Source organism: Pseudomonas sp. M5A4_2d, from assembly GCF_053345295.1.
In genome coordinates, this window is record NZ_JBKEZW010000002.1 from 397,788 (window position 1) to 452,982 (window position 55,195).

The following is a 55,195-nucleotide window of genomic DNA, read 5'->3' on the forward strand; positions in this document are numbered from 1 at the left end:
CTTGTTGGCCTTGCCCAGGTTCAGCGCCGAACCCACCGCATCGCGGAACGGGCCGTAATAGGCGCTGGCGTACTTGGCCGAATAGGCCATGATCCGCACATTGACGTGGCCAGCCAGTTCCAGGGCTTCGCGAATCGCCTGGATGCGGCCGTCCATCATGTCCGACGGCGCCACGACCTGGGCACCCGCTGCCGCGTGGGACAACGCCTGCTTGACCAGTGCATCGACAGTAATGTCGTTCTGAACATAGCCGTCTTCGTCAAGAATGCCATCCTGGCCGTGGGTGGTGAACGGGTCCAGCGCCACGTCGGTGATCACACCCAGCTGCGGGAAACGCTCGCGCAAGGCGCGGGTGGCGCGCTGGGCGATCCCTTGCGGGTTCCAGGCTTCGGCAGCGTCGAGCGACTTGAGTTCGGAGGGTGTCACGGGAAACAGCGCCAACGCCGGAATCCCCAGTTCAACCCAATTCGCCGCTTCTTCAAGCAGCAGATCAATGGTCAAGCGCTCCACACCCGGCATCGACGCCACCGCTTCCCGGCGATTTTCACCGTCCAGCACAAACACCGGCAAAATCAGATCGCTCGTCGTCAGCACGTTTTCACGCACCAGACGGCGAGAAAAATCATCACGGCGATTGCGACGCAGGCGGGTGGCGGGGAACAGGCGATTGGCAGGGGTAAAGCTCACGACAGACTCCTGAGCCCGCGTTTACGGGCGAGCGTTGCAGTTATAAGCGGCCATTATGACGAAGGAATGACAGTTGTGCTTATCGATGCGACCTGCAGTCGCATTCGTCGTTTATGTAGGAATTGTTCACTTCGTGACACATCTCGATACTTTCATGAATGTTCACGAAGGCGTAGGCTGCGCGTTCATTTCGCCAGCACCCCAGACCATGCTTCAACAATTTCTGCATGACTTCGGCTACTTTGCTCTCTTCCTGGGCACGTTCTTCGAAGGCGAGACCATTTTGGTTCTCGCAGGCTTCCTGGCGTTCCGTGGATACATGGATATCAACCTGGTGGTGGTCGTTGCCTTCTTTGGCAGCTACGCCGGCGACCAGCTGTGGTACTTCCTGGGGCGCAAGCACGGCCGCAAACTGTTGGCGCGCAAGCCGCGCTGGCAATTGATGGGCGACAAGGCCCTGGAACATATCCGTAAGCATCCGGACATCTGGGTGCTGAGCTTCCGGTTTGTCTACGGCTTGCGCACCGTGATGCCCGTGGCGATTGGTTTGTCAGGCTACCCGCCGGTGCGCTACCTGATTCTTAACGGGATTGGCGCTGCAGTCTGGGCGGCAGCCTTGGGCGCTGCGGCTTACCACTTCGGCGCGGTGCTGGAAGGCATGCTCGGCAGCGTCAAGAAATACGAGCTGTGGGTGCTGGGCGCCTTGGTGCTGTTGGGCTTTGGCCTGTGGTTGCGCCGCCGCTTCAAGAACGCCCGCATTGCCCGCCAGGCCTGCGAGGATGCAAAGGCCCGGCTCGCCGCCGAGCCGGCCCCCGTCGAAACGCCTAAGACACCCACCGAGTAAGCCGGCTTCTGCAACAGTAGAGGCCGATCACGCTGAGCAAGCTGTAACTCACCAAACCCAGCCAGCCCAAACTGCTGGCCGGCCATAACCCGACCAGCGGCGCCAGCCACACCAGTGGCACATTCAGCCCCAGGCGTACCAGCTCGGCTTTCAGCGCCCACGGGCGATTCTCCAGGGCTACGCCCAACGTAAATAACCCCACCGCCACCGCACTCCAGCCCAGGATCAGCGCCGCCGTGGGCAGCCCCTCGCCGAAGTTCATCAAATAGCTGCCAAAGCCCACATACGCGGCAAATTGCAGCGCGATATAGACCTGCTGGCGCGCATCCAACGGCACTTCAAATTTGCGGAACTGGCTCAAATCGGGTTTGGCTATCGGGTATTTGGCCTTCACGTCCGCCGGGCGCCAGCCAGTGCGCATGAACCAGATGCGCAGCTTGTCCCACCATTTTTCGGTACGTCGTGCATCACTCCACAGCTGCGCATAAAACTGCAGGTTGGCCCATAGCGGGTTCCAGCTGGCCAAGGGCGTGGTCACGCCAAAAATCACCGGTTCGTTGTCGTCTTCTTCCTGGAAGCTGCCGAACAGCCGATCCCAAATAATGAACACCCCGCCGTAGTTGCGATCCATGTAGAGAGCATTCTGTGCATGGTGGGCCCGATGATTGGACGGTGTCACAAAGAACCACTCGAACCAGCCGAGCTTGGGCACATGCCGGGTGTGCACCCAGAATTGATACAGAAGATTGAGCGAGGCCACGCTGATAAACACCACCAGCGGCACGCCCAGCACGGCCAACGGCAAGTAAAAGATCCAGCTCAACAGAAAGCCGGTGCTGGTCTGGCGCAGGGCGGTGGTGAGGTTGTAGTCCTCGCTCTGGTGATGCACCGAGTGCGCGGCCCACAGGATGTTGCGCTCATGCCCGCAGCGATGCAGCCAGTAGTAGCAGAAGTCATAAAACACAAAGGCGAACACCCAGGTCCAGACACTCTGGGCCGACAGTTCGATCAGTGCCAAATGCTTGAGCGCGAACGCGTAGGTCAACAACCCCACGCCTTTGGTTAACAGCCCCGTGGTCGTGGACAGCACACCGGTGCTGAGGCTGTTGATGGCATCCGCCACCCGATAGTTGCGCTCGCCGCGCCAGTGGTCGGCCAGCAGCTCAACCACGATCAAGGCAATGAAAAACGGTACCGCGTAAGGCACGAAGTCCATGGGCTAGTCCGGTCTATTTTTGTTACATCAAGATTAGGTGTAGCAACGCCAGATCCCATTGGCAACAGGTGACAAATTAGTAGACATTTAACGCCACGAAATAGGGAGAAATACTCATGAGCAAAAAGATTGCAGTGATCCTTTCCGGCTGTGGCGTGTACGACGGCGCAGAGATCCACGAAAGCGTCATCACTTTGCTGCGCCTGGACCAGCGTGGTGCTCAGGTCCAATGTTTTGCACCCGATATCGCGCAACATCACGTGATCAACCACCTCACCGGCGAAGAGATGCCCGAATCGCGCAATGTGCTGGTGGAGTCGGCGCGTATCACCCGGGGTGAGGTGAAGGACATCCGTGAGGCCAACGCCGAAGACTTCGACGCACTGATCGTGCCCGGCGGTTTCGGCGCGGCGAAGAACCTCTCGACCTTTGCCGTGGAAGGCGCCGGTTGCAGCATCAACCCGCAGGTTCTGGCGCTGGCCGAAGCCTTTGCCGAAGCGGGCAAACCGGTCGGGTTGATCTGCATCTCGCCGGCCCTGGCCGCGAAGATCTATGGCCCCGGCGTCACCTGCACCATCGGCAACGATGCCGCCACCGCCGCCGCCCTCGATAAAATGGGTGCCACCCACCGCGAGTGCGCGGTGGAGGATATTGCCGAGGACAAGGCGCGCAAGCTGGTGAGCACCCCTGCCTACATGCTCGGCAAAAGCATCAGTGAGGTGGCGTCGGGCATCAACAAACTCGTCGATCGCGTGCTGGAATTGACCCACGAGAACGATTGATCAGAGAGTCGAACACTTAACGGTGGCGAACGGGCTTGCCCCGCTCGCCACAAAAAGCCTTGCTTACAACAAGGTCAGGCCGGGCGCATCAACTTGGTCAGTATCCTGTCCAGCGCGTTGGCGAACGCCTGCTTGTCCTTTTCCCCATGGGGCGGTGGGCCACCGCCCATTTGGCCTTGTTCGCGCAGATCAGTGAACAGGTTGCGCACCGCCAGCCGTTCACTCATGTTCGCCGGGCTGAATTCCTTGCCTCGCGGGTCGAGGGCGGTGACGCCCTTCTTCACCAACCGGTCGGCCAAGGGCACATCGCTGCAGATCACCAGCTCGCCGGGCACCGCGTGCTCCACCAAGTAGTCATCCGCCGCATCCGGGCCGCTGGGTACTACGATCAGCTTCACACAGGCAAAGCTCGGCTTGATCTGGCTCTGCCCCGCCACCAGCACCACGTCGAATTGGCGCTTGAGGGCGAACTTCACCACTTGGTCCTTGGCCGCGCGCGGACAGGCGTCCGCATCAATCCAGACGCGCACGATCAGGCCACCACACGCTGTTTTTCGGCCAGACGGCTGCGGCTGTAAAGCACCACAATCGCCAGGATCGCCAAAGCCTGCGCACTCAACGAGTACGCATCGGCATGGATGCCCAACCAGTCGAAGTCAAAAAACGCCACCGGCCGCGTACCGAAAATACCCGCTTCCTGCAACGCCTTCACGCCATGCCCGGCGAACACCACCGACAGCGCACACAGCAACGCCGCGTTGATGCCGAAGAACAGCGCCAACGGCAGCTTCGCCGAACCCCGCAGGATCACCCACGCCAAACCCACCAACAGCACCACCGCCGTAGCACCACCCGCCAGCACTGCGTTGTGCCCGGCCGGGCCGGCTTGCAGCCACAGGGTTTCGTAGAACAGGATCACTTCGAACAGCTCACGGTACACCGAGAAAAACGCCAGCAGCGCAAAACCAAAGCGCCCTCCGCCGCCGACCAGGCTGCTCTTGATGTAATCCTGCCAGGCTGCCGCATGGCGCCGATCATGCATCCACACGCCAAGCCACAGCACCATCACACTGGCGAACAGCGCCGTGCAACCTTCCAGCAATTCGCGCTGGGCACCGCTGACGTCAATCACATACGCCGCCAACGCCCACGTCGCCAGACCGGCCAGTAGCGCCAGGCCCCAGCCGACGTTCACACTGCGCACCGCCGATTGCTGGCCGGTGTTACGCAGGAACGCCAGGATCGCCGCCAGCACCAGGATGGCTTCCAGGCCTTCACGCAACAGAATCAACAGCCCGGAGATATAGCTCAACGACCAGCTCAAGCCATCGCTGCCCAACAAACCGGCGGACTCGGTGAGCTTGCCTTTGGCAACGTCCAGACGCTGCTGCACTTGCTCGATCGGCAGGCCGTCCTGCAATGACTGCCGGTAGGCCATCAGGGCTTTCTCGGTGTCCTTGCGCACGTTGGCGTCAACGTTATCCAGAGAGCTTTCCACCAGCTCGAAGCCCTCAAGGTAAGCGGCTACCGACAGGTCATAAGCCTGCTCGTGCTCACCGCTACGGAATGCGGCGAGACTCTTGTCCAGGGTGGCGGCGGTGTAGTCGAGCAACTGCGCCGGGCCACGCTTGACCTGTGGCGGTTGTGCGCGCTGGGCACGGAAGGTCGCGGCGGCGCCTGGACCGTTTGCGGCCAGCACTTCATTAGGCGTTTGGCGTGCCAGGTCGGCGAGGTTGAAGGGCTGTTCACTTTTTGCCGCAGCCGGGTCCGCTGTGAAGCCGGCGATGTAAGTGGCCAGGTCCCACCGCTGACGGTCATCCAGTTGATCGGCGAAAGACGGCATGTCAGTGCCTTCAACGCCCAGGCCGAGGGTGTTGTAGATCGCATAGAGGCTCAGGCGGTCCAGACGCACGGCATCTCGCAGGTTGGCAGGTGGCGGCGCCATCCCCGTACTGGCCGGACCATCACCCGCGCCGGCAGTGCCGTGGCAAACCGAGCAATGCTGGGCGTAGAGCGGTGCGCCACGTGCGGGGTCGGGCGTGATGACCGGCGCCTGGCTGACTTCATAGGCCACCGCCAACTTGGCGCCCAACTGCCGGGCCAGGCGAGCGACAGCTGCGCCATCCTGGTGGGCGGTCACAGCCGCTAACAATTCGTCGACGCCCTTGACCAACTCCGCACGCTCCGGCCTTTCCGGCAGCTCAGTCACCAGGCCCTGCAACACGCCGAGAAACTCCAGTTGTTCGCGATATTCGGATTCATCGATAACCTTGCCCGCCTCCACCGTCGGTGGGTAGTCAGCGCCAATGTAATCCAGCAAATGCAGGGCTTGTGGGGCGCCCTCGGCAGTCGCGGCCAGCAGATTGAAGCTGCACGACATCAGGGCCGGCAGCATCAGCCAGGCGAGAAAACGGAAGGGGGCAATCATGAATGAATCTCAAAGGTAAATACGAAGTAACACATTGTTTAACTTTAAAGGCTCTGACTCAAGGCGTTCATGATCTGGCGCTTGGAATTCCGCTAACGGACTGATGGCATTCACCGCATTAAGGCGTAACAAAAAGCCATTGTTTTGCCAGTAATGGCGCCTATAATGCCGCGCCCTGTTATTTCTAAAGGGTATTTATTTCCTCGTTTTTATGAGGAATTTGCACATCTGCTTATCACTTTCAAGGAAGAAGTTTGCATGGCATTTCGCGCCTTGACCCCGCTCACGCTTGCGGCGGTTACCTTGCTTTCCGGTTGTTCGATGTTTCGCAGCTACGACACTGAGCTGCAAGCCACTAACCAGCAGTTGGCCACCGGTAACGTCGATGGCGCCCTGACCCTGCTGGAAAAGAACAACACCGGCGAAGACAAGGACCTGCTCTACTTCTTCGAAAAGGGTGAGCTGTTGCGCGCCAAAGGTGACCTCACCGGCAGCCAGACCGCCTGGCGCAGTGCCGACCTGCAGGTCTACAAGTGGGAAGAGTCGGTCAAGTTCGACAGCGAAAAGTACCTCGCCCAGTTCGGCAGTTTCCTGGTCAACGACAAGGTGCGCCGCTACGAAGGCTACGACTACGAAAAGGTCATGCTGACCACCCAAATGGCCCTGAACCTGCTGGCCGTGAATGACTTCGACGGCGCCCGCACCGAAATCAAGAAGACCCACGAGCGCGAAGCCGTTATCGCCGACCTGCGCGACAAGGAATACCTCAAGCGCGAAAACGAGGCCGAGCGCCAGGGCGTAACCACCCAGATCAAAGACCTGCGTGGCTACCCGGTTGAAGCACTGGATGCGCCGGATGTGGTCGGCCTGAAGAACAGCTATCAGAGTGCGTTCAGCCATTACCTGGCAGGCTTTGTCTACGAAGCCCTGGGAGAGAAAGACCTGGCCGCACCGGGTTATCGCAAGGCAGCCGAGTTGCGCCCCAACACGCCGCTGCTGGAGCAAGCGCTGATGGGCCTGGACAAATCCAGGGTCGGCGCCGACGAGACCGACGTGCTAATCGTGGTGCAGAGTGGCCTGGCACCGGCGCGTGACTCGATCCGCCTACCGCTGCCGATCCCGATCGACGGCCACCTGGTCATCACCCCACTGTCATTCCCGGTGATCAAGGCAGACACCTCGACTGCGACCTTCGGCCAGATCGGCGTCGACGGCAAGCAGCAGAACCTCACCGCACTCAATAGCACCACCGCCATGTCCCGCCGCGCCCTGCGTGACGACATGCCGGGGATCATCCTGCGCACCACCGTGCGTGCAGTCAGCCGTGGAGTGACGCAAAACAACCTGAACAAGACCAACCCCATGGCAGGCCTGGTGCTGGGCATCGCCTCGGCGGTGACCGAAGGCGCTGACACCCGCACCTGGCGCACCCTGCCGGACATGACCCAAGTGACGCGCCTGCGCCTCAAGCATGGCGAACACCAAGTCAGCCTGCCCAACGCCTTGGGCGGGACGCTGGTGACGGTCAAGGCCGACCAGCGCTATCAAGTGATCACTCTGCGTGTGGTCGGCAACCAGGTTTTCGCCGGTGGCCTTGCCGCGCATGTGGTGCCAGGCACTTCCGCCCAGGCCATCGCCCTCAAACAACCTTAAGGAGCACGTTATGCGTCATTTCATCCTCGGCGCCCTCGCGCTGATCCTGCTCGCCGGCTGCGCCACCCCACCGCCACCGGAACCCGGCAGCGCCGCCAGTAAAATCGTGGTGATGGGTAAATTCAAAGGCATCGCCGTCGGTGCCATTCGCGTTGCCCGCGAAAACGGCTTCCTCACGGCCAAGGTGCAACTGAGCAACATCACCAGCAGCAACCAGATGATGTATTACCGCTTCGCCTGGCTGGGCGCCGACGGTTTCCCTGTGGGCGATGAAGAAACCTGGAAAGTGCTGAACCTGTACGCCAACCAGGCGACCTTCCTGCCCGCCATTGCCAATTTGCCCCAGGCCGCGGACTTCCGTCTTGAAGTGAAGACGCCTTGAGTCGCGCCCCTGCTCTTCAACTTAAAAGCATGTTTCAGAGAGATTTCCCCATGTTCGTACGCTTCTCGTTCCTCGCCGTGGTCGCCCTGCTGGCCAGCGGTTGCTCCAACACCTCGCCGGTACTCGGCGGCAAGAACATCAGCTACGGCGACACCAAGGCCGTGGAGTTGGTGACCAACGAGTTCGGTTCCACCGACCTGCAGATGATCGCTGAAAGCATGACCCGCTCTCTGGCGCAGTCCGGCATTCTGCAAGGCCGTCCGGTGGTGCAGGTGTATGACGTGAAGAACAAGACCAGCGAGTACATCGATACCCGCGAGATCACCACGTCGATCAAGACCCAGTTGATGAAAACCGGCACCGCGCGCTTCGCCAGCGACAACACTGAAATGCAAAGCCAGGTCGACCAGCTCAAGCTGCAGAACCAGAGCGGCCTGTACAAAAAATCCACGGTGAGCAAGACCGGCAACATGGTTGCCGCCAAGTACCGCCTGGAAGGCTCCATCAGCTCCATCGTCAAGCGCAGCTCCGACTACAAGGACGTGTTCTACAAATTCAGCCTGCAGCTGATCGACGTCGAGAGCGGCCTGGCCGAATGGATGGACGAGAAAGAAATCCGCAAAACCACGGAGCGCTAAGCAATGCGTGCATGGATCGGCATAATCGGCCTGCTGTGCGCCTTTGGCGCCTCGGCCGCCCCGAAGATCGCGGTAACCGACCTGGCCTACGAGGCGCGGGTCGAGGAGTACATCCACGCGGTGTCGGCCAGCAATAACTTCCAGGCCAGCGCGTATCAGGCCAGCGGTGCGTCGAACTACAGTGAGTACGAGAGCCGTACCAGCTACATCGAACAGACCGAGCTGCGTAAATTCAGCGGTGACATCAAGGGCGAAATCCTCAAGTCGCACCAGTTCCAACTGGTGCAGGGAACGCCCTACACCGCCGACGCCAAGGGCGACGTCTATGACGTGATCAAGCGCATCAAGGCCGGTAACTTCAAGGGTGCTGACTACGTGCTGTTCGGCACACTGTCGGACATCGACTTCACCCAGGACATCAATGCCCTGGACCACACCAACAGCTATTCGGCGGTGCTGGGCCTGACGTTGGTGGCCGACTTCAGCCTGATCAACACCCGCACCTTCGAGATCACCTCGGCATTTACCGCCATGGGTGAAGGCCAGGACACCAAGCTGGTGAACAGCCGCGATGTGCGCGTCAGCCTGAACCGGCCACGTGTCGTGAAGGAAGTCTCGAAAGCCTTGGGTGAGGATGTAGCCAGGCAGTTGGCGGAACAGTTGGGCGGCGGGTATCAAGACCCGGGCAAGCCTGCGTTGCGCAATAACCTGCCAAGGGATGAAGCGCCAAAGATTCTGCGCTGAGCCCCCACTTCAAAGCCAGCACATAACCAATGTGGGAACGGGCTTGCTCGCGAATACAGTGAATCAGCCACTCTTTCTGTTGACTGACATAGCGCATTCGCGAGCAAGCCCGCTCCCACAGTTTTAATCTCGTTTGTTCAGTTACGCCGTTGCGCGATGCAAGCTGGCCAAGAACCCCGCAGCCCCCACGAATAACCCGGCAAACGTGCGGTTCATGCGCTTTTGCTGCTTGGGCGTGCGCAACACACGCAAGACTTTCGACGCCAACCCCGTATAACCCGCCATCACTACCATATCGACGCTGATCATGGTCGCGCCCAGGATCAGGTACTGGATCAGCAAAGGCGCCTGCGGGTTCACGAACTGCGGCAGCACCGCCAGCATGAACACCAGAGCCTTGGGATTGCTGGCGTTGACCAGGAACCCACGGAACATCATCGCCATCGGCTTACCGATCGGGCGTATCGCCGCGTCCTCGCTCATGTCCATGGGCAGGGCACGCCATTGCTTGATGGCCAGGTACACCAGGTACGCCACACCAAACCATTTGATCGCATAGAACGCAGTGGAAGACGCCGCAAGAATGGCACCCAGCCCGCCCGCCACCACGGCAATCTGCATCGCCAGGCCCAGTTGCAGGCCAATGGCATTCCAGTAACCGCGCAGGAAACCGTATTGCAAGCCGCTGGACATCGACGCGATTGCGCCGGCACCGGGGGAAAGGGAAATGATCCAACTGGCCAGGAAAAAGGCCAGCCATGTGTCGAGTGCCATTACACACCTCAGAAGGGAGTTTGCCGTCAGGCCTTAAGCTAACTCCGCCGACCGAAGGCTGGCTATAGATTTTTAAAAGATCTGAGCGCTAGCGGTCGCCCGGGAACACGTGAGTGCCCGGCCAACGCCGCACGGACCGCTGGAAGAACAAGCTGTTAGGCACTTGTACCATCGCGCTGTCGGTACCGGCATCTTCCACTTCGATCAACGTGGTGTAGAGCAGGTTGATCGCCACTACCCGACCCTTCACGCCCGGCTTATCGACGGTGTCCACCAACTCGACGATATCACCGAGGCGGAACGGCCCGACGGTGAAAATCAAGATAGCGCACAGCAGGTTGGACAGTACCGACCACATGGCGAAGAACGCCACAGCGGCAACCGCGACAAACCCTGACAGTGCCGTCCACAACACCGTGGCGGACACGCCCAGGCGGCCCAGCACGAAAATCAACGCACTGCCCATGATCAGCCAGCGAAGGCCGCCGCGCAGAGGCATCAGCAGTTGCGGTGGGAACGGGTAGCGCTCACCCAAACGGGTGAGACCTTTGGCAACAAAACGCTGGGTGAGATAACCAGCCAGCAGAATCAGCAGGATTTGCACGCCGATCCAGGCTGGCTCCACCCACTGCGTCGGTAACGGCAGTTGCAGCGCCTCCATCAGGACAGCGCCTCCAGCTCCGCTTGCAAGCTTTCCAGCAGCTCGAGGGCTTCCATCCAGGTTTCCTCCAACTGCCCTTCACGCACCTTGAGCTTGGCCTGTTCGGCCAGCAGGTCGCGCAGCTCGTCCTTGCGCGCCGCCTCGTAGACGGCGCTGTCGCCCAGGCTGGTTTCGATCTTGGCCAGGCGCTCATGCACCTTGCCAAGCTCGGCTTCCAGCTTGTCGGCCTCACGCTTGTGCGGCGCCAACTGCTGACGCAGTGCAGCGGCAGCCTGGCGCTGGGCTTTTTTGTCGGTTTTGTCCGGGTTGACCGGCGTGTTGCTGACCGGCGAGTTGCGCAGACGGTAATCCGTCAGCCAGCGTGCGTAATCATCCAGGTCACCGTCGAACTCTTCGACTTTGCCGTCAGCCACCAGCAGGAAGTTGTCGGTGGTGCTCTTGAGCAAGTGGCGATCGTGAGACACCACCAGTACCGCGCCACTGAACTCCTGCAGGGCCATGGTCAACGCCAGGCGCATTTCCAGGTCCAGGTGGTTGGTGGGTTCGTCGAGCAACAGCAGGTTCGGTCGGTCCCAGGCGATCAATGCCAGGGCCAGACGCGCCTTTTCGCCACCGGAGAAATTCAATACCGGCTCATCGATGCGCGCGCCACGGAAGTCGAAGCCACCGAGGAAGTCGCGCAGGGTTTGCTCACGCTCGGTCGGCGCCAGACGCTGCAGGTGCAGCAACGGGCTGGCCTTGGAATCGAGGGAGTCCAGTTGATGCTGAGCAAAATAGCCCACCACCAGGTTCTCGCCACGGGTCAGGCGGCCGGCCAGCGGTTGCAGTTCACCCGACAGGTTCTTGATCAGTGTCGACTTGCCGGCGCCATTAGGGCCGAGCAAACCGATACGTGCGCCCGGCGTGAGCTGCAGCTTGACCTTCTCCAGAATGGTTTTGTCGCCATAACCCAGGCGCGCATCCGAAAGGTCCAGCAACGGGCTGGAGATCTTCACCGACTCACGAAATACGAAGTCGAACGGCGAATCGACGTGGGCCGCCGACAGTTCCTCCATTCGCTCCAGGGCCTTGATCCGGCTCTGGGCCTGACGGGCCTTGGTGGCCTGGGCCTTGAACCGGGCGATGTAGCTTTCCATGTGCGCGCGTTGCGCCTGCTGCTTCTCGAAAGCCTGCTGCTGCTGGGCCAGACGCTCGGCACGCGCGCGTTCGAACGCGGTGTAGCCGCCACGGTAGAGGGTGATTTTCTTCTGTTCGACGTGGGCGATGTTGTCGACCACGGCATCGAGGAAATCCCGGTCGTGGGAAATCAGCAGCAAAGTACCTGGGTAGCTCTTGAGGAAATCTTCCAGCCACAGGATCGCATCGAGGTCCAAGTGGTTGGTCGGTTCGTCGAGCAGTAATAAGTCTGACGGGCACATCAGCGCCTGAGCCAGGTTCAGGCGCATGCGCCAACCACCGGAGAAGTCGGCGACCGGGCGGTCCATCTGCTCATTGGTAAAGCCAAGACCGGCAAGCATCTTGCGGGCGCGGGCGTCGGCGGTATAGCCATCGGCACTGTCAAGTTCCGAGTGCAGGCGGGCCTGAGCCGCGCCGTCCTGGGTTTTCTCGGCCTCGGCCAGGTCATGTTGCACCTGGCGCAGGCGCAGGTCGCCATCGAGCACGTAGTCGATCGCAATGCGGTCCAGGGTGTCGATCTCCTGGCGCATATGGGCGATGCGCCAGTCGGCCGGCAGCAAGCAGTCCCCGGAATCCGGGGTCAGCTCACCCAGCAACAGGGCGAACAACGTGGATTTGCCGGCACCGTTGGCACCGATCAGGCCGGCTTTGTGACCGGCGTGCAGGGTCAGCTCGGCGTCTTCGAGAAGACGTTGCGGGCCACGCTGTAATGTTAGGCTTTGAAGTCGGATCATAATGGCGGCGGAGTCTACCAGCTTCGTTGCTCGCTGGCTTGGGTGTGAATATGTGCGCTGACCTGTGGAGCTTTGCCCTCTCGACTTACGCCCGGCCGGGCGTTGAAGCCGCTTGCCTGCGCTTGCAGGATCAAGGCGCGGATGTGTGCCTGTTGCTCTGCGCCGCCTGGCTGGAGCGGCGCGGCGTGGCGCTTGAGCCCGAGCGTATTCAGGCGCTGCAGCAGGTTGCCCTGCCGTGGCAGAAAAATGTGGTCGAACCGTTGCGACAGATGCGCGCGCAATGGCGAGCCATGGCGCAACAGGATTTACCTTTGGCGGCGTTACGCGAGCGGGTCAAAGCCCTGGAGCTGGAAGCCGAACGGGAGTTGTTGGCACGCCTGGAAGTGTTGACGCAGGCATGGCCGACTGAAGAAGGGGATCAACTGGGGTGGCTTGAAGGTCTGGCGGCCGGAACCGCCAACCTTGACCGCGACGCGCTGCAGCAACTGCGCGTCGCGGCCACCGGCACTTAGGAAGCGCTGGTTGGGGTGGTGCTTGGCGCTACCGGTGCAGAAGTGCTGCTGGCCGATGCCGTTGGAGCCGCGGACGCTGCCGGCGTAGCAGACGAAGCTGCCGGGGTAGCAGGCTTGGCCAATGCTGGTTTCGCAGCAGCAGGTTTGGCGGCTGGCTTGGCGGCTGGTTTTGCAGCAGTGGTTTTAGCTACTGGCTTGGCAGCTGGTTTCGCAGCAGCCGGTTTGGCAGCAGGCTTGGCGGCTGGTTTTGCAGCAGCGGGTTTAGCAGCTGGCTTGGCGGCTGGTTTCGCAGCAGCGGTTTTAGCAGCTGGTTTGGCGGCTGGTTTCGCAGCAGCAGTTTTAGCAGCTGGCTTGGCGGCTGGTTTTGCAGCAGCGGTTTTAGCAGCTGGCTTGGCGGCTGGTTTCGCAGCAGCAGTTTTAGCAGCTGGCTTGGCGGCTGGTTTTGCAGCAGCGGTTTTAGCAGCTGGCTTGGCGGCCGGTTTCGCAGCAGCGGTTTTAGCAGCTGGCTTGGCGGCGGGTTTCGCAGCAGCAGTTTTAGCAGCTGGCTTGGCGGCTGGTTTTGCAGCAGCGGTTTTAGCAGCTGGCTTGGCGGCTGGTTTCGCAGCAGCGGTTTTAGCCGCTGGCTTGGCGGCTGGTTTCGCAGCAGCGGTTTTAGCCGCTGGCTTGGCGGCCGGTTTCGCAGCGGCGGTTTTAGCCGCTGGCTTGGCCGCTGTCTTAGCCGAAGCCTTCGACGCAACAGCTTTTGCGGGTGTACGAGCGCCCAGCACTTTGGCCACAGCTTCTTTCACACGACCAACGCCCTGGGCCAGTTTCAGGCTTTCCTGAGCATCGCGTTTGAGTTGAGAAATGTAGGTGCGTGTTTCAGCTTGGCGATCCTTGAGGGCGTCCAGCAAGTCCTCAAGTTCTTTAACAGCGTCTTTGGCTTTGGCTTGTGCCTTGGCCTTGCCGGCAGTAGCGGCGTCTTGCAGTTTGGTGCGGGACTTGTGCAGCTTCTCTTGCGCTTTACCGCGTTGTTTTTCCAGTTTGGCGAGCAGTTTTTCTGCATCAGCCAAGGCTTGGGAACACGCGCTTTCCAGATGTTCGAGCAGGCTGCCCGAAAGTTGTTGGAGTAAGTGCAACGGGGTATTTACAGGCTTCTGTTTGGCCGACATGGTTTACCTCCTGGCTGACGTGGGTGCGGCTCATACTAGCCCTCTGCTCTTACCGCCGCTAGGGCATGTTGACAGTATCGTTTGCCTTGCGTTGCACGGTGAGAAAATTCTTATCGATATAACAAAAAACCACGGCACTTTTTACGCACTCAGGCTGGCATAATCCGTCGCACTTTCGGCGGGAGACTCCCCATGTCGCGTTACCTTTTTTTAGTGCTTGGCTTGGCGATTGGCGTGGCCAATGCGGGTGAGCAATCGCCGTCCAGCAGCACTGCCCAGGACCCGCACGATCTCGCGTACAGCTTGGGCGCAAGCCTCGGCGAGCGCTTGCGCCAGGAAGTCCCCGACCTGCAGATCCAGGCACTGGTTGACGGCCTCAAGCAAGCCTACCAAGGCAAACCACTGGCGCTGGACGATGCACGTATCGAACAGATCCTCGCCCAACACGAAGCACAGAGTGCGGCCGACGCCGAGGTTCCAAAGAGCGAAAAAGCGCTCGCTGCCGAACAGCAATTTTTAACCCAGGAAAAAGCGGCAAGCGGCGTGCGTGAATTGTCGGATGGCATCCTGCTCACCGAGTTGAAGCCTGGCACTGGCAGCAAGCCGTTGGCCAGTGATGAGGTGCAGGTGAAATACACCGGAAAGTTGCCCGACGGGACGGTCTTCGATCAAAGCACACAGCCCCAATGGTTTCGTCTGGACAGCGTGATCAGCGGCTGGAGCAAAGCACTCCAACAGATGCCGACAGGCGCAAAATGGCGCCTGGTGATTCCATCGGCCCAGGCCTATGGCGCCGACGGTGCCGGCGAGTTGATACCGCCATATACACCGCTGGTATTTGAGATCGAGTTGCTCGGTACTCGCCACTGACCCAATAAAAAACGGTGCGCCATGCGCACCGTTTTTTATGTATCACCCAGGATCAAACCTGCGCGACAGACTCTTCCTTATGGGCGTTGTGCAACACTTCGATCAAGCAGTCTTCCAGCTCGAAACGCTCGTGGAGCAGTCCACCCAACTCTTTAAATTTTTCAGCAACACACTCACCGGCATCACACAGGTCGTTAAAGGCCAGCAGCTTTTCGGTGATGACATCGATGCGCGGGTAAATGGTCTCGGCCAGTTCCAGGCCACGCTCATCGTTAAACGCTTTCGCCTCGCCGGTCAGTTGCTCGTAAATCTCGAAATGGCCGGTAGACACATAGTCCACCAGTACACCGCAGAAATCTTGCAGCGACTCGCGATTCTCAGCCAATGCTTCGGGCTTGGCGCCAAGAGCATCAAAGGCCCGAACCAGTTCGTGACGTGCCTTCAACCAGCTGTCGATCAGCTTGTGCACCCCACCCCAGCGTTCCTGAGCATTCTGACAACTTTCCAGCATGGTGATCTCTCTTCCCTATAGGGGGCGCTGCCGCTCTGTGCCCGCGCAACACTTCAAGGATAAAAGCGGCAGCCGGACAAGGCCGCATCTGACAAACGGTTTCAGTAATGCGTGCGGGCCAGATTATGCCCGCATGACTATGGCTTCAAGGTACGCAGGAGAGAAAGTTCATACAAGTGTTTAATCCCATCCTACAAACTGCCATTGGCCTTCAATACCTCGCAAGGTCCAAACGACTGCCCAGTAGCAGCCGAGAAAACTGCATGATGCCCATGGCCAGCATCGCCACGAAGAACAACAAGCTCCACTCCGGCAGGCTCAGGTCGAACAGCGTCCAGTTGAGCTCCACACAATCGACGGTGCCTCTGACCGTCAATTGCAGTGCTTGCCAAAGCGACAGGTTCTCAATCATGTATTGCAGACTGGGCCAGCAATCGCTGGCCTGCTCCAGTGCGGCATTTTGTAGCAGTACCTGGCGCACAGCAGTAATAGCGCCAAGCAACGCACAACCCATGCTGGCCAACCCGTAAAGGTAAGCCGCAGAGCGTCTTGGGCCGTGAATCACGGCAACCAGATTGATCAGGGTAAAGGCGGCCAGAAAGATGCGTTGCACCTGGCAAAGGAAGCAAGGGCGCAACAGCGCGCCGAACTCGAGATAAAAAGACGCACCCAACGTCAGCGCACCCGCCATGAACGCCAGGAGAAAGAAGGAGCGTGAAGGGGCCAAAGACATTGTTATCCGTACCGCAAGAGACAGGTCGTTACGGTAGAGTAAAGGCCTGATCCCTTTCAATACGCGATAGAGCAGACAATTCCGCGAGAGCCTGGGGATATCCCGTCAGAAGCTGGATGACTTCAAGCTGTTAGCGGTAGGAATTTGCTACATCGCGCTTTAGACCCAGCCTTTACACGATAAAGAAGGGTTGGCCCTAAGAAGCTTCCGAGCCAACCCTCGCACTCTTTCCTACTTCAAACCCGCGCGGGCACAGGCAGCGGTGATGCCAGCAACCGGCTGTCCAACAGACCCAGGCCTTCCTGGAACAATTGGTTACTGCGCTCGGTGTCACCCAACTGGGCCAGTAAACGTGCCAGCTCAGCGCAGGCTTCGGGATTTCGCTGTACCTGCAGACTGCTTTCCAAATAGTCCCGCGCCTTGCCCCACAAGCTGTTTTGCAGACAAAGGCGGCCCAGGGTCAGCAGCAGGCTGGCGTCACCCGGATGGTCCTTGAGCCAACCTTCAGCAAACTTCAGCTGTCGGCCTGGGTCGCTGCCGCGCAGCAACCCATAAAGCCGGATCAGATGGCTGTCATAGCCGCGCTTGATGGCGCCGCGCAGCACTTCCTCAGCCTTGGCATCAGCACCCAGCCGACGCAGTTGCTCAGCGTAGGCCAAGACCAGTTGTGGCTCCTGGCGCTGGGCTGAAGTCAGTTGCTCCCAGGCGCGCTCCAAAGATTGCAAGCCCGCTTCACCTTGCTCTTCACGCTGCACGGCAAGGCCAAGGTTCTCGCCCCATGCGCGGCGCTCAAGCTCCGCCAGTTCTGTGGCGGGAAGCACTTTGTCCTTGCGCAGTTCCGGCAACAAGCGAATCACCGATGGCCAATCGCCTCGCTGCTGATGCAAGCGCTGCAACTGGCGCAAGACCTGTGCGTTATGGGGATGACGTTCGTACATCGCCTGCAAGGTCACCAGAGCCCCTTCCGTATCGCCGCGATCCATCTGCAACTGCGCGTGGCTCAAGGCGACAGCAAGTTCCGCCTGTGGCTGGCGCTCCATGGCGCGCTCCAGCAAACCGTCGGACTCTTCATAACGGCCCTGCTCATTGGCGGCACGTGCAGCCCCAAGGTAATACAGCAAGGGCTGGCGCTCGGCTTCGGCGGCACGGTGCAGGTGGCGCTCGGCGCTGGCCCAGCGGCCCTCGGCGAGGTCCAACTGACCTTGCTCAATCGCAATCTGTATGCGGCGGCTGCGGTTACGTCGCGACCAAGGGTTGACTACGCCACCGGAGGTGGTGAGCAGGCTCAGCAGCACACGAACCAGGTAGATCGCCAGGACGACGGCAAACACTGCCACCAGCGTGGCCCACAGGCTCGACTCGTAATGCAGCAGATGAGGATAGGTAATCAGCACGTAGCCGGTGTGTTTCGAAATACCCACGCCCAGTGCCAAGGCAATCGCAATCGCCAGTACCAGGATCACATAGAAACGCTTCATCGGCTCTACTCCTGGGTGGCCGGCGTGCCCGCCGCCGCCTTGGCTTCACCGGCGGACAGGTGGCGGCGCTCAAGATAAGCCTGCACGGCAGCCAGGCTGGCGGCCAGGTCCGGGGGCACCACGGAGACGGCCTTGGGCTCGAGCTCGGCAATACGTGCCAGCATCGCTTTGCTCTGCGGGTTGTCCTGGTTGAAGTTGTCCTGCAGCACGCTGCGGGCTTCACCCAAGGAGCGGCTGTACACCGCCGTTTCACCGTTGAGCGCTGCCCATTGTGCCTGCTCCAGGGCCAGGCTCAGTGCCAGGCGTACCTGGTTCAAACCTTGACCGGCCAGCAACGGACGAATGTTGTCATCCGGGTTGAAGTCGATGCGGAAGTAGCGAGATATCTGCTCCCACCACTGGTGCAGGCGGCTTTCCGTGTCGGTCGTCGGGCGCCCCTCGGAAGAGGGCTCGGTGAGTTGATATTCAGGGGCGATAGCCGCCAGTTGCACGACCTGGTCACGCAAGGCTGCCAGTTGCAGGTAAAGCCCGGTGCGGTCAGGTTGTTCAGTGCTGCGCAAGGCGGTAAGGCTTTTGGCCAATTGCTCACGGGCGGCGTAGGCGCCTGGATCGCTCTGCTCGCGGAGAATTTCGTCAGCGCCCTGGACCAGCGATTGAGCACTGTTGATGTCCTGCAGGGCAGACAGGCGCAAGCTGGCCAGACGGATCAAGTGCTCGGCTTCGGCCAGGCGCCAGTCCTGGCGGCTGGCACCCAGCACGGTTTCCAGACGCTGGCTCAAGCGCTGCTGATCACCCTGCAACTGGGCGACGAGGCGGCGGCGCTCCTCCAGCTCATCGGCTGCTGGCAATTGTGCCAGGCGTGCAGCCAGTTGCTGCTGACTCTGCTTGAGTGATTGGGATTGGTCATCGAGGGTCTGCACCTGGCCCAGCTGTTGCTGGCTGCTGGCTTGCAGGGCACGGACCTGCCAAATCCCCCAACCGCCGGCGGCAACACCTGCGGCACCGAGCAACAGGGCCACAATAGCCAGGCCATTGCCACGGCGTGGCGCGGTGGCCGGTGCAACCTGCGCATCAAGTGCTGGCTGGGCTTCATCTTTAGGCAAGGCTGTTTCGCTCACGTATCCGTCCTTTGCGTATCAGAGAGTGGGCGCCGCATGCCTCACGAGGCAGCGCTGCGCAACGCCACTAACAAAGCCGCGGCACTCGCGCCGCGACAATCCACAACTTTTTCTGCGCCGGCGGCCCGCGCCATTTCATAAACGCGCGGGCTGGGCACGAACAACGGCAGCTGCGCCACCTTCGGCCAATCGAGGCCGGCCAGGGCTTGCAGGTGCAAAAAACCCTGCCCACTGCTGACCACCAGGCCGTTCAAGCGTTCCAACTGGATGCGCTGCGTCAACACCCCGGCCTCGTAGGCCGGAAGGAAGCGGCGATACAACTCCAGATAATCGACACTAGCACCTTGCTCACGCAAACGCTCAGCCAGCAGCTCTCGCCCACCCTCGCCACGCAGGATCAGCACTTGGGCACCGGGCTGTGCGATAGCCTCGCGCAAGGCGGGCAATTCAAGCAAGGCCTCGCTGTCATCCCCGGTATGCGGATAGTGAACGCTGAGTCCGTGATCGGCCAGTACCTGCGCGGTGGCAGCCCCGACGCTGAACCACGGCAACTGCGGCCAAGGCTGATTCAACTGCTGTACAGCAAGGCGTGCGGCCGGCTTGCTGACCACAATCACCGCGCAATAACGGCCGAGGTCACGCAACACAGACTGTTGTTCAGGCGTCACGGGCAAGGCTTCGATGTCCAGCAAAGGCAGGCTGCTGCTGAAAATACCGGCTTCGGACAGCGATGCCGCCAGGGCAGCCGACTCTTCGGCAGGCCGCGTCAGCAGCACACGCCAGCCAGTCACTGCGGGCCGGCCTCGCCGTAGACTTTTTGCAGAATGGCGCCGGCGCCCTTGCCCAGCAGCTCTTCAGCGACCTGGATACCCAAGACAGTCGCGTCACGCTGTGGCCCGCGCACCTCGGCGGTGAGCAGGTGGCCGCCTTCAGGATCCCCTACCAGGCCACGCAGCCAAAGGTTTTCACCCTCAAGCACGGCGTAGCAGGCAATCGGCACCTGGCAGCCACCGTTGAGGTGCTTGTTCAGCGCGCGCTCGGCGGTGACACGCACTTCGGTGTCAGGGTGGTCCAGGGGTTTGAGCAAGGCGTGAATTCCAGTGTCGGCGGTGCGACATTCGATGCCCACAGCACCCTGCCCGCCTGCAGGCAAGCTGTCTTCGACGCTGATGGCCGAGGTGATACGGTCTTCGAAACCGAGGCGGATCAATCCAGCCGCCGCGAGGATGATCGCGTCATAGTCACCGGCATCCAGCTTGGCCAGGCGCGTGTTGACGTTGCCGCGCAGGAAACGGATCTGCAGATCCGGGCGACGAGTCAGCAACTGCGCCTGACGACGCAGGCTGGAGGTGCCGACGACGCTGCCCAGTGGCAACTCATCCAACGACGCGTAGGTGTTGGAAACGAAGGCATCGCGCGGGTCTTCACGTTCGCAGATGCAATACAGGCCGAGGCCTTCAGGGAAGTCCATCGGCACGTCTTTCATCGAATGCACGGCGATGTCGGCTTCGTTTTCCAGCAGTGCGGTTTCCAGCTCTTTGACGAACAAGCCCTTGCCGCCGATCTTCGACAGTGGCGAGTCGAGCAGCTTGTCGCCGCGACTGACCATGGGCACCAGGGACACTTTGAGGCCCGGGTGGGCCTGTTCAAGGCGTGCTTTGACGTATTCGGCCTGCCACAAGGCCAAGGCGCTTTTACGGGTGGCGATGCGGATTTCGCGAGAGGACATGGATCAATCCGTACTGAATAGATACGGCAGATAATAACAGCTCAGGCAAACACGCTTTGATTTGAATCAGCAAGTGCGGGGCCTCCCTGGCCGCATCGCACCGGGATAAGGAGGGCAGACCTCGCCAAAGCCCTTGGGCTAAAGCTGCTGCATCATCTTGCGCACACCGGCGACATGACGTCGGCTGACGATCAAGGCATCGCCATTGAGCCCTTTCAGGAACAGCTGAAAATGCCCCAGTGGCGTGCGTTGCAAACGTTCTATTCGCTCGCGGGCCACCAGCGCGTTGCGGTGAATGCGCACGAAGCGGTCGCCAAACTCATCCTCCAACGCCTTGAGCGGCTCATCGAGCAATACTTCGCCCGTCTCGTGGCGCAGGGTCACGTACTTGTGATCAGCGATAAAGTAGACCACCTGGCCCAGAGGAATCAGCTCGATGCCTTTGCGGGTTCGCGCGCTGATATGGCTGCGAGGCCCATTGCCACTCTGGGCAGCCGGCTGGGTCAGCGCAGCCAGTTGAAGGCGGTTTGGGCGCTCGGCCTTTTTCAGGGCCTTGAGCAACGCTTCGCCGGTTACCGGCTTGGCGAGAAAACTGACACCGCTGGCTTCCAGCGTTTCCGTAGAAAACTCTTCCTGGGCTGCACATAACACCACGGCCGGCGGCGATTCTCGCTCACTCAGGCGGGCGGCGACTTGCAGGCCATCGAGGCCCGGCAAGCGGATATCGAGCAGCACCACGTCAGGCTTGAGGCTGTCGATCAGCGTCAACGCCTCCTCACCACTGGTGGCGCTCGGTTCAAGGACTTTATAACCCTCGAGCTCATTGACCAAACGGCTCAGTCGCTCGCGGGCTTGGGGTTCGTCATCAACGATCAGGACATTCATATTGCGCTGGATTCCTGCGTGAGTCTCGCACAAGGATAGCGTAGACAGGTGCGGTGACTTGCGTCACAGCGATCCACGCTAAGACTAGCGCGAGCGGCAAAAAGTGCCCCGAGAGCGGCACCCAAATTTACCCGGACCTGTTCAGTTGCGCCCAAAACCTGCTGCCTCTGGGCATCGCCGTAGGGTTTGCTGATACACAATCCGAATACCCCCCTTTTTTAATGGATAGTCTGGGCTATGACCACATCACCCGACTTTGGTGCATTCATGCTCTATCAGTGCAACTGTAGACGCTTGCTGAGACGATATTGTTCGATCGTCAAATATCGTTTCAATTAACGCCTCCCTCCAGTCTCGTCCCGGATGCGTTCGGCGGCAAGGCACTTAGCCATCCTTCGTACAAATAAAAATGCCGACCACCCGCAGCACCGCCTCCACGGGCAACCCTGTTATTATCGGCGGCACACCTCCACGCCTCTTTTAAGCAGATCACGAGCGAATCCATGAGCACCGACAAGACCAACCAGTCCTGGGGCGGCCGCTTCAGTGAACCCGTCGACGCCTTCGTCGCCCGCTTCACCGCCTCCGTCACCTTCGACCAGCGCCTGTACCGCCACGACATCATGGGCTCGATCGCCCACGCCACGATGCTGGCCAAGGTCGGCGTGCTGACCGACGCCGAGCGCGACAGCATCATCGACGGCCTGACTACCATTCGCGGTGAGATCGAGGCCGGCACATTCGACTGGCGCGTCGACCTGGAAGACGTGCACATGAATATCGAGGCCCGCCTCACCGATCGTATCGGTGTGACCGGCAAAAAACTGCACACCGGTCGCAGCCGTAACGACCAGGTGGCCACCGATATTCGCCTGTGGCTGCGCGACGAAATCGACCTGATCCTGGCCGAAATCACGCGCCTGCAAAAAGGTTTGCTGGAGCAGGCCGAGCGTGAGTCGGACACCATCATGCCCGGCTTCACCCACCTGCAAACCGCACAGCCAGTGACCTTCGGCCACCACCTGCTGGCCTGGTTCGAAATGCTCAGCCGCGACTACGAGCGCCTGGTGGATTGCCGTAAACGCGCCAACCGCATGCCATTGGGCAGCGCCGCGCTGGCGGGCACCACTTACCCGATCGACCGCGAGTACACCGCTCAACTGCTGGGTTTTGACGCCGTGGGCGGCAACTCCCTGGACGGCGTATCGGACCGCGACTTCGCCATCGAATTCTGCGCTGCCGCCAGCATCGCGATGATGCACCTGTCGCGTTTCTCCGAAGAGCTGGTGCTGTGGACCAGCGCGCAATTCCAATTCATCGACCTGCCGGATCGCTTCTGCACGGGCAGCTCGATCATGCCGCAAAAGAAAAACCCCGACGTGCCGGAGTTGGTGCGCGGCAAGAGCGGCCGTGTGTTCGGCGCACTGATGGGCTTGCTGACCCTGATGAAGGGCCAGCCGCTGGCCTACAACAAGGACAATCAGGAAGACAAAGAGCCGCTGTTCGACGCTGCCGACACCTTGCGCGACTCGCTGCGTGCGTTTGCCGACATGATCCCCGCAATCAAGCCCAAGCACGCGATCATGCGTGAGGCGGCCTTGCGCGGTTTCTCTACTGCGACCGACCTGGCGGATTACCTGGTGCGCCGCGGCCTGCCGTTCCGGGACTGCCACGAAATCGTCGGCCATGCCGTCAAATACGGTGTGGACACCGGCAAGGACCTGGCGGAAATGAGCCTGGAAGAGCTGCGTCGTTTCAGCGACCAGATCGAGCAAGACGTGTTTGCGGTGCTGACCCTGGAAGGCTCGGTGAATGCCCGTAACCACGTAGGCGGCACTGCACCGGCGCAGGTCAAGGCAGCCGTAGCGCGCGGCCAGGAACTGCTGGCCAGCCGCTAAAAGCTTCACGAGCAAGCCCGCTTCCACTATTGACCGAGTTCCACCTCTGGGATGCAGTCGAATGTGGGAGCGGGCTTGCTCGCGAAGGCGTCACCGCAGGCGCCAACTCGCTATTTCTTCGCCGCAATCATCGCCATAAACGCCGGCATCGCCGCTTCTCTGTCCGCCGCCACCTTCTGCGCGTTGGGCATGGCATGCAATCGCTCCAGCAGCGCTTTGGCCGCCGGCAACTCAGCCAGCAAATCCAGGCCAAACAGCTTCTCGCCCACGCCACAGGCGAGATTCACGCTGTACATGAAATACAGATCGGCAATCGTAAATCTCTCCCCCGCCACGTATGGCGCGAACTTACCGTGTCGACCTAAAGAAGCGATCCCCAACAGCAACTCGGCCTTGGTTTTTTCCTTGATCGCATCCGGCACCTGCATACCGAAGAACGCCTCGGCGAAACACGCGCGCGCGGGCAGCTCGATATACAGCTCGATTTCCCTGCAGAACGCCAGCACTTGGGCGCGTTGAAACGGGTCGGCCGGCAGCAACGAACGGCCCTCCTGGGTCTGCTCGATGTATTCGAGGATCACGCTGGTTTCGTTGATAAACCCCTGTTTCACGCCAAGAATCGGCACTTTGCCACGGGGGCTGACGGCAAGCGCCTCGGGCGTCTGGCTCGGGTAAAACGGTACTTCTTCAACCGGCAGGCCCTTCTCCATCAGCGCCAGCTTGACCATGTTGTAGTAGTTACTGACCGAAAATCCGTAAAGCTTGAGCATTGCGAATGCCTCCAGGCCGGGTGTGGGGTTGGCTGCAGAAGTTATAGAACGTCGCGCCCGACCTGACCAGCAGCATCACCTGCTTGAATGGAGGTAGACTGGCGCCCTTTCCTTGAGGAGCCTGCCATGAGCGAGCCGACCGATATCGACAGCGACGAAGAAGAGTTCACCGAGAGCACACTGGTCCAAGCCATCGAAAACCAGATCGAAAGCGACAATCCGCCTGCCGCCAAAGCCACTTTGAATAAGCTCACGCTGGTGGGTTACGAACGCGAAGAGATTCTGAACCTCATGGCTCACGTATTGGCCGTGGAAATCGACAATATGTTGGACGAAGACCGCGCATTCAATACCGAATGGTACGAAACAGCGCTGCGGGCGCTGCCGGAATTGCCACCGGAAAACGATTGAATCGAGCACCTTGGTGGCGAAGCAGCAGGCTTGCTCACCACAAAGGTGCGCCATATCAAGACCCACGACTTTCTCACTGGACAGCCCGGCAAAGTGCGTTCACCTTATGCCCTGCTAGCCTCTAATAAATTCTTAGAAAGTCTGGAGTCCTTATGTCGTATACCCCTGAGTTGGTTGCCGAACTGGAAATCCTTGCACTCTTCAACCTGGGCAGCTCCCAGGAAGGTCTAAAAGTCCACCAGACCGCCGCACCCTCCGCCATCGCCGCCGCCAAACGCCTGTTCGAGAAAAAACTGATCGACCAGCCGGACGGGGGCTACCTGACCAGCCTTGGCCGGGACGCTGCCGAGCAGGCCCAAACCCTGTTGACCATTCTGACCACTGCCTCGACCAAAGAAGCCGCCTGATACCTGTTACCGCCCATGGAGTCCGCCCTTTGCGGATTCCGAGGGCGCTGCTGTCCAGCGCTCAAAATTCTGACGTCAAAAACAATTTCCCTCTAAAACTCCTACGCTACTGGCTGTAAACTCCTACACGGCCGCCCATGTCGGGCCCTGCGAGCCACCGAGTTCTACATGACCCGCACCCATGAGATCCGCCCCGACCTGGACGAAGGCATCGACCGCAAGGTGCTGGCTCAACTGCGCGCGCGCTTCATGGCCCTCAATGAAGGCCGAATGGCCCGGGCCGTCGAGGGGCTGACGCCACGCCAACAAAGCGTGCTGACCCTGCTGCCGCTGTTTTTTCACGTCAATCATCCGCTGCTGCCCGGTTATGTCTCGGGCAGCACGCCGGCCGGGCTGTCGAACTTCGAACCTGACGCCCAAGCGCTCGCCGAAGCCCAGCGCCTGACCCGCTCGTTCTCTTACAAGGCACGCCACGGCAACCCGCCGCGGCCGATCCACGGCCTGTTTCTGATGGGCAGCCTCGGCACCCTGGCTCAGGCAGACCAAAGCGATATGGACGTGTGGGTATGCCACGCGCCCGACCTGGGCGAAAACGAGCTGGCTGAGCTGCGCAAAAAGTGCCAGTTGCTGGAAGCTTGGGCCTTGACCATGGGGGCAGAGGCGCATTTTTTCCTGATCGAGCCGACGCGCTTTGTGCTGGGTGAACGCGACACGCAACTGAGCTCCGATGATTGCGGCACCACTCAGCATTACCTGCTGCTGGATGAGTTCTACCGCACCGCCATCTGGCTCGCCGGGCGCACACCCATCTGGTGGCTGGTGCCGGTCTACGAAGAACGTCGCTACGCCGAGTTCACTCACGCACTGATTTCCAAGCGCTTTATCCGCGCCGATGAAACCCTCGACCTCGGTCACCTGGCCCACATCCCCCCCGGCGAATTCATTGGCGCCGGGCTGTGGCAACTGTTCAAAGGCATCGAGTCGCCCTACAAATCGGTGCTCAAGTTACTGCTGACCGAGGTTTACGCCAACGAACACCCGAACGTGCATTGCCTGAGCCTGCGCTTCAAACGCTCGGTATTCGCCAATCAGATGGATCTGGATGAGTTGGACCCGTATATCGTGGTCTACCGCCGCATCGAGGAACACCTCAAGGTGCGTAACGAGCCCGAACGCCTGGAGTTGGTAAGACGCGCGCTGTACCTGAAGGTCAACCGCAAGCTCAGCGCCGGCCAACGCAGCACCAGTTGGCAGCGCCTATTAATGGAACGCCTGTCCCATGAATGGGGTTGGGACCAACGCCAACTGGCTCTGCTGGACAGTCGCAGCCAGTGGAAAGTGCGCCAGGTCGCCTCCGAACGCCGTGCGCTGGTCAATGAGCTGAATTACAGCTACCGCTTTCTCACCCAGTTCGCTCGTACCGAGCAGACCGTCAGCCTGATTAACAAGCGCGACCTCAATGTGCTGGGCCGGCGCTTGTATGCGGCGTTTGAGCGCAAGGCCGGCAAGGTCGAGTTCATCAACCCCGGCATCGCGCCGGACCTGGCCGAAGATACCCTGACACTGGTGCAATCGCCCAACCGCAAGGAGCCCGGCCAGCACCACTGGGGCCTGTACAACGGCAACCTTACGGCACTGGAATGGGAGCACTTTGCGCCGATCAAGCGCAGCCGCGACCTGCTGGAAATGCTCACCTGGTGCCACCGCAACGGCGTGATCGACAGCAGCACGCGCCTGGCGTTGCACCCGGGCGTCAGTGACATGACCGAATTCGAGCTGTTCAACCTGTTGGGCAGCCTGCAACAGACCATCGCCCTGCCGTTGACCAGCGTCGATGAAGATCGCCTGCTGCGCTCGGCCGTGCCGGAAGACGTGTTGTTGCTGATCAACGTCGGCGTTGACCCGCTCAAGCATCATCGCGATCTGAATATCCTGATGACCACCGAGCGTACCGACTCCTTGAGCTATGCCGGCGTGCGCGACAACCTGGTGCTGACCCTGGATCAGGTGACGCTCAACAGTTGGAACGAGGTGATGGTCAGCCGCTATGACGGCCCCCACGCGTTGCTCGACTGCTTGCGTGACTACCTCAACCAACTGCCGCCGGACCATTTGCCACGGCTGCGGGTGCGCTGCTTCTGTCACAACCGTGCGCAGTTCATTGCCCAGCGCGTGGAAGAAATCTTCGATACGGCGCAGAGCCTGCTGCTGGGTCAGTCCAATCACCGCTACCTCCTGCAAGTGCAGCAGCACTATCACGTGATGGAGCTGACCCCGGGCCAGGCCACCCATGTGTCGCTGCCGACTCAGGACGCGCTGATCGCGTACCTCAGCGAAGAACTGGCCAGCTACAGCCCGCTGCACCTGGACGCCATGGCCCTGGAAGACCACGACCTGGCGCTGCTGTTGCCCATGGGCCAGGCCAATTGTGTACAGGTGTTCTACCGCGTCAATGAAGGCTTCGCCGAGCTGTATGTGCTGGATGAGTTCAACGCGCTGTGGCAGCAGCGCCTGCCGTTTCATGACGAACAAAGCCTGCTGGCGCCGTTGCAGCGCTTTCTGCAATCGATCATCTACCGCCGTGAAGCGCTATCGCCGCTGGATACGCAACAGACGCTGGGTGAAGTGCAAACTCTGTATTACCAACTGTTGCCGTCCGGCAGCAATCGCGCCCGCAGCATCGAGCCGCGGCCAGCCCCTCAAAACCCGGCCAATAAGCCGTTTTATGACGTGCAGGCGATTATCGGCAAAGCGGCGCACGGCCAGGTGGGTATCACCCTGTACTGCAATCAGCGGGAGTTTTGCGAACTGGAGTTTGGCGACCAGTTGTTTGCGGTGGTCGCCCAGCAAATCGTCGGGCAGCGTCGGGAGACCGAGCGCTACCGCTGCTACATCACCGACCTGGACCTGTCGGGCCTGCTCGGTGATGTGCAAAGCCCGAGCAACTTGTATCTGCGCTACAAGGCCGAGCTGGAGCTGTCGCTCAACAAGGCGTTGAACCAGGTTTAGAGAGGGAACGCGCCGCCATCTTTGGGCTGGCCTTCAACGCTGAGCAATTCAAGCTTGAGGGTCTTGCCACCGGGTGCTGGCCAGTCGATGTGCTGACCGACCTGCAGGCCCAGCAAGGCGCTGCCGACCGGAGCCAGAATCGAAATCTTGCCTTCGTCGGCATTCGCATCCTTGGGATAAACCAAGGTCAGGTGACGCTCCTTGCCACTGCTTTCTTCACGGCAATGGACACGGGAGTTCATAGTCACGACGTCTCCCGACACTTCATCGTGGCCGACTGTTTCTGCGCGGTCGAGTTCGGCTTGCAACGCTTCGACGCCGGGAAACTCATCGCCCAAGCGGTCGATCAGTTGCTCCAGACGCTGCACGTCAAGACGGGTGAGGATGATGGAAGGTGCGGTGGTCATGATTCAGGCAGACTCCTTTTTTCTGCACAAAAAAGCAAAACCCCGCCAGGAAAAGGCGGGGTTCTCACGGACCTCGATGATTTGAGGTGTAGCCGGACACTACCACAGCGTCACAAATAAACAAGACGGCCTCAAGCGCGCTCCCGGCGCTGCTCGGCCTCGGCACAGATCACGCGGCGCCGTGCGTCGTCGGCAGAGCGCCATTCACGGATGTCTTCCACATGGCGGAAGCAGCCGAGGCAGACTTTTTGCTCGTCCAGGCGACACAAACTGATACAAGGTGACGGCACCGCCGGGCTGACATTGCTGAACAGCGGCTTGGGCGGGCGTACAGGTGCAGGCTGGGTCACGATCAAATCTCGTCGAAGTCCAAGTCGGCGCCGGACTGTTCTTTCGTGAGGCGAGCAAGCATTTCGCTCAGCAGCTCGTCAGTGGTGTCGTGCGCCCAGCGATTTTCCTCTTCATCGTAGTCGAAGTGAAAACCACCCGAACGGGCTGCCAGCCACAACTGGCGCAGCGGTTCCTGGCGACTGAAGATCAGTTGGGTGCCGTTTTCAAACTTGACGGTCAGCACGCCGGCCGAGTTTTCCAGGTCCACGTCCAGGCCGCTGTCGTCGAAAATATCTTCCAGCGCCTGCTGGGTCGAATCCACCAGGTCGTGAAAACGGGCTTCGGTCAAACTCATTGTGGCAACCTCAAAAGTGTCTGGTTTTGCTCAAGCGCCGCACGATACGGGCGAGCCCCGCTGATTGCAAAGGATACCGAGTTCATTACCGATGACAGTATGAAATATCCGCGACCATCGTAGCCTGCTTCCCAACTATCTCGGCAAACCCCCGCCGGACGGGTATTCCGGCGCATAGGCAAGCTGGCGGGTGGTCGGTATACTCGGGCGCAATTAATGCATATTCAAGGATTTCGCCATGAAGCGCCTGATCTCTTCCCTTGCTGCGCTCGTCGCGGTCGCTTGCCTCGTTAGTGCCTGTGGTCAAAAAGGTCCGCTGTACCTGCCCGATGACAGCAAAGACCCAAATGACCAGGCGCAAACGTCGCAGTCCAAAGCGCACAAGCACGACACCTATTAAGGGAAACTCATGGACGCTTTTAACTACCGGGACGGCGAGCTGTTCGCGGAAGGCGTGGCGCTGTCCGCGATTGCCGAGCGCTTTGGCACCCCGACCTATGTGTACTCCCGTGCGCACATCGAAGCCCAATACCGTAGCTTTACCGACGCTCTGGAAGGCACGCCGAGCCTGGTGTGCTACGCCGTCAAGGCCAACTCCAACCTGGGTGTACTGAATGTCCTGGCGCGCTTGGGCGCTGGTTTCGACATCGTCTCCCGTGGTGAGCTGGAACGGGTACTGGCTGCCGGTGGCACGCCGGACAAGATCGTGTTTTCCGGCGTTGGCAAGAGCCGCGAAGACATGCGCCGCGCCCTGGAAGTCGGCGTGCATTGCTTCAACGTCGAGTCCACCGACGAGCTGGAGCGCCTGCAGGTCGTCGCTGCCGAGATGGGCGTTCGCGCGCCGATCTCCCTGCGCGTCAACCCGGACGTCGATGCCGGCACCCACCCGTACATTTCCACCGGTCTCAAAGAGAACAAGTTCGGCATCGCCATTGCCGACGCCGAGGACGTGTACATCCGTGCCGCGCAGTTGCCGAACCTGGAAGTGCTGGGCGTCGACTGCCATATCGGCTCGCAACTGACCACCTTGCCACCGTTCCTGGACGCCCTCGACCGCCTGCTGGCGCTGACCGAGCGCCTTGGCGAGTGCGGCATCTACCTGCAACACATCGACCTCGGTGGTGGTGTAGGCGTGCGTTATCGCGATGAAGAGCCACCACAGATCGCCGACTACATCCAGGCCGTCCGCGAGCGCACCGAAGGCCGCGGCCTGACCCTGATGTTCGAGCCGGGCCGTTATATCGTCGCCAATGCCAGCGTACTGCTGACCCAGGTCGAATACCTCAAGCACACCGAGTACAAGGATTTCGCCATCGTCGACGCGGCGATGAACGACCTTATTCGCCCGGCGCTCTATCAGGCCTGGATGGATGTAACTGCGGTCAAGCCACGTACTGGCGAAGGTCGCAACTACGACATCGTCGGCCCGATCTGCGAGACCGGCGACTTCCTGGCCAAGGATCGTCAACTGGCCCTGGAAGAAGGCGACCTGCTGGCTGTGCATTCGGCCGGTGCCTACGGGTTTGTCATGAGCTCCAACTACAACACTCGCGGCCGTGCCGCCGAGGTGCTGGTGGACGGTGATCAAGCGTTTGAAGTGCGTCGCCGCGAGACGGTAGCCGAGTTGTATGCTGGCGAAAGCCTGCTGCCGGAGTAAGCCATGCTGCTGCGTTTTACCAAGATGCACGGGCTGGGCAATGATTTCATGGTTCTCGACCTGGTCAGCCAGCACGCGCATATCCTGCCCAAGCACGCTAAACAATGGGGCGACCGTCACACCGGTATCGGCTTCGACCAATTGCTGATCGTTGAGGCGCCAAGCAACCCGGAGGTGGATTTCCGTTACCGGATCTTCAACTCCGACGGTTCCGAAGTGGAACAGTGCGGCAACGGCGCGCGCTGCTTCGCCCGCTTCGTGCTGGACAAACGCCTGACCGCCAAGCGGCAGATTCGCGTTGAGACCAAGAGCGGTGTGATCGAGCTGGATATTCGCAGCGACGGCCAGATCAGCGTGAACATGGGCGAACCACGCCTGGTGCCGGCGGATATACCGTTTCAGGCCACCGAGCAGGCCACGCGTTACGCGCTGGACGTTGATGGCAAGACGGTGGATATCGCTGCCGTGTCGATGGGCAACCCCCACGCGGTACTGCGGGTCAACGACATCAATAACGCCCCCGTGCATGAACTGGGGCCGAAGATCGAGCATCACCCGCGCTTTCCGGCACGGGTCAATGTGGGCTTTCTGCAGGTGATCGACCGTTCCCGCGCGCAACTGCGTGTATGGGAACGCGGTGCCGGCGAAACCCAGGCGTGCGGCACCGGTGCTTGCGCCGCCGCCGTCGCTGCGATCAGCCAGGGGTGGATGGATTCGCCACTGCTGATCGACCTGCCCGGCGGACGCTTGTCCATCGAATGGGCAGGCCCTGGCCACCCGGTGATGATGACCGGGCCGGCCTCGCGCGTATACGAAGGACAGGTCCGTCTATGAGTGAGCCAAGCTAATGACCGATAAGCCTCAAGTACCCGCCGAAACGTCCCCGAGCGAAAGTCTGGAGGCCGCTGCTGTCGCGGCGTACCTTGAGGCTAATCCGGACTTCTTCGTCGAACACGAAGAACTGCTGCCCGCCCTGCGCATTCCCCACCAGCGCGGCGATACCGTGTCGCTGGTGGAGCGGCAGATGAAGATCCTGCGCGAGCGCAATATCGAAATGCGCCACAAGCTCTCGCACCTGATGGACGTGGCCCGCGACAACGACCGTCTTTTCGACAAGACCCGTCGCCTGATTCTTACCCTGATGGATGCCACCAGCCTCGAAGAAACGGTCATTGCCGTGGAAGACAGCCTGCGCCAGGACTTCCAGGTGCCCTTTGTCAGCCTGATTCTGTTCAGCGACAACCCGATGCCGGTGGGTCGCTGGGTCAGCGGCGGCGAAGCGCAGACGGCAATCGGCGGTCTGCTCTCCGAAGGCAAGACCATCAGCGGCACCCTGCGCGAGCACGAACTGGATTTCCTGTTTGGCGCTGAACAGCGCAAGCAGATCGGTTCCACTGCCGTGGTTGCTCTCAGCCATCAAGGCCTGCACGGTGTATTGGCCATCGCCAGTCGTGATCCTCAGCACTACAAAAGCTCGGTGGGTACGCTGTTTCTGACCTACATCGCTGAAGTGCTGGGCCGGGTCCTGCCGCGCTTTACCACTGCCTTGCGCGCGGTGCGCTAGCCATGGACAGGCAACTGGACGCTTACTGCGCTCACCTGCGCAACGAGCGCCAGGTGTCGCCCCATACCCTGGAAGCCTACCGACGGGACTTGAACAAGGTCCTGGCGTACTGCGAAAAGCAGCAGATCGCCAGCTGGAAGGCCCTGGATATCCAGAGCCTGCGCAGCCTGATCGCGCGCCTGCACCAGCAAGGCCAATCCTCGCGCAGCCTGTCCCGCCTGCTGTCGGCGGTGCGCGGCCTCTATCATTACCTCAACCGCGAAGGCCTGTGCGACCACGACCCGGCCAATGGCCTCGCCCCGCCCAAGGGTGAGCGGCGCCTGCCCAAGACCCTGGACACCGACCGCGCGCTGCAATTGCTCGATGGCGCCGTGGAAGATGACTTCCTCGCCCACCGCGACCAGGCGATCCTTGAGCTGTTCTATTCCTCAGGCCTGCGCCTGTCGGAGCTGACCGGCCTGAACCTCGATCAGTTGGACCTGGCGGACGGGCTGGTGCAAGTGCTCGGCAAAGGCAGCAAAACCCGTGTACTGCCGGTGGGCAGGAAGGCCCGCGAAGCCTTGCAGCTGTGGCTACCGCTGCGCCTTTTGACCCACCCGGCGGACGATGCCGTGTTTGTCAGCCAACAAGGCCGCCGCTTGGGGCCACGGGCGATTCAATTGCGGGTCAAGGCAGCCGGCGAGCGTGAGCTGGGGCAAAACCTGCACCCACACATGCTGCGGCATTCCTTTGCCAGCCATATGCTGGAGTCGTCCCAGGACTTGCGCGCCGTGCAGGAACTGCTGGGCCACTCCGACATCAAGACCACGCAGATCTACACCCATCTCGACTTCCAGCACCTGGCTACGGTGTACGACAGTGCCCATCCACGGGCCAAACGCATCAAGGGCGGCGACTCATGAGTATCAAGCTGATCACCTTCGACCTGGACGACACGCTCTGGGACAACGTACCCGTCATCATCAGCGCCGAAGCGTCGATGCGTGAATGGTTGGCGACCCATGCTTCCAAGGTCGGCGATTTGCCACTCGAGCACTTCGCGAGCCTTCGCCAGCAGGTACTGGAGCGCCATCCTGAACTCAAAAATCGGATCAGCGTGCTGCGCCATCGGGTGCTGATGCACGCCTTTGAACAAGCCGGTTATCCACAGCCTGAAGCCACGCAGATGGCCGACGTGTGCTTTGAAGCATTCATTCACGCACGCCACCAGCTCACGGTGTTTCCCGAAGCCGAACCCATGTTGCAAGCCCTGCGCCAGCACTTCCTGCTGGGGGTTATCACCAACGGCAATGCTGACGTGCAGCGTGTAGGCCTGGCGGATTACTTTCACTTTGCCCTGCGCGCCGAAGATATCGGTATCGCAAAGCCTGATGCGCGCCTGTTTCAAGAGGCGCTGCAACGCGGCGGCGTGGATGCCCATCAAGCAGTACATATTGGCGATCATCCCGGCGATGACATCGCCGGGGCGCAGCAGGCGGGGCTTCGTGCCGTGTGGTTCAACCCGACGGGCAAGGCGTGGGAAGCGGATAAGCGCCCGGATGCGGAAATTCGTAGCTTAAACGAGTTGCCGCCGTTGCTTCGCAGTTGGCAGTAACGCTATAGCGGCAGCACTGAGAATCAAAATGTGGGAGCGGGCTTACTCGCGAATGCGGTGTATCAGTCAGCCCATCAGCAACTGACAGACCGCTTTCGCGAGCAAGCCCGCTCCCACATATGTTTTGTGGTGACCTGCAGGATTTATTACAGGCATGAAAAAGCCCGCAGCGACGGCGGGCTTTTTCTTACAAGCAGGTGAGTGACCTCAGATAGGTCGACTGCCGTACTTGTTATCCGGCTTTTTCGGTGGATCTGCCACCACGTTGGCCTCGACTTCCTGCACTTTGCCGCCTTTAGCGAGGAATTCTTCCATCGCACGGGCCAGCGCATCGCGCTCTTTGTTCTTGGCTTCAACGCTCGGCAGTTCGTCTACCGAAACAGCTGCCTTGGCTTTGCCCTTGGCCGCCGGGGCAGGTGCATCATCGCCACCGTCGTCGTCAGCAACGTCTTCAGCTGCCGCATCAAGACCTTCTTCGGTCTCGTCGTCGTCACCTACTTCAAGGTCGTCGTTTTCCAGATCATCGTCGCTCATGTTCTACCTCATGACTTGCGAAAAGCAGATTAGTTATAGCCCAGCCTCACTCGCTGTCGAGTTCGCCGGAAAAAATCAACATCCACCGGATCACCAGTGGCTTATGCCCCATCACCGTGCAACGTGGCGAGGACTTTACGAGCACCGCCATGATCACGGTGCTCGCCCAGATAAACACCTTGCCAGGTCCCCATTGCCAAGCGGCCGGCCTTGACCGGCAAACTCAGCTGGCAGCCCAGGAGACTGGCCTTGAAGTGCGCCGGCAGATCATCCGGACCTTCGTCGTTGTGTTCGAACCCTGCACGCCCTTGCGGCACCAGCGAGTTGAAAAAACGTTCGAAGTCACGGCGAACCGCCGGGTCGGTATTCTCGTTGATGGTCAACGAGGCCGAGGTGTGCTGCAGCCACAGATGCAACAGGCCTACGCGACAAGCCTTCAATTCAGGCAAGCCGGCAAGCAACTCATCCGTTACCAGGTGAAAGCCCCTGGGCTTGGCCCGGAGGGTAATCAGGGTCTGTTGCCACATACAGTTCTCCGCCCATCGGCGCGCATTCTAGCGCGCTCAGGGAAAAAACAAAGTGCCGAATACGCCTACATGCATGTAAGACTTTTGCACGGTGAAAAGTACCGTGTGCGCCCCATCACAAACTCTGCGCAAAAACCGGTACAGCTTCCTATCACTGACAAACGCCAGGCAAAAAAATGCCCGGCAAGCCGGGCATCTTTTTTTCGCGTACTTACAAGTTGTAACCGCGTTCGTTGTGTTGCGCCAGATCGAGGCCGACAGCCTCTTCTTCGTCGGTGACCCGCAGGCCCATGACCGCATCCAGTACCTTGAGGATAATGAAGGTCACGATGGCCGTGTAGATCACGGTGAAGCCGACGCCTTTGCACTGGATCCAGACTTGCGCCGCGATGTCAGTGGTCGCCGCGTTGAAGCCGCCCAGCGAAGGGGCAGCGAATACGCCGGTGAGGATCGCGCCGAGGATACCGCCGATACCGTGCACGCCGAAGGCGTCCAGGGAGTCGTCGTAACCCAGTTTGCGTTTCAGGGTAGTCGCGCAGAAGAAGCACACCACGCCTGCCGCCAGGCCGATGACCAGGGCGCCCATCGGGCCCACGGTGCCGGCAGCCGGGGTGATTGCAACCAAGCCGGCCACTACACCCGAGGCGATGCCCAGTGCACTTGGCTTACCGTGGGTGACCCACTCGGCGAACATCCAGCCCAGCGCCGCAGCCGCGGTAGCAATCTGGGTGACCAGCATCGCCATACCGGCAGTGCCGTTGGCCGCAGCGGCGGAACCTGCGTTGAAGCCGAACCAGCCAACCCACAACATGGCTGCACCCACCAGGGTATAACCGAGGTTGTGAGGTGCCATTGGCGTGGTCGGGAAGCCTTTACGCTTGCCGAGTACCAGGCACGCCACCAAGCCAGCCACACCGGCGTTGATGTGCACCACAGTGCCGCCCGCGAAGTCCAGCACGCCCCAGTCGCCCAGCAACGAACCCGGACCGCCCCACACCATGTGGGCAATCGGTGCGTAGACCAGGGTGAACCAGACGCCCATGAAAATCAGCATCGCGGAGAACTTCATACGCTCAGCGAAAGCACCGACGATCAGCGCAGGCGTAATGATGGCGAACGTCATCTGGAAGGTGACAAACACCGCCTCAGGGAACAGCGCCGCAGGGCCGGTAATGCTCGCCGGAGTCACACCCGACAGGAACAGTTTGGACAGGCCGCCCACGAACGAGTTGAGGTTGACGACGCCTGCTTCCATACCGGTGGTGTCGAACGCCATGCTGTAGCCGTAAACGAACCACAAGATAGTGATCAAACCGGTGATGGCGAAGCACTGCATCATCACGGAAAGAATGTTTTTGGAGCGAACCATGCCGCCGTAGAACAGCGCCAGGCCTGGAATGGTCATGAACAGCACCAGCGCGGTGGACGTGAGCATCCACGCCGTGTCGCCGGAATTGAGGACTGGAGCAGGGACTGGGTCCGCCGCCAATGCCAAGGCCGGCATTACGAGGGACAACAGGGCTCCTAGCCCTGCGAATTTACGCAGAGTCATATTGTTTTCTCCTGGGGCGTTGGGGGTTTGGCGGCTTAGATTGCGTCGGTATCGGTTTCGCCGGTACGGATGCGAATAGCCTGTTCCAGATTGACCACGAAGATCTTGCCGTCACCGATCTTGCCGGTGTTGGCCGCCTTGGTTATCGCCTCGATGACCCGGTCAAGATCCTTGTCGTCAATGGCGACATCAATCTTCACCTTCGGCAGAAAATCGACCACGTATTCCGCGCCACGATACAGCTCGGTATGACCCTTCTGCCGACCGAAGCCCTTGACCTCAGTAACGGTAATGCCCTGCACGCCGATCTCGGACAACGACTCGCGTACATCGTCCAACTTGAACGGCTTGATGATGGCAGTGACTAGCTTCATGAAAACTCTCTCCCGAATTGGTGGACTTGCCCCAGGAAAACAAACCCGTCTCAAGTCTAAGCGCAGTGCCTGGCTTTGTAACGCGTCGTCGCCTCGGCATTTGCCGTTGCGACGCCAGCGAACCACTGGTGACGAAACCTGTACCCCTGATCCGTCGGCGCACTGCATTCGTCACAGCGACTGCATCAGTGCATGGGTCATGATCGTCTAAGCAGAAAGCTTGCCAGCTCCGTAAAAACCACTGAAATCAGTCCGTTGCCCACTTATGCCCACCTGCGGGGCTGTATGGCGACGCCAATGCGCACAAAAACAGTGCGTAGCCGCCCGGCCCCCTGCGCGAAAAGCGTGCGTCTGTGGCCGTGAAAGGACTATAGACGCTGCGTGATACACTGCCCGCCAACAGTTTTCCGGAATATTTCCCATGCTCGCGCCCAAAGACCTCCTCGACGCCCTGAGCGGCCACGCCTCTCGCCTGTTCAGCGGCGACACCCCGCTGCCCCGCAACGAAATCGAAAGCCAGTTCAAAGCGTTGCTGCAAAGCGGCTTCAGCAAGCTCGACCTGGTGAGCCGGGAAGAGTTTGATAGCCAGATGGTCGTACTGGCCCGCACCCGTGCGCGGCTGGAGAGCCTGGAGGCGAAGGTGGCGGAGTTGGAAGCGCGGCTCGCACCCACTGCTGAGTAACTGTCACAACTCAGTCAACTGTGGGAGCGGGCTTGCTCGCGAATGCGGTCTGTCAGATTCATAGATGCTGACTGACCCACCGTATTCGCGAGCAAGTCCGCTCCCACATTGGTATTGCGCTACTCCTCGGATACGTTCTGTAAAACCTCTCCCGCCTCGCTCTCCACCCCCTCGTCTACCCTTGAAAAACCGCAGGAAGCGGCCCTCTCTTCAAGGAACGAGCATGTCCCTCGCCATCGTCCACAGCCGCGCCCAGATTGGCGTCGAAGCCCCTGCCGTCAGCGTTGAAGTGCATATGGCCAACGGCCTGCCCTCCCTGACGCTGGTAGGCCTGCCGGAAACTGCCGTCAAGGAAAGCAAGGACCGCGTGCGCAGCGCCATCCTTAACTCAGCGCTGCAATACCCGGCCCGCCGCATCACCCTCAACCTCGCGCCTGCCGACCTGCCCAAGGACGGCGGGCGTTTTGATTTGGCGATTGCCCTGGGGATTCTGGCGGCCAGCATGCAAGTGCCGGCGTTGATGCTGGACGACGTGGAGTGCCTGGGGGAGTTGGCGCTGTCCGGTGAGGTGCGCGCGGTCAAAGGCGTGCTGCCCGCCGCGCTGGCGGCGCGCAAGGCCGGGCGCACCGTGATAGTGCCTCGGGCCAATGCCGAGGAAGCGTGCCTGGCGTCGGGGTTGAAGGTGATTGCGGTAGACCACCTGCTACAGGTGGTGGCGCACCTGAACGGGCATGTGCCGATTGAGCCCTATAAGTCCGACGGGCTGCTGTACCTGAACAAACCCTATCCGGACCTGAGCGAAGTGCAGGGGCAACTGGCAGCCAAGCGCGCTTTGCTGATCGCGGCGGCGGGCGCGCATAACCTGCTGTTCAGCGGGCCACCCGGCACCGGCAAGACGTTGCTCGCCAGTCGGCTGCCTGGGCTGCTGCCGCCACTGAGTGAACAGGAAGCCCTGGAAGTCGCCGCGATTCAGTCAGTGGTCAGCCCGGCGCCGCTGAGCCATTGGCCGCACCGCCCGTTTCGCCAGCCGCACCACTCCGCTTCCGGGCCGGCGCTGGTGGGCGGGGGTTCAAAACCACAACCCGGGGAAATCACCCTCGCCCACCATGGTGTGCTGTTTCTGGATGAGTTGCCGGAGTTTGATCGCAAAGTGCTGGAGGTGCTGCGCGAGCCACTGGAGTCGGGGCATATTGTGATTTCCCGCGCCCGTGACCGGGTGAGTTTCCCCGCGCGTTTTCAATTGGTGGCCGCCATGAACCCCTGCCCTTGCGGCTATCTGGGCGACCCCAGCGGGCGTTGCCGCTGTACGCCGGAGCAGATCCAGCGCTATCGCAACAAACTCTCCGGGCCATTGCTGGACCGCATCGACTTGCACGTAACCGTCGCCCGGGAAACGACCGCGTTGAACCCCACCCAACAGGACGGCGATAACACGGCGAAGGCGTCAGCAGAGGTTGCCGAGGCCCGCGAGCGCCAGCAACGACGTCAAGGCTGTGCCAATGCTTTTCTGGACCTGCCAGGGTTACGCAAGCACTGTCGACTGGCGAAAGCCGATGAGAGCTGGCTGGAAAGCGCCTGCGAACGGCTGACATTGTCCCTGCGCGCAGCCCATCGGTTGCTCAAGGTGGCGCGGACCCTGGCCGACCTTGAACAGGTAGAGCACATCGCCCGCCATCATTTGGCGGAGGCGCTGCAGTACCGCCCTGCGGCAGTTGGCTAATGCGCCTTGGGGAAATCCAATAGCAGCCTCGCCACTTCCATCACCTCATCCAGCACCGCTTCGGCCGATTCGGTGGATGGCTTAAGCATCAGGTCATCGGCATAGCCCATCGCCAAGGCAAAGATCTGCCGGGCAGCGCGTTGGGGCGAATCACAGCGAAAAACGCCTTCAGCGACACCTTGCTCGATCACTTCGGCAAGCATGCCTTGCCATTGAGCATTGATCACCAGATAGGCCTGAGCCATCTGCGGGTCATGCATCGCCTCGTCCCACGCATCCAGCCACAGCGCCCAGCCAGCGTCGGCGGTGCACGGCAGGCAATCGCGCAAGAACCCGACCAGCGCCTCAAGCGGCGGCACGCCCGCCAGCGGGGCGCGGACCTCATCCAATTGTTCATTGGCAAAACGCACAAAGGCTTCGCGGCGCAGCTCATTCCAGTCGCTGAAGTAGTGGTAGACGTGGCTGCGGGACAGGCCGGCATGCTCGGCCAGGTCGCGGGTGGACACATCGGCAAACCCCTTGCTGCGAAACAGCTCCAGGGCGGCGGCGATGATTTGGTCTTTACGGTCGATACGCGACATGGACAATTCCTTCGGGCGCCGGTAGATGGGTGGCGCTTGCTTTTTGAGCGATCGCTCAAGGATACTTGAGCAGTCGCTCAATAATAGCGTCTATCACCCCATTGGTGCACCTATGTCATCCGTCACTCCGCAAATTCTGATCGAAGAAAGCAAGAAAATTGGCCAACAGTCCGCCAGCCAGACCCTCAAAGCAATTGCCCGGGCCTACCCTGGCAAGTTGTTTTGCACGCTGTCGCTGGTTGCACTGGAGAACGCGCTACTGCTGGCCTACCCGCTATTTGCAGGGTTTGCAGTGGACTCGATCATCCGCGGCGATGCCGGCAGTGCGTTGTTTTACGCCGCCGTGGTCTTGATGTTTTGGGTGGTCGGGGCGGCGCGCCGCGCGTTGGACACCCGCACCTTCACGCGGATCTACGCTGACCTCGCGGTGCCGGTCATTCTCAACCAGCGCCTGCAAAATCACAGCACGTCAAGGGCAGCGGCGCGGGTGGTATTGGCACGGGATTTTGTCGACTTCTTCGAAAAACACGTGCCGATCATCGCGACGGCGCTGGTCTCCATCGTCGGTGCGGCGGTGATGTTGCTGGTGATCGAACCGTGGATCGGCCTGGCGTGTCTGGGGGCACTGCTGTTGTGCACCACCTTGCTGCCACGCTTCGCCCGGCGCAATCAGCAGCTGCATGAGCGCTTGAATGACCGCCTGGAGAAGGAAATCGGTTTGGTGGAAAAGGTCGGCGTGCAAACCTTGCAGCGCCACTATCACGTGCTGTCGCGCCTGCGGATCTGGCTGTCAGACCGCGAGGCGGCCGCGTTCCTGTTTATCGGTACGCTCGCCGCCCTGCTGTTTGTCGTCGCGATCAGCCAGCTGGCCCTGTCGCCTGCGGTCAAGGCCGGCCACGTGTACGCGGTAATGACTTACCTGTGGACCTTCGTCAGCAGCCTGGATGAGGCGCCGGGGATGGTCGATCAGCTCGCGCGCCTCAAGGATATCGGCAAGCGTGTGGACCCAGGCCTCGGCGACCGCTAGGCCTCAACGAAACCGATCCACCTCATGCCGCAAGCCAGCCGCCAGGGTTTCCAGTTCCCTGGCGGTAATGGCCAGGTTCGACACCACTTCACGCTGCTCGCTGTTGGCCAGCGCAATGCTTTGCAGGTTGCTGCTGAGCACGTTTGCCGTGCTGCTCTGCTCCTGGGTCGCGGTGGTGATCGCGGCAAACTGCTGGCCCGCCGAGCGGCTTTGCTCGTCGATCCGCGCCAGGGCCGACGCCACGTCAGCATTGCGCGACAGGCCTTCCTGCATCAACACGTTGCCGTGCTCCATGGTGCTGATGGCATTACCGGTTTCCTGCTGGATGCTTTGGATCATGCCGGAAATTTCGTCGGTGGCCTGACGGGTGCGCGAAGCCAGGTTGCGCACTTCGTCGGCAACCACGGCAAAACCTCGGCCTTGCTCACCGGCACGTGCGGCTTCGATGGCGGCGTTGAGCGCCAGCAGGTTGGTTTGCTCGGCGATCGAGGTGATGACGCCGACAATCCCGCCGATTTCCTGGGAACGCTGGCCGAGGGTATTGATTACGGTGGCCGTGCTGTTCAGCGCCGCAGCGATATGCTCCAAAGACGACGACGCCTCCTGCATCGAAGTGCGGCCGATACGCGTCTGTTGGGCGTTTTCCTGGGCCAGCCGCTCGGTGTTGCCCATGTTGTCGGCGATGTTCAGCGAGGTCGCGCTGAACTCCTCCACTGCGCCGGCCATGCTGGTGATCTCGCCGGACTGCTGCTCCATGCCTTCATAGGCACCACCAGACAAACCAGACAACGCCTGGGCTCGGCTGTTGACCTCCTCGGCCGCCTTGCGAATATGCGAAACCATGGTCGACAGCGCTTCGCCCATCTGGTTGAAGCTGCGGGCCAGTTGGCCGATTTCGTCATGGCTGGACACATTGAGGCGCGCACTCAAATCACCCGCACCGAGGGCTTCGGCTTGGCGCACCAGGTCGCTCAGGGGCTGCAATTTACTGCGCAACAGCCAGACCGCAGCGCCCACAGCGAACAACATTGCCAACACACTGCCAATCACCAGGCGAATGCCCACCGCCCAGGTCACCGCGCGGATTTCGGACTTCGGCATGCTCGCCACCACCGCCCACGGGCCGCCTTCAAACGGCACCGAGACGCTGTAGAAGTCTTCGTTTTTGTCACTCCAGAAGAGGCCTTTGCCTGGCTTTTTGGCCAGGTCGAGCATCACCGGGATCGCCTGGTCCAGCGCCTGCACACCTGCCGGCGGCACCAGCCAGTGTTTCTGTTCGTCCAATAAGGCCAGGGAACCCGTCTGGCCGATACGGAAGCGCTTGAGGTTGTCGAACTGGGCGTTCTGGGCGTCGGTGTAGTCGAAGCCGACAAACAGCACGGCGATCACCTTGCCAGCCGCATCACGCACCGGCGTGTACTGGGTCATGTAGGAGCGGTCGAACAACACCGCTCGGCCGACATAACTCTGCCCGGCCAGCAGGCGCTGATAGGCCGGATGCTGGTGGTCAAGGGCCGTACCGATGGCGCGGCTGCCATCCTGTTTGGTCAGGGATGTACTGACGCGGATAAAGTCTTCGCCGCTGCGCACAAACACCGTGGCCACGCCGCCGGAGGTGTCCTTGAACTCATCGACCTCATCGAAATCGTTGTTCAACAGGTCGCTGCCCAGGAACAGGCTCGGGGTCTGCACACCGGCCACTGCTACCGGCTGTTCGCCACGCACACTCAACCCCGCGCCAAAGCGCTTTTCAAACAGCCCGCTCAAACGCTGGGTACTCTCGCGCAAGGTGCTGTGGAAGGTGTTGAGTTGGTCAGCGAGCAGGCGCGCCTCGCTGGCCAGGTGTTCCTCGCGCGTGTCGAGGTTGGCGGAGTCGAGGGAGCGCAAGGCGAAAACAGTACTGCCGCTAATAACGACAGCCAAAATTACGGCCAAGGCGAGGCCTAACTGAGAGGCGATCCGAGCGCGAGGTTGAGACATGACAGCTCCTGGCCGAGGCCAGGATCATCCTGATCTCATAGCGCTGCTCGGCAAATTATCTGGTGGGAAACGTTGGTGCACGAAGGTTCCAACACCCCTACTTCGGCGGGTGCGGGTAATACTTGAGCGATTCACCGGGGTATCGCGCAAACGATTGCACGGACGCTCGGTAGCGCGTCAATCCAGACGTTCAACCCGGGGCAACTCCATGGCGTTAACTTCCCCTTGCAGAAACTCCGCCAAACGGCGCAAACGCTCACCACCGGGACGGGTTTTCGGCCACACCAGGTAGTAATTTTCCCCACTGGCCACGGCGGTCGGCCACGGCAGGCTCAATCGCCCTTGGGCGACGTCTTCAGCCACCATCAGCAGATCGCCCATCGACACCCCGTATCCTCGCGCCGCGGCGATCATGCCCAGTTCGAGGGTGTCGAACACTTGCCCACCCTTGAGCGACACCTGCGACGACAGCCCCATGCGCTCCAGCCAGTTGCGCCAGTCGCGGCGGTCGGGCGTAGGGTGCAGCAGCTCAGCGGACGCCAAGCGATTAACATCCCAAGGCCCATCGGCCAGCAGGTTGGGGGCGCCCACCGGGATCAGCAGTTCAGGGAACAGGTAACTGGCCTCCCAGTCTGCCGGGAAATGCCCGTAGCTCAACAGGACCGCGCAATCGAAAGGCTCTTGGTTGAAGTCCACTTCATCCACGCTCATCCACGCACTCGTGAGTTGCACTTCGTTGCCGGGCTGCAACGCACGAAAGCGGCTGAGCCGCGCCAGCAGCCAGCGCATGGTCAAGGTGGACGGCGCTTTCATGCGCAGGATGTCGTCTTCGGCATTCAGGGTATGGCAGGCCCGCTCCAGCGCAGCGAAGCCCTCACGTACTCCAGGCAGCAGCAGGCGCGCCGCTTCGGTGAGTTGCAGGTTTCGGCCGCTGCGCTGGAACAGGCGGCAGGCGAAATGCTCTTCGAGCGTGCGGATATGTCGGCTGACGGCACTTTGCGTGATCGACAGCTCCTGCGCCGCACGGGTGAACGAGTTATGCCGGGACGCGGCTTCAAAGGCCCGCAGGGCATAAAGCGGAGGAAGGCGACGAGACATTAGGAAAGCTCCGACAGCGCAATATCGAAACCCTACCAGAATCACTGAGGCATGAGTTTTAATCATGCAAACGATCGCATTTATCGTTTTGTGCAATGCGCTCAAAGCGCCGAGAATCAACCCTTCCTCAACCCTCCGACTTTTTGAGCGTGATGATCATGCAGCATCCGGTACGTACCGAACTCTGGGCCATTCTGCGGCTGTCGGGGCCGTTGATTGCCTCACAGTTGGCACACATGCTGATGGTGCTGACCGACACCCTGATGATGGCCCGCCTTAGCCCCGAAGCCTTGGCCGGTGGTGGCCTCGGCGCCGCGAGCTATTCGTTCGTGGCGATTTTTTGCATCGGCGTTATCGCCGCCGTGGGCACCCTTGTCGCTATTCGTCATGGTGCGGGCGACATCGAAGGCGCTACTCGCCTGACCCAGGCCGGGCTATGGCTGGCCTGGCTGATGGCCCTGGTGGCCGGCTTACTCCTATGGAACCTCAAGCCCGTATTGCTGATGTTTGGCCAGACCGAAACCAACGTGCACGCGGCGGGGCAATTCCTGACCATCCTGCCGTTCGCCCTGCCCGGCTACCTGAGCTTCATGGCCTTGCGTGGTTTCACCAGCGCCATCGGCAAGGCCACCCCGGTGATGGTGATCAGCTTGTGCGGCACGGTGCTTAACTACTTCCTCAACCACGCGCTGATAGAAGGCATGTTCGGCCTGCCCAAATTGGGCTTGATGGGCATCGGTTTGGTCACGGCCATCGTTGCCAACAGCATGGCCCTGGCGCTGATGTGGTACATCCGCAGCAATCGGACGTACGCGGCCTACCCGCTCGGCACCGGCCTGCTGCGCCTCAACACCCAGTATTTGCGCGAGCTGTGGCGCCTGGGATTGCCGATTGGCGGCACCTATGCGGTGGAAGTCGGGCTGTTTGCCTTCGCGGCGTTGTGCATGGGCACCATGGGCAGTACGCAATTGGCGGCGCATCAGATTGCCCTGCAAATTGTCTCGGTAGCGTTCATGGTGCCGGCGGGCATGTCGTATGCGATCACCATGCGTATCGGCCAGCATTATGGCGCCGGGCAGTTGCTGAATGCGCGCATGGCCGGGAGGGTCGGCATCGGATTTGGCGCGGCGGTGATGTTGGGATTTGCGGCGGTGCTGTGGCTGTTTTCCGATCCGCTTATCGGGCTATTCCTCGACCATAACGACCCGGCCTTCCACGACGTGATCATCCTCGCTGTCAGCCTGCTGGCCGTAGCGGCCTGGTTCGAATTGTTCGACGGCGTGCAGACCATCGCCATGGGCTGCATCCGTGGGCTGAAAGACGCCAAGACCACCTTCCTGGTGGGCTTGGGCTGCTATTGGCTGATCGGCGCTCCATCGGCATGGCTGATGGCGTTCACCCTGGGCTGGGGGCCGACTGGCGTGTGGTGGGGCCTGGCACTGGGCCTTGCCTGCGCGGCCATCAGCCTGACTTGGGCGTTTGAGGCGAAGATGGAGAGGATGATTCGTCGGGAGCCGCAAATAGATACGCAATTCCAGGCTATGCAACCCGACTAGAGGATGTGCTCGGTCAATGTGGGAGCAGGCTTGCCTGCGATACAGGCACCTCGGTGTGTCAGGCATAACCAAGTGATGCCACCGCAGGCAAGCCAGCCCCCAGATTTGATTGGGTTTACAACACTCGAATACTCAGCCCAAAAGCGCCTGCTCACCCTTGCCGAACGTCAGGTATTCCACCAACTCCGGCAACGGTAAAGGCTTGCTGATCAAGTAACCCTGGGCCTGGTCGCAGCCGAACAACCTCAACAGCGCAAGCTGCTCGGGCGTTTCCACGCCTTCGGCCACCACTTCCAGGTTGAGGTTGTGGGCCAGGTTGATCATGGCGTGCACCAGCTTGCGGTTTTCTTCACGCTCTTCCATACCGCCGACAAAGCTTTTGTCGATCTTCAACAAGGCAATCGGCAGGCTGTTGAGGTGCACGAACGACGAAAAACCGGTGCCGAAGTCATCCAGGGAAAACCTCACGCCTAGGCGGCCGAGGGCATCCATGGTCTGCTTGACCAGATCACTGCGGCGCATCACGGCGGTTTCGGTGAGCTCAAACTCCAGCCACTGCGCTTCCACACCACGCTCGGCAATGAGCCGGCTGAGGGTCGAGAGCAATTGGCTGTCCTGGAATTGACGAAACGAAAGGTTGACCGCCATGTGCAGCGGCGGCAGGCCGCGCTCGCGCAGGTCTTGCATGTCGCGCAGGGCTCGGGAGATGACCCAGTAACCCAGCGGTACGATCAGACCGCTCTGTTCAGCCAAGGGGACAAATTCGCTGGGCGGCAACAGGCCTCGTTCGCCGTGGCGCCAGCGCACCAGCGCTTCAAGGCCGACGATGTGCCCGTCGTCCAGGTCCAGGCGCGGCTGGTAGTGCAGTTCCAGTTCGTCACGGCGCAGCGCGCGGCGCAGTTCACTTTCCAGGTCAGCCAGGCTGCGTGCATTGCGGTTGATGCGTTCGTTGAAGATATGAAAGGTGCAGCCTTGAGTGCTTTTGGCTTGCTGCATGGCGATGTGCGCGTGCCACATCAACGGGTCGGCACCGGCGCGGGCGCGGGCATGTGCCACACCCAGGCTGCAACCGATCAACAGGCTTTCGCCGTCTACCCAGTAGGGCTCGGCCATGGCTTCGGTAATGCGTTCGGCCATCCATTCGGCGCGCTGAGGCGCGCGGCGAGTATCAATCAGCAGGGCAAATTCGTCGCTGCCCAGCCGCGCCAGTTGGTCACCGGCTTCGAGTTGGCTCTTGAGCCGCGAGACCACCTGCAGGATCAACCGATCGCCCGCCTGATGGCCCAAGGCGTCGTTGGCGTGACGGAAGTTGTCGAGGTCGAGGTGGCCAAGGGCCAAACCGCGGCCTTCGTTCTCAACCAATCGCGCCGCCAGCAAGGTCTGGAAACCCTGTCGATTGGCGATGCCGGTCAGCGGGTCCTGCTCGGCCAGGCGCTGCAAGGTGTTTTCCAGCACGCCCCGCTCACGCACGTGGCGCAAGCACCGGCGCAATGTATCGGAATCCAGGACACTCCGGATCAGCCAATCGCTGACACCCAGCGGCGCAACCAGCGGCTCCTGCTCCAGCAACAACACGCACGGCAAGTTGCAGCGCCCGGCACCGGGTTGCAAGTGGGGCGTGGTCAACAGCACGGCGGTGTGGTCGTCATCGAATAGACGACTCACCGAGTCCCAGTTGGGCGCACTGATCAGCACAGCCCCTTCGCCCATCGGCGCCAGGCACTCGCGCAACAACGCTGCCCACGCTGGCTCATCGGCCAGTAGCAGCAAACGCAAGGGTTCGACAGGCGTAGACAAGCTAGCTCCCTAGACTCTGCAAAAGTGTGGTGGCGGCGGGCATTATGACGCGCTGCCTGATAATCACCAATGATAGGGGTTATCAAATGCGCTGGCTGTAAGGTTTAGCCGCAACCTTAGCCGTAAAAGCCTCAACATCCTGCGGCAAAGTATCAAAACCGGCAAATTTAGATCGAGTGGTACGTCACACTGTCGTTCTGTCAGAGCAGAATCCTGCGAGCCTGTTAAAATGCCCGCCCTTTTGAACAACGACTCCCTGAATTCTGTATGTCCCGACTCAATCCCCGGCAGCAAGAAGCCGTGAACTACGTCGGCGGCCCTCTATTGGTGCTCGCCGGTGCCGGTTCCGGCAAGACCAGCGTGATCACCCGCAAGATCGCGCACCTGATCCAGAACTGCGGCATCCGTGCCCAGTACATCGTCGCCATGACCTTTACCAACAAGGCGGCGCGCGAAATGAAGGAGCGTGTCGGCACGCTGCTCAAGGGCGGCGAAGGCCGCGGCCTCACGGTGTGTACCTTCCACAACCTGGGGCTGAACATCATCCGCAAGGAGCATGCGCGGCTGGGCTACAAGCCAGGTTTCTCGATCTTCGACGAAACCGATGTGAAGTCGCTGATGACCGACATCATGCAAAAGGAATATGCAGGCGACGACGGCGTGGATGAGATCAAGAACATGATCGGCGCCTGGAAAAACGACCTGATCCTGCCGCCCCAGGCCCTGGAAAACGCGCGCAACCCCAAGGAACAGACCGCCGCCATCGTCTACACCCACTACCAGCGCACGCTCAAGGCGTTCAACGCGGTGGACTTTGACGACCTGATCCTGCTGCCGGTAAAGCTGTTCGAGGAACACGCCGACATCCTCGAAAAATGGCAGAACAAAGTCCGCTACCTGCTGGTGGACGAATACCAGGACACCAACGCCAGCCAGTACCTGCTGGTGAAAATGCTGATCGGCAAGCGCAACCAATTCACCGTGGTAGGCGACGATGACCAGTCGATCTACGCCTGGCGCGGCGCGCGGCCGGAAAACCTGATGTTGCTCAAGGACGACTACCCGTCCCTGAAAGTGGTGATGCTGGAGCAGAACTATCGCTCCACCAGCCGCATCCTGCGTTGCGCCAACGTACTCATCTCCAACAACCCCCACGAGTTTGAAAAGCAGCTGTGGAGCGAGATGGGCCATGGCGACGAGATTCGCGTAATCCGTTGCCGCAACGAAGACGCCGAAGCCGAGCGCGTAGCGGTCGAATTGCTGACGCTGCACCTGCGTACCGATCGGCCCTACAGCGACTTTGCGATCCTGTATCGCGGCAACTACCAGGCCAAGCTGATCGAGTTGAAGCTGCAGCATCACCAGATTCCCTATCGGCTTTCTGGTGGCAACAGCTTTTTCGGACGCCAGGAAGTAAAAGACCTGATGGCCTACTTCCGCTTGATCGTGAACCCGGATGACGACAACGCCTTCCTGCGCGTGATCAACGTGCCGCGCCGTGAAATCGGCTCCACCACCCTGGAAAAGCTCGGCAACTACGCCACCGAACGCAAGATCTCGATGTACGCCGCCACCGACGAAATCGGCCTGGGCGAGCACCTGGATACGCGCTTCACCGATCGCCTGTCACGCTTCAAGCGCTTCATGGACAAGGTGCGCGAACAGTGCGCCGGCGAAGACCCGATCAGTGCCTTGCGCAGCATGGTCATGGACATCGACTATGAAAATTGGCTGCGCACCAACAGTTCCAGCGACAAGGCTGCGGATTACCGCATGGGCAACGTCTGGTTCCTGATCGAAGCGCTGAAGAACACCCTGGAAAAAGACGAAGACGGCGAGATGACCGTCGAAGACGCCATCGGCAAACTGGTGTTGCGCGACATGCTCGAACGCCAGCAAGAAGAGGAAGACGGTGCCGAAGGCGTGCAGATGATGACCTTGCATGCGTCCAAGGGCCTGGAATTCCCCTACGTATTCATCATGGGCATGGAAGAGGAAATCCTCCCGCACCGCTCCAGTATCGAAGCCGACACTATCGAAGAAGAACGGCGCCTGGCCTACGTGGGCATTACCCGCGCGCGTCAGACCCTGGCCTTCACGTTTGCCGCCAAGCGCAAGCAGTACGGCGAAATCATCGATTGTGCCCCCAGCCGGTTCCTCGACGAGCTACCGCCGGATGACCTGGCCTGGGAAGGCAATGACGACACCCCAACCGAGGTGAAGGCCGTTCGCGGCAACACCGCCTTGGCGGATATACGCGCGATGTTAAAGCGCTAAAATCGACTACTTTTTAATCTACTTTCGGCGCACACCGCGCCATTAGAGGAAGCTTTCCGTGGAAGCACTGCACAAGAAAATTCGCGAAGAAGGCATCGTGCTTTCCGATCAGGTACTCAAGGTCGACGCCTTTCTGAACCACCAGATCGACCCGGCGCTGATGAAGCTCATCGGCGACGAATTCGCCGCGCGGTTCAAGGATTCGGGCATCACCAAGATCGTTACCATCGAAGCCTCGGGCATCGCACCGGCGATCATGACTGGCCTGAACCTCGGTGTGCCGGTGATTTTCGCCCGCAAGCAGCAATCCCTGACCCTGACGGAAAACCTGCTGTCGGCGACCGTGTACTCCTTCACCAAGAAGGTGGAAAGCACTGTCGCGATCTCCCCGCGCCACTTGACCAGCAGCGACCGCGTGCTGGTCATCGATGATTTCCTGGCCAATGGCAAGGCATCCCAGGCGCTGATTTCGATCATCAAGCAAGCGGGCGCAACCGTTGCGGGCTTGGGGATTGTGATCGAGAAGTCGTTCCAGGGTGGCCGTGCGGAACTGGATGCGCAGGGTTATCGAGTTGAGTCGCTGGCGCGTGTGAAGTCGCTGGCGGGTGGCGTTGTGACCTTTATCGAATAATCGCTGCCTGAACGCGGTTAAACCTGTGGGAGCGGGCTTGCTCGCGAATGCGGTGTGACAGTCAACGTATAAGTCGACTGATACACCGCTTTCGCGAGCAAGCCCGCTCCCACATTTGGTTTTGCGTTGAGCTGTCAGTGCGCGGTGGCCTGTAGGCCGGCGAGCAATAAACGCTGATAGAGGTCCTCTTTCAGCCCTACCGGCTTATCCAACTGCATCCGCTCCAGATGCTTGGGAAACGCCTCCGGCTCCGGTGCATCCAGCGCCGCTTTGCCCAACTCCAGAATCTCCGTCAGCTTGAATTTGCTCTTGAGCCAGTTCAACGCCCGCAACAGATCCTTTTCCTCATCCGTGAAGTCAGTGCCCAGCGGGTACTCCGGAAACAACCGGCGATGCCGTGCCTGAATGCCCTTGAGGCGCTCCGGTGTATTGTCGGCAAAGCGCGGGTCCAGCTGGAAGTCCTTGGGTAACTTGCCGGCCTTCTGCGCCTGTTCGATCAAGTCATCCTGAAAGCGCGAGTCGGTAATATTCAGCAGCACCTCGATCACTTTGGCATCCGTCTGCCCACGCAAATCGGCAATCCCGTACTCGGTGATGACGATATCGCGCAGGTGTCGAGGAATGGTGCAGTGGCCGTACTCCCAAACAATGTTGGAACTGACCTCCCCCGCCGACTCGCGCCAGCTGCGCAGGATCAATATCGAACGTGCACCTTCCAACGCATGGCCCTGGGCAACAAAGTTGTACTGCCCGCCGACGCCGCTGAGTACACGGCCGTCCTCAAGCTGGTCCGCTACACCTGCCCCAAGCAACGTCACCATGATTGCGCTGTTGATAAACCGCGCATCCAGGCGCTGCAGGCGCTTGAGTTCTTCCTGGCCGTAGAGCTCGTTGATGTAACTGATACGGGTCATGTTGAATTCGAGGCGCTTGGCGTGAGTCATTTCCTGCAAGCGCTGGTAAAAACTGCGCGGCCCGAGGAAGAAGCCGCCATGGATCGAAATGCCGTCAGGTTGGGCTGCGTCATCCAGGATGCCGGCGTTGGCTTGCTGCTGTGTCGCCACATCCGGGTAGACCTTGCGTCGGATAATGCCGGCATCGGCCAGTACCAGCAGGCCGTTGACGAACATTTCGCTGCAGCCATAGAGGCCATGGGCAAAGGGCGCGACGCCGCCTTCGTGGCTGATCAAGGGCGCCCACTGGTACACATCGAGGTCGGTCAGCAGCAGCCGATAGGCTTCGTTATCGGCTTGGCGCGCCAGCAAGGCGGCGGTCAGCGCATCACCCATGGAGCCGATACCGATCTGCAAGGTGCCGCCATCGCGCACCAGAGTGCTGGCGTGCAGGCCGATAAAATGGTCCTGGAAGCCCACAGGCATATTCGGAGTGGAGAACAGCGTAGTGCTGTCCTTTTCGTCGATCAGGTAGTCGAATTCGCCCATGCCCCATTCGGCGTCGCCGGGCATGTAGGGTAAGTCGCTGTGCACTTGGCCAACGATCAGAATGGTTTCCCCTGCCTCGCGGCGTTTCTCGATCATGGGCAACAGGTCGAGCGTGATATCGGGGTTGCAGCTCAAACTCAGGCGATCCGGATGCTCGGTGCTGCTAGCCACCAGCTGCGCCACCAGATTCAGGCCGGCAGCGTTGATATCTCGTGCCGCGTGGCTGTAATTGCTGCTGACATAATCCTGCTGCGCCGATGCACTGTGGAGCAGGCTGCCGGGCTGCATGAAGAACTGCTGCACGCGGATATTAGCCGGCAGGCTGTCCTTGTGCAGGTCGGCGAGGAAATCCAGCTCGGGGTAATCGCCGAACACCCGCTCGATAAAAGGCTCGAGAAAGCGTTTTTGCAAGCCATCGCCCATCGTTGGTCGACCCAGGGCCAGCGCGGTGTAGAGGGTCAGCGCCCGCTCCGGCAACTTGGCGACGCGCCGGTACAACGCATTGACGAACAGATTCGGCTTGCCCAGGCCCAAGGGCATGCCCATGTGGATATGCGCCGGCAAACGCGCCAGTACGTCGTCAACTGCTTGCTCGATTGAACACAACTGCACCATCCGACCCTCCTGACATTCCATGATTAGGGGTTGGACCGAGCTTGCCGGGTCTTTGCTGCAATGAACAGCCTCGAAATACAAATTCCAGGCACAAAAAAGCCGCTCGTAAGCGGCATTTTTGGCGAAGATCGGCGGGTTACAGGCCAGACATCTTCTTGATTGCACCTTCAAGGTCGTCAAGGCTGCAATCAGCACAGGTGCCCATCGGCGGCATAGCGTTCAAACCGTGTTTGGCGACCTGCGCCAAACCCTTGGTCCCTTTCTGCGGGTCCTCAATCTTGAGCTCTGCCAATACAGCATCCACATGGCCGAGGCGCTCTTTCCAGGCAGCCGTGTCACCGATTTTGGGAGCATTCAGCAACCCGGTGCCATGGCACGCGTTGCAATGCTTGGCGATCACGTCGTCCGGCGTTTTCGCACCGCCACCGCCGCCCACTGCCACCGCCACTTCCATCCCTTTGCATTCCTGGCCCTGAACACAGACTTGGCCGACAGGCTCCAGGCGCTTGGCAATTTCATCATTGGTCGCAGCTTGAGCGCTGACAGCCCATAGGGCCAGTACGGTTGCTGGTGCAGCCAGCATTTTCATAATTAGGTTCACGCGTTCACCCTCAATGGTGGCTATTCACGCCTGCGGCCACGGTTTCGCAGGCGGCGAAAGTATAACGGTTAGCCCGCCTGGCTGAAACAACCCTATTAAATAAAGGGAGATTCAGCTTCGCGGATACAGCTACGGGTGTCTCTGCAACGCTGGCAGGACGCCTCTTCTGTCAGAAGTTCGCGGGTGTGGCTGCGCTGATTAGTCGCGCCGGCACATCGAACGGGTTGCGAAAACGATGAGGCTTGGTGCTTTCAAAGTAGTAGCTATCGCCAGCTTCGAGCACAAAAGTTTCAAGACCGACCACCAATTCCAGGCGGCCTTCCACCAGAATCCCGGTTTCCTCACCTTCGTGGGTGAGCATTTCTTCGCCTGTATCGGCACCCGGGGGATAGATTTCGTTGAGAAACGCAATCGCCCGGCTCGGGTGCGCGCGGCCGACGAGTTTCATGGTGACGGCGCCGTCAGAGATGTCGATCAGCTCATTGGCTTTATAGACGATCTGGGTCGGTATTTCCTGGAGGATCTCCTCGGAAAAGAACTCGACCATGGACATGGGGATGCCGCCCAGCACCTTGCGCAAGGAGCTGATCGAAGGGCTGACACTGTTTTTTTCGATCATCGAAATGGTGCTGTTGGTGACACCCGCGCGCTTGGCGAGCTCGCGCTGGGAAAGACCCTTCAGTTTACGGATGGATTGCAGTCGTTCGCCGACGTCCAATGCAGGAGCCTCCTAGGATTCAGGCTTTGTTGTAATTGAGCGTTATCATGGCGACAGCGTTCAGTATTTACAACACTTGGGCCTAAATCCCGGCCAGCTCTACTCGTAGGCGGCATTCAAGCCCCGGAATAGAGCCTTGGCACGCGGCGCAGGTTGCAGAAGATCTGGTAGGGGATGGTCTCGGCGGCGGCCGCAACGTCGCTGGCGAGGATATTCTTGCCCCACAGCTCTACGGTGGAGCCGAGGCCGGCCTGAGGCACGTCGGTAAGGTCGACACACAGCATGTCCATGGACACGCGGCCCAGCAATTGGCTGCGTTGCCCCGCCACCAGCACCGGCGTGCCGGTCGGCGCGTGACGCGGGTAGCCGTCGGCATAACCCATGGCAACCACGCCAATGCGCATCGGCTTCGACGTGATGAACTTGGCGCCGTAGCCCACCGGTTCGCCAGCCGGCAGTTCGCGCACGCAGATGACTTTCGATTCCAGGGTCATTACCGGATGCAAGCGCGCGGCGATGGCCTGCTCTTCACCAAACGGCGTGGCGCCGTAGAGCATGATGCCCGGGCGTACCCAGTCGCTGGCCACGTTCGCCCACCCCATCACCGACGGCGAATTGCGCAGGCTGACTTCGGCCGACAGGCCTTGGCGTGCCGCTTCAAACACCCCCACCTGTTCATCGCTGCGTACACAATCGAGTTCATCGGCACGGGCGAAATGGCTCATCAGTACGATTTTCGCCACTTTGCCGCTGGCCAGCAGGCGTTGGTAGGCCTCGTGATAATCCTTGGGATGCAGGCCAACACGGTGCATGCCCGAATCCAGCTTGAGCCAGATGGTCAGCGGCTTGCTCAATCGGGCTTGCTCGATCGCTTCCAGCTGCCACAGCGAATGCACCACGCACCAAAAATCGTGCTCGATGATCAACGGCAGCTCGTCAGCCTCGAAAAAACCTTCCAGCAGCAATACCGGCGCACGAATGCCGGCGGCACGCAGCTCCAGCCCTTCCTCGATACACGCCACGGCGAAACCGTCGGCCTCGGCCTCCAGCGCCTGGGCCACGCGCACGGCACCATGGCCATAGGCATCTGCCTTGACCACGGCGAGGGCTTTGGCCCCCGTGACTTCACGGGCCAGTTGATAGTTATGGCGCAGGGCTTGGAGGTCGATCAGGGCACGGGCAGGACGCATGGCGGCAGGCTTCTAGGCGGCAGAGTGAAGAAAAAACCGGCACCGACCAATAGCGCCGGTGCCGGGAGAGGGATGTTGGTTTAAGGCAGCGCAGCGACGACAGACAGCTCTACCAAAATTTCCGGTTCACACAGCTTGGCTTCAACCGTGGCACGGGCTGGGGCGACGCCTTTGGGCAGCCATTT

Annotated in this window: 56 protein-coding genes (2 of these 56 only partly in view); 24 read left to right on the forward strand and 32 right to left on the reverse strand. The window is 60.5% G+C overall.

What is annotated here, in order from left to right; translation table 11 throughout:
• Positions 1-687: the 5' portion of a porphobilinogen synthase gene (gene hemB / locus ACLBW8_RS08820; RefSeq protein WP_053258600.1), read on the reverse strand. Its footprint begins 327 nt before the window's first position; 687 of the gene's 1,014 nt are visible here — the first part of the coding sequence; the start codon lies at positions 685-687; its stop codon lies beyond the left edge, outside the window.
• Positions 688-895: 208 nt separating this feature from the next.
• On the opposite strand from hemB, the gene ACLBW8_RS08825 reads away from it, so the two are divergent.
• Positions 896-1,531 (forward strand): DedA family protein, encoded by a 636-nt coding sequence (locus tag ACLBW8_RS08825; RefSeq protein ID WP_064455024.1) that lies wholly within the window; start codon positions 896-898, stop codon positions 1,529-1,531.
• Here the strand turns inward: ACLBW8_RS08825 and ACLBW8_RS08830 are convergent.
• Positions 1,512-2,747 (reverse strand): sterol desaturase family protein, encoded by a 1,236-nt coding sequence (locus ACLBW8_RS08830; RefSeq protein WP_447805179.1) that lies wholly within the window; start codon positions 2,745-2,747, stop codon positions 1,512-1,514. The genes ACLBW8_RS08825 and ACLBW8_RS08830 overlap by 20 nt on opposite strands.
• Positions 2,748-2,863: 116 nt before the next feature.
• Here ACLBW8_RS08830 and elbB point away from each other — a divergent pair, with 116 nt between their 5' ends.
• Positions 2,864-3,529 (forward strand): isoprenoid biosynthesis glyoxalase ElbB, encoded by a 666-nt coding sequence (gene elbB / locus ACLBW8_RS08835; RefSeq protein WP_447805180.1) that lies wholly within the window; start codon positions 2,864-2,866, stop codon positions 3,527-3,529.
• A gap of 74 nt (positions 3,530-3,603) precedes the next feature.
• Here elbB and ACLBW8_RS08840 read toward each other — a convergent pair whose 3' ends face one another.
• Both ACLBW8_RS08840 and ACLBW8_RS08845 read right to left on the reverse strand, forming a co-directional pair.
• A complete protein-coding gene (locus ACLBW8_RS08840; RefSeq protein WP_064454670.1) occupies positions 3,604-4,059 on the reverse strand; it encodes a YaiI/YqxD family protein in 456 nt (151 codons plus the stop codon).
• A gap of 2 nt (positions 4,060-4,061) precedes the next feature.
• Positions 4,062-5,957: an FTR1 family protein gene (locus tag ACLBW8_RS08845; protein ID WP_447805181.1), complete on the reverse strand. Its 1,896-nt coding sequence runs from the start codon at positions 5,955-5,957 to the stop codon at positions 4,062-4,064.
• Positions 5,958-6,215: 258 nt separating this feature from the next.
• Here ACLBW8_RS08845 and ACLBW8_RS08850 point away from each other — a divergent pair, with 258 nt between their 5' ends.
• The 4 genes from ACLBW8_RS08850 to ACLBW8_RS08865 are packed head-to-tail and all read left to right on the forward strand — an operon-like array spanning position 6,216 to position 9,374.
• On the forward strand, positions 6,216-7,610 hold the full coding sequence (locus ACLBW8_RS08850; protein ID WP_447805182.1) for a COG3014 family protein: 1,395 nt from the start codon (positions 6,216-6,218) through the stop codon (positions 7,608-7,610).
• A 10-nt stretch (positions 7,611-7,620) separates the two neighbouring features.
• A complete protein-coding gene (locus tag ACLBW8_RS08855) occupies positions 7,621-7,992 on the forward strand; it encodes a YcfL family protein (RefSeq protein WP_003214024.1) in 372 nt (123 codons plus the stop codon).
• A gap of 50 nt (positions 7,993-8,042) precedes the next feature.
• Positions 8,043-8,630 (forward strand): penicillin-binding protein activator LpoB, encoded by a 588-nt coding sequence (gene lpoB / locus ACLBW8_RS08860; RefSeq protein ID WP_064454673.1) that lies wholly within the window; start codon positions 8,043-8,045, stop codon positions 8,628-8,630.
• A gap of 3 nt (positions 8,631-8,633) precedes the next feature.
• On the forward strand, positions 8,634-9,374 hold the full coding sequence (locus ACLBW8_RS08865) for a penicillin-binding protein activator LpoB (RefSeq protein ID WP_447805183.1): 741 nt from the start codon (positions 8,634-8,636) through the stop codon (positions 9,372-9,374).
• A 141-nt stretch (positions 9,375-9,515) separates the two neighbouring features.
• Here ACLBW8_RS08865 and ACLBW8_RS08870 read toward each other — a convergent pair whose 3' ends face one another.
• From ACLBW8_RS08870 to ACLBW8_RS08880, 3 genes are all read right to left on the reverse strand, one after another.
• Positions 9,516-10,148: a LysE family transporter gene (locus tag ACLBW8_RS08870; protein WP_447805184.1), complete on the reverse strand. Its 633-nt coding sequence runs from the start codon at positions 10,146-10,148 to the stop codon at positions 9,516-9,518.
• Between the two features lie 88 nt (positions 10,149-10,236).
• Positions 10,237-10,809, reverse strand: a complete 573-nt coding sequence (locus ACLBW8_RS08875) for a mechanosensitive ion channel family protein (RefSeq protein ID WP_064454675.1) — start codon at positions 10,807-10,809, stop codon at positions 10,237-10,239.
• Entirely contained in the window at positions 10,809-12,719 is a 1,911-nt protein-coding gene (locus ACLBW8_RS08880) for an ATP-binding cassette domain-containing protein (RefSeq protein ID WP_064454676.1), read from the reverse strand. Before ACLBW8_RS08880 ends, ACLBW8_RS08875 begins: the two co-directional genes overlap by 1 nt.
• Positions 12,720-12,769: 50 nt before the next feature.
• On the opposite strand from ACLBW8_RS08880, the gene ACLBW8_RS08885 reads away from it, so the two are divergent.
• Positions 12,770-13,231, forward strand: a complete 462-nt coding sequence (locus tag ACLBW8_RS08885; protein ID WP_064454677.1) for a TIGR02444 family protein — start codon at positions 12,770-12,772, stop codon at positions 13,229-13,231.
• Here ACLBW8_RS08885 and ACLBW8_RS08890 read toward each other — a convergent pair.
• Entirely contained in the window at positions 13,228-14,382 is a 1,155-nt protein-coding gene (locus ACLBW8_RS08890; protein WP_447805185.1) for an AlgP family protein, read from the reverse strand. The genes ACLBW8_RS08885 and ACLBW8_RS08890 overlap by 4 nt on opposite strands.
• A gap of 192 nt (positions 14,383-14,574) precedes the next feature.
• Between ACLBW8_RS08890 and ACLBW8_RS08895 the strand changes: the two genes are divergently transcribed.
• Positions 14,575-15,252: an FKBP-type peptidyl-prolyl cis-trans isomerase gene (locus ACLBW8_RS08895; protein WP_447805186.1), complete on the forward strand. Its 678-nt coding sequence runs from the start codon at positions 14,575-14,577 to the stop codon at positions 15,250-15,252.
• Between the two features lie 52 nt (positions 15,253-15,304).
• Here ACLBW8_RS08895 and ACLBW8_RS08900 read toward each other — a convergent pair whose 3' ends face one another.
• The 7 genes from ACLBW8_RS08900 to ACLBW8_RS08930 form a co-directional block, all read right to left on the reverse strand.
• Positions 15,305-15,763 (reverse strand): Rsd/AlgQ family anti-sigma factor, encoded by a 459-nt coding sequence (locus ACLBW8_RS08900; RefSeq protein ID WP_064454680.1) that lies wholly within the window; start codon positions 15,761-15,763, stop codon positions 15,305-15,307.
• Positions 15,764-15,974: 211 nt separating this feature from the next.
• Complete coding sequence (locus ACLBW8_RS08905) at positions 15,975-16,496, reverse strand: disulfide bond formation protein B (protein ID WP_064454681.1); 522 nt, start codon at positions 16,494-16,496, stop codon at positions 15,975-15,977.
• Between the two features lie 236 nt (positions 16,497-16,732).
• Positions 16,733-17,974 (reverse strand): heme biosynthesis HemY N-terminal domain-containing protein, encoded by a 1,242-nt coding sequence (locus ACLBW8_RS08910; RefSeq protein ID WP_447805187.1) that lies wholly within the window; start codon positions 17,972-17,974, stop codon positions 16,733-16,735.
• 5 nt (positions 17,975-17,979) lie between these two features.
• On the reverse strand, positions 17,980-19,092 hold the full coding sequence (locus ACLBW8_RS08915; RefSeq protein ID WP_447805188.1) for a uroporphyrinogen-III C-methyltransferase: 1,113 nt from the start codon (positions 19,090-19,092) through the stop codon (positions 17,980-17,982).
• Between the two features lie 41 nt (positions 19,093-19,133).
• On the reverse strand, positions 19,134-19,883 hold the full coding sequence (locus ACLBW8_RS08920) for a uroporphyrinogen-III synthase (protein ID WP_447805189.1): 750 nt from the start codon (positions 19,881-19,883) through the stop codon (positions 19,134-19,136).
• Positions 19,880-20,821, reverse strand: a complete 942-nt coding sequence (hemC, locus tag ACLBW8_RS08925) for a hydroxymethylbilane synthase (protein ID WP_447805190.1) — start codon at positions 20,819-20,821, stop codon at positions 19,880-19,882. Before hemC ends, ACLBW8_RS08920 begins: the two co-directional genes overlap by 4 nt.
• A 138-nt stretch (positions 20,822-20,959) precedes the next feature.
• Positions 20,960-21,706 (reverse strand): LytR/AlgR family response regulator transcription factor, encoded by a 747-nt coding sequence (locus tag ACLBW8_RS08930; RefSeq protein ID WP_064454686.1) that lies wholly within the window; start codon positions 21,704-21,706, stop codon positions 20,960-20,962.
• A 503-nt stretch (positions 21,707-22,209) separates the two neighbouring features.
• On the opposite strand from ACLBW8_RS08930, the gene argH reads away from it, so the two are divergent.
• On the forward strand, positions 22,210-23,604 hold the full coding sequence (argH, locus tag ACLBW8_RS08935; RefSeq protein WP_407016376.1) for an argininosuccinate lyase: 1,395 nt from the start codon (positions 22,210-22,212) through the stop codon (positions 23,602-23,604).
• A gap of 110 nt (positions 23,605-23,714) precedes the next feature.
• Here the strand turns inward: argH and ACLBW8_RS08940 are convergent, their stop codons facing one another.
• Complete coding sequence (locus ACLBW8_RS08940; protein ID WP_447805191.1) at positions 23,715-24,374, reverse strand: glutathione S-transferase family protein; 660 nt, start codon at positions 24,372-24,374, stop codon at positions 23,715-23,717.
• A 126-nt stretch (positions 24,375-24,500) separates the two neighbouring features.
• Between ACLBW8_RS08940 and ACLBW8_RS08945 the strand changes: the two genes are divergently transcribed.
• From ACLBW8_RS08945 to ACLBW8_RS08955, 3 genes are all read left to right on the forward strand, one after another.
• A complete protein-coding gene (locus ACLBW8_RS08945; protein WP_447805192.1) occupies positions 24,501-24,785 on the forward strand; it encodes a hypothetical protein in 285 nt (94 codons plus the stop codon).
• Between the two features lie 152 nt (positions 24,786-24,937).
• Positions 24,938-25,192, forward strand: a complete 255-nt coding sequence (locus ACLBW8_RS08950) for a TIGR02647 family protein (RefSeq protein WP_053258624.1) — start codon at positions 24,938-24,940, stop codon at positions 25,190-25,192.
• 168 nt (positions 25,193-25,360) lie between these two features.
• Positions 25,361-28,201, forward strand: a complete 2,841-nt coding sequence (locus ACLBW8_RS08955; RefSeq protein WP_447805193.1) for a class I adenylate cyclase — start codon at positions 25,361-25,363, stop codon at positions 28,199-28,201.
• Here ACLBW8_RS08955 and rnk read toward each other — a convergent pair.
• The 3 genes from rnk to cyaY form a co-directional block, all read right to left on the reverse strand.
• Entirely contained in the window at positions 28,198-28,608 is a 411-nt protein-coding gene (gene rnk / locus ACLBW8_RS08960) for a nucleoside diphosphate kinase regulator (protein WP_053258626.1), read from the reverse strand. The two genes, ACLBW8_RS08955 and rnk, sit on opposite strands and share 4 nt — an antisense overlap.
• A 131-nt stretch (positions 28,609-28,739) precedes the next feature.
• A complete protein-coding gene (locus tag ACLBW8_RS08965) occupies positions 28,740-28,958 on the reverse strand; it encodes a DUF1289 domain-containing protein (protein ID WP_064455025.1) in 219 nt (72 codons plus the stop codon).
• 2 nt (positions 28,959-28,960) lie between these two features.
• A complete protein-coding gene (gene cyaY / locus ACLBW8_RS08970; RefSeq protein WP_064454691.1) occupies positions 28,961-29,293 on the reverse strand; it encodes an iron donor protein CyaY in 333 nt (110 codons plus the stop codon).
• A 238-nt stretch (positions 29,294-29,531) separates the two neighbouring features.
• Between cyaY and lptM the strand changes: the two genes are divergently transcribed.
• From lptM to ACLBW8_RS09000, 6 genes are read left to right on the forward strand one after another with little or no spacing between them, the layout of a single operon-like run.
• Entirely contained in the window at positions 29,532-29,693 is a 162-nt protein-coding gene (gene lptM, locus ACLBW8_RS08975) for an LPS translocon maturation chaperone LptM (RefSeq protein ID WP_074851643.1), read from the forward strand.
• A 9-nt stretch (positions 29,694-29,702) separates the two neighbouring features.
• Positions 29,703-30,950: a diaminopimelate decarboxylase gene (lysA, locus tag ACLBW8_RS08980; protein WP_064454692.1), complete on the forward strand. Its 1,248-nt coding sequence runs from the start codon at positions 29,703-29,705 to the stop codon at positions 30,948-30,950.
• A gap of 3 nt (positions 30,951-30,953) precedes the next feature.
• Positions 30,954-31,784: a diaminopimelate epimerase gene (gene dapF, locus ACLBW8_RS08985; RefSeq protein ID WP_064454693.1), complete on the forward strand. Its 831-nt coding sequence runs from the start codon at positions 30,954-30,956 to the stop codon at positions 31,782-31,784.
• Between the two features lie 13 nt (positions 31,785-31,797).
• Complete coding sequence (locus tag ACLBW8_RS08990) at positions 31,798-32,514, forward strand: DUF484 family protein (protein WP_064454694.1); 717 nt, start codon at positions 31,798-31,800, stop codon at positions 32,512-32,514.
• Between the two features lie 2 nt (positions 32,515-32,516).
• Positions 32,517-33,416, forward strand: a complete 900-nt coding sequence (gene xerC / locus ACLBW8_RS08995) for a tyrosine recombinase XerC (protein WP_064454695.1) — start codon at positions 32,517-32,519, stop codon at positions 33,414-33,416.
• Positions 33,413-34,108, forward strand: a complete 696-nt coding sequence (locus ACLBW8_RS09000; protein WP_447805194.1) for an HAD family hydrolase — start codon at positions 33,413-33,415, stop codon at positions 34,106-34,108. The genes xerC and ACLBW8_RS09000 overlap by 4 nt, the downstream gene beginning before the upstream one ends.
• A gap of 207 nt (positions 34,109-34,315) precedes the next feature.
• On the opposite strand, the gene sutA is transcribed toward ACLBW8_RS09000, so the two are convergent.
• The 4 genes from sutA to glnK form a co-directional block, all read right to left on the reverse strand.
• Positions 34,316-34,642: a transcriptional regulator SutA gene (gene sutA / locus ACLBW8_RS09005; RefSeq protein WP_447805195.1), complete on the reverse strand. Its 327-nt coding sequence runs from the start codon at positions 34,640-34,642 to the stop codon at positions 34,316-34,318.
• Between the two features lie 101 nt (positions 34,643-34,743).
• Positions 34,744-35,169 (reverse strand): secondary thiamine-phosphate synthase enzyme YjbQ, encoded by a 426-nt coding sequence (locus ACLBW8_RS09010; RefSeq protein ID WP_447805196.1) that lies wholly within the window; start codon positions 35,167-35,169, stop codon positions 34,744-34,746.
• A 211-nt stretch (positions 35,170-35,380) separates the two neighbouring features.
• The gene (locus ACLBW8_RS09015) at positions 35,381-36,721 is read right to left on the reverse strand and encodes an ammonium transporter (RefSeq protein WP_064454698.1); all 1,341 of its coding nucleotides are present in this window, start codon (positions 36,719-36,721) and stop codon (positions 35,381-35,383) included.
• Between the two features lie 35 nt (positions 36,722-36,756).
• Positions 36,757-37,095: a P-II family nitrogen regulator gene (gene glnK, locus ACLBW8_RS09020; RefSeq protein WP_002555808.1), complete on the reverse strand. Its 339-nt coding sequence runs from the start codon at positions 37,093-37,095 to the stop codon at positions 36,757-36,759.
• Positions 37,096-37,516: 421 nt separating this feature from the next.
• Here glnK and ACLBW8_RS09025 point away from each other — a divergent pair, with 421 nt between their 5' ends.
• Positions 37,517-37,777, forward strand: a complete 261-nt coding sequence (locus tag ACLBW8_RS09025) for an accessory factor UbiK family protein (protein WP_053258636.1) — start codon at positions 37,517-37,519, stop codon at positions 37,775-37,777.
• Positions 37,778-38,000: 223 nt separating this feature from the next.
• Positions 38,001-39,497 carry a YifB family Mg chelatase-like AAA ATPase gene (locus tag ACLBW8_RS09030; protein ID WP_432751382.1) on the forward strand — a complete coding sequence of 499 codons (1,497 nt, stop codon included), beginning with the start codon at positions 38,001-38,003 and terminating at the stop codon, positions 39,495-39,497.
• Here ACLBW8_RS09030 and ACLBW8_RS09035 read toward each other — a convergent pair.
• Complete coding sequence (locus ACLBW8_RS09035) at positions 39,494-40,078, reverse strand: TetR/AcrR family transcriptional regulator (RefSeq protein WP_432751381.1); 585 nt, start codon at positions 40,076-40,078, stop codon at positions 39,494-39,496. The genes ACLBW8_RS09030 and ACLBW8_RS09035 overlap by 4 nt on opposite strands.
• Before the next feature lie 112 nt (positions 40,079-40,190).
• On the opposite strand from ACLBW8_RS09035, the gene ACLBW8_RS09040 reads away from it, so the two are divergent.
• Positions 40,191-41,105: an ABC transporter six-transmembrane domain-containing protein gene (locus ACLBW8_RS09040; protein ID WP_432751380.1), complete on the forward strand. Its 915-nt coding sequence runs from the start codon at positions 40,191-40,193 to the stop codon at positions 41,103-41,105.
• A 3-nt stretch (positions 41,106-41,108) separates the two neighbouring features.
• Here ACLBW8_RS09040 and ACLBW8_RS09045 read toward each other — a convergent pair whose 3' ends face one another.
• Both ACLBW8_RS09045 and ACLBW8_RS09050 read right to left on the reverse strand, forming a co-directional pair.
• Positions 41,109-43,085 (reverse strand): methyl-accepting chemotaxis protein, encoded by a 1,977-nt coding sequence (locus ACLBW8_RS09045; RefSeq protein WP_064454702.1) that lies wholly within the window; start codon positions 43,083-43,085, stop codon positions 41,109-41,111.
• Positions 43,086-43,262: 177 nt separating this feature from the next.
• On the reverse strand, positions 43,263-44,183 hold the full coding sequence (locus ACLBW8_RS09050; protein WP_447805197.1) for a LysR substrate-binding domain-containing protein: 921 nt from the start codon (positions 44,181-44,183) through the stop codon (positions 43,263-43,265).
• Between the two features lie 152 nt (positions 44,184-44,335).
• Here ACLBW8_RS09050 and ACLBW8_RS09055 point away from each other — a divergent pair, with 152 nt between their 5' ends.
• A complete protein-coding gene (locus tag ACLBW8_RS09055; RefSeq protein WP_064454704.1) occupies positions 44,336-45,739 on the forward strand; it encodes a NorM family multidrug efflux MATE transporter in 1,404 nt (467 codons plus the stop codon).
• A gap of 132 nt (positions 45,740-45,871) precedes the next feature.
• On the opposite strand, the gene ACLBW8_RS09060 is transcribed toward ACLBW8_RS09055, so the two are convergent.
• Entirely contained in the window at positions 45,872-47,536 is a 1,665-nt protein-coding gene (locus ACLBW8_RS09060) for a putative bifunctional diguanylate cyclase/phosphodiesterase (RefSeq protein WP_064454705.1), read from the reverse strand.
• Positions 47,537-47,803: 267 nt separating this feature from the next.
• Here ACLBW8_RS09060 and rep point away from each other — a divergent pair, with 267 nt between their 5' ends.
• Entirely contained in the window at positions 47,804-49,813 is a 2,010-nt protein-coding gene (rep, locus tag ACLBW8_RS09065) for a DNA helicase Rep (protein WP_017737724.1), read from the forward strand.
• A 58-nt stretch (positions 49,814-49,871) separates the two neighbouring features.
• Positions 49,872-50,444 carry a xanthine phosphoribosyltransferase gene (locus tag ACLBW8_RS09070; RefSeq protein WP_053258645.1) on the forward strand — a complete coding sequence of 191 codons (573 nt, stop codon included), beginning with the start codon at positions 49,872-49,874 and terminating at the stop codon, positions 50,442-50,444.
• 134 nt (positions 50,445-50,578) lie between these two features.
• Here the strand turns inward: ACLBW8_RS09070 and ACLBW8_RS09075 are convergent, their stop codons facing one another.
• The 5 genes from ACLBW8_RS09075 to ACLBW8_RS09095 form a co-directional block, all read right to left on the reverse strand.
• Positions 50,579-52,501, reverse strand: a complete 1,923-nt coding sequence (locus ACLBW8_RS09075; RefSeq protein ID WP_447805198.1) for an acetyl-CoA hydrolase/transferase C-terminal domain-containing protein — start codon at positions 52,499-52,501, stop codon at positions 50,579-50,581.
• Positions 52,502-52,637: 136 nt separating this feature from the next.
• On the reverse strand, positions 52,638-53,090 hold the full coding sequence (locus ACLBW8_RS09080; protein ID WP_447805318.1) for a c-type cytochrome: 453 nt from the start codon (positions 53,088-53,090) through the stop codon (positions 52,638-52,640).
• A 181-nt stretch (positions 53,091-53,271) separates the two neighbouring features.
• Positions 53,272-53,820 carry a cupin domain-containing protein gene (locus ACLBW8_RS09085; protein ID WP_003176893.1) on the reverse strand — a complete coding sequence of 183 codons (549 nt, stop codon included), beginning with the start codon at positions 53,818-53,820 and terminating at the stop codon, positions 53,272-53,274.
• 116 nt (positions 53,821-53,936) lie between these two features.
• Positions 53,937-55,010, reverse strand: coding sequence for an alanine racemase (alr, locus tag ACLBW8_RS09090; RefSeq protein WP_447805199.1), 1,074 nt, complete (start codon positions 55,008-55,010; stop codon positions 53,937-53,939).
• Between the two features lie 80 nt (positions 55,011-55,090).
• On the reverse strand, positions 55,091-55,195 hold the 3' end of the coding sequence (locus ACLBW8_RS09095) for a RidA family protein (RefSeq protein ID WP_447805200.1). The gene runs 249 nt beyond the window's last position; 105 of the gene's 354 nt are visible here — the last part of the coding sequence; the start codon falls outside the window, past its right edge; its stop codon occupies positions 55,091-55,093.

What these genes read in the sequence shown, in the direction of transcription:
- ACLBW8_RS08825 (WP_064455024.1), top strand. Translation starts at nt 896, where the DNA reads ATGCTTCAACAATTTCTGCATGACTTCGGCTACTTTGCTCTCTTCCTG.
- ACLBW8_RS08830 (WP_447805179.1), bottom strand. Translation starts at nt 2,747, where the DNA reads ATGGACTTCGTGCCTTACGCGGTACCGTTTTTCATTGCCTTGATCGTG.
- elbB (WP_447805180.1), top strand. Translation starts at nt 2,864, where the DNA reads ATGAGCAAAAAGATTGCAGTGATCCTTTCCGGCTGTGGCGTGTACGAC.
- ACLBW8_RS08845 (WP_447805181.1), bottom strand. Translation starts at nt 5,957, where the DNA reads ATGATTGCCCCCTTCCGTTTTCTCGCCTGGCTGATGCTGCCGGCCCTG.
- ACLBW8_RS08850 (WP_447805182.1), top strand. Translation starts at nt 6,216, where the DNA reads ATGGCATTTCGCGCCTTGACCCCGCTCACGCTTGCGGCGGTTACCTTG.
- ACLBW8_RS08855 (WP_003214024.1), top strand. Translation starts at nt 7,621, where the DNA reads ATGCGTCATTTCATCCTCGGCGCCCTCGCGCTGATCCTGCTCGCCGGC.
- lpoB (WP_064454673.1), top strand. Translation starts at nt 8,043, where the DNA reads ATGTTCGTACGCTTCTCGTTCCTCGCCGTGGTCGCCCTGCTGGCCAGC.
- ACLBW8_RS08865 (WP_447805183.1), top strand. Translation starts at nt 8,634, where the DNA reads ATGCGTGCATGGATCGGCATAATCGGCCTGCTGTGCGCCTTTGGCGCC.
- ACLBW8_RS08870 (WP_447805184.1), bottom strand. Translation starts at nt 10,148, where the DNA reads ATGGCACTCGACACATGGCTGGCCTTTTTCCTGGCCAGTTGGATCATT.
- ACLBW8_RS08875 (WP_064454675.1), bottom strand. Translation starts at nt 10,809, where the DNA reads ATGGAGGCGCTGCAACTGCCGTTACCGACGCAGTGGGTGGAGCCAGCC.
- ACLBW8_RS08880 (WP_064454676.1), bottom strand. Translation starts at nt 12,719, where the DNA reads ATGATCCGACTTCAAAGCCTAACATTACAGCGTGGCCCGCAACGTCTT.
- ACLBW8_RS08885 (WP_064454677.1), top strand. Translation starts at nt 12,770, where the DNA reads ATGTGCGCTGACCTGTGGAGCTTTGCCCTCTCGACTTACGCCCGGCCG.
- ACLBW8_RS08890 (WP_447805185.1), bottom strand. Translation starts at nt 14,382, where the DNA reads ATGTCGGCCAAACAGAAGCCTGTAAATACCCCGTTGCACTTACTCCAA.
- ACLBW8_RS08895 (WP_447805186.1), top strand. Translation starts at nt 14,575, where the DNA reads ATGTCGCGTTACCTTTTTTTAGTGCTTGGCTTGGCGATTGGCGTGGCC.
- ACLBW8_RS08900 (WP_064454680.1), bottom strand. Translation starts at nt 15,763, where the DNA reads ATGCTGGAAAGTTGTCAGAATGCTCAGGAACGCTGGGGTGGGGTGCAC.
- ACLBW8_RS08905 (WP_064454681.1), bottom strand. Translation starts at nt 16,496, where the DNA reads ATGTCTTTGGCCCCTTCACGCTCCTTCTTTCTCCTGGCGTTCATGGCG.
- ACLBW8_RS08910 (WP_447805187.1), bottom strand. Translation starts at nt 17,974, where the DNA reads ATGAAGCGTTTCTATGTGATCCTGGTACTGGCGATTGCGATTGCCTTG.
- hemC (WP_447805190.1), bottom strand. Translation starts at nt 20,821, where the DNA reads ATGTCCTCTCGCGAAATCCGCATCGCCACCCGTAAAAGCGCCTTGGCC.
- ACLBW8_RS08930 (WP_064454686.1), bottom strand. Translation starts at nt 21,706, where the DNA reads ATGAATGTCCTGATCGTTGATGACGAACCCCAAGCCCGCGAGCGACTG.
- argH (WP_407016376.1), top strand. Translation starts at nt 22,210, where the DNA reads ATGAGCACCGACAAGACCAACCAGTCCTGGGGCGGCCGCTTCAGTGAA.
- ACLBW8_RS08940 (WP_447805191.1), bottom strand. Translation starts at nt 24,374, where the DNA reads ATGCTCAAGCTTTACGGATTTTCGGTCAGTAACTACTACAACATGGTC.
- ACLBW8_RS08945 (WP_447805192.1), top strand. Translation starts at nt 24,501, where the DNA reads ATGAGCGAGCCGACCGATATCGACAGCGACGAAGAAGAGTTCACCGAG.
- ACLBW8_RS08950 (WP_053258624.1), top strand. Translation starts at nt 24,938, where the DNA reads ATGTCGTATACCCCTGAGTTGGTTGCCGAACTGGAAATCCTTGCACTC.
- ACLBW8_RS08955 (WP_447805193.1), top strand. Translation starts at nt 25,361, where the DNA reads ATGACCCGCACCCATGAGATCCGCCCCGACCTGGACGAAGGCATCGAC.
- rnk (WP_053258626.1), bottom strand. Translation starts at nt 28,608, where the DNA reads ATGACCACCGCACCTTCCATCATCCTCACCCGTCTTGACGTGCAGCGT.
- cyaY (WP_064454691.1), bottom strand. Translation starts at nt 29,293, where the DNA reads ATGAGTTTGACCGAAGCCCGTTTTCACGACCTGGTGGATTCGACCCAG.
- lptM (WP_074851643.1), top strand. Translation starts at nt 29,532, where the DNA reads ATGAAGCGCCTGATCTCTTCCCTTGCTGCGCTCGTCGCGGTCGCTTGC.
- lysA (WP_064454692.1), top strand. Translation starts at nt 29,703, where the DNA reads ATGGACGCTTTTAACTACCGGGACGGCGAGCTGTTCGCGGAAGGCGTG.
- dapF (WP_064454693.1), top strand. Translation starts at nt 30,954, where the DNA reads ATGCTGCTGCGTTTTACCAAGATGCACGGGCTGGGCAATGATTTCATG.
- ACLBW8_RS08990 (WP_064454694.1), top strand. Translation starts at nt 31,798, where the DNA reads ATGACCGATAAGCCTCAAGTACCCGCCGAAACGTCCCCGAGCGAAAGT.
- xerC (WP_064454695.1), top strand. Translation starts at nt 32,517, where the DNA reads ATGGACAGGCAACTGGACGCTTACTGCGCTCACCTGCGCAACGAGCGC.
- ACLBW8_RS09000 (WP_447805194.1), top strand. Translation starts at nt 33,413, where the DNA reads ATGAGTATCAAGCTGATCACCTTCGACCTGGACGACACGCTCTGGGAC.
- sutA (WP_447805195.1), bottom strand. Translation starts at nt 34,642, where the DNA reads ATGAGCGACGATGATCTGGAAAACGACGACCTTGAAGTAGGTGACGAC.
- ACLBW8_RS09010 (WP_447805196.1), bottom strand. Translation starts at nt 35,169, where the DNA reads ATGTGGCAACAGACCCTGATTACCCTCCGGGCCAAGCCCAGGGGCTTT.
- ACLBW8_RS09015 (WP_064454698.1), bottom strand. Translation starts at nt 36,721, where the DNA reads ATGACTCTGCGTAAATTCGCAGGGCTAGGAGCCCTGTTGTCCCTCGTA.
- glnK (WP_002555808.1), bottom strand. Translation starts at nt 37,095, where the DNA reads ATGAAGCTAGTCACTGCCATCATCAAGCCGTTCAAGTTGGACGATGTA.
- ACLBW8_RS09025 (WP_053258636.1), top strand. Translation starts at nt 37,517, where the DNA reads ATGCTCGCGCCCAAAGACCTCCTCGACGCCCTGAGCGGCCACGCCTCT.
- ACLBW8_RS09030 (WP_432751382.1), top strand. Translation starts at nt 38,001, where the DNA reads ATGTCCCTCGCCATCGTCCACAGCCGCGCCCAGATTGGCGTCGAAGCC.
- ACLBW8_RS09035 (WP_432751381.1), bottom strand. Translation starts at nt 40,078, where the DNA reads ATGTCGCGTATCGACCGTAAAGACCAAATCATCGCCGCCGCCCTGGAG.
- ACLBW8_RS09040 (WP_432751380.1), top strand. Translation starts at nt 40,191, where the DNA reads ATGTCATCCGTCACTCCGCAAATTCTGATCGAAGAAAGCAAGAAAATT.
- ACLBW8_RS09045 (WP_064454702.1), bottom strand. Translation starts at nt 43,085, where the DNA reads ATGTCTCAACCTCGCGCTCGGATCGCCTCTCAGTTAGGCCTCGCCTTG.
- ACLBW8_RS09050 (WP_447805197.1), bottom strand. Translation starts at nt 44,183, where the DNA reads ATGTCTCGTCGCCTTCCTCCGCTTTATGCCCTGCGGGCCTTTGAAGCC.
- ACLBW8_RS09055 (WP_064454704.1), top strand. Translation starts at nt 44,336, where the DNA reads ATGATCATGCAGCATCCGGTACGTACCGAACTCTGGGCCATTCTGCGG.
- rep (WP_017737724.1), top strand. Translation starts at nt 47,804, where the DNA reads ATGTCCCGACTCAATCCCCGGCAGCAAGAAGCCGTGAACTACGTCGGC.
- ACLBW8_RS09075 (WP_447805198.1), bottom strand. Translation starts at nt 52,501, where the DNA reads ATGGTGCAGTTGTGTTCAATCGAGCAAGCAGTTGACGACGTACTGGCG.
- ACLBW8_RS09080 (WP_447805318.1), bottom strand. Translation starts at nt 53,090, where the DNA reads ATGAAAATGCTGGCTGCACCAGCAACCGTACTGGCCCTATGGGCTGTC.
- alr (WP_447805199.1), bottom strand. Translation starts at nt 55,010, where the DNA reads ATGCGTCCTGCCCGTGCCCTGATCGACCTCCAAGCCCTGCGCCATAAC.